A 48,397-nucleotide genomic window follows, 5' to 3' on the forward strand; every position below is an offset into this window, starting at 1 on the left:
GTGCCCCCACGGGCCCGTCAGGCCGTCCTCGCGGCCGGTGGAGGCCAGGACAAGACCTCACGGCTCCTCACCGCCCTCCTCGCCGACGTCGTGTCCTGTGCACAGTTCGCCGAAGGCGCCGGCTTCACGGAGAAGCTGAACAGGGCCGCCTACACCCTGGGAGGGCTCGTTGCCGCAGGCCATCTCAGCGACTCCGACGCGCAGGAGGCTCTGCGGGAAGCAGCCGCGGCCGCCCGTCCCGGCCAAGAACAGCGCTCCGGCCGGATCATTCGCAGCGGCATCGCCGCCGGCGCACAGCGCCCCCTGCACCTTGGAGGCCGCCGGTGAACCCCGCACCCGAGACCCACGGCTTCCTCTTCGACTTCGACCCCGAGGCCGTCGCCGCGCAGATCCTCGCCCAGGCGCCATCGACTCCCCTGCCCGCCCAGGGCGGAGAACAGGCGCACCTGGATCACGCCACCCCCGCCGGACTCCTTCCCGACACCCTCAGCGACCGCGGCAACGCCAAACTCTTCGTGCGGCTGTACGCGGGCGACTATCGCCACGTCCCTGGCCTGGGCTGGTACCGCTGGGACACCACCCGCTGGCAGGTCGACGAGGACGACACCGTCGTCTGGGCGGCGGGAGACCTCGCCGAGGCCATCGCCACCACCGACCCCCGCGGACTCCACAGCAACCAGTCCCTGCAGAAGCACCGGCGCCGAGCCCTGAGCACCTCGGGTGTGAACGCCATGCTCACCCAGGCGAAGTCCGCCCCCGGCATGGTCCTTCGGGCCGAACTCCTCGATGCCGACCCGTACGCGCTGTGCACTCCCGCAGGCATCGTCGACCTGCACACCGGCCTGCTCCGGGCCCCCCGGCCCGACAAGGACTTCCACTCCCGCTCGACGTCCACCGGACCCAAGCAGCAGCCCACCCCCCGCTGGGAACGGTTCCTCACCGACACCTTCGGAGCGGACACCGAGGGCCGGGAGATGATCGACTTCCTCCACCTCATGCTGGGCTACTCCATCACCGGTGACGTCGGCGCCCAGGTGATGCCCTTCCTGTTCGGCGCGGGAAAGAACGGCAAGTCCGTCCTCCTCGACGTCCTCATGAAGCTGCTCGGCGACTACGCGGACGCGGCACCGCCCGGATTCCTGATGGCCCGCGCCTTCGACGGTCACCCCACCGAACTCGCCGAGCTCCACGGCAGGCGTGTCATCGTCTGCTCCGAGGTCAAGCCCGGCGACAAGTTCGACGAAGCGCGCGTCAAGCTCCTCACCGGCGGCGACCGCATCAAGGCGCGCCGTATGCGCCAGGACTTCTTCTCCTTCGCCCCCACCCACAAGCTCTGGCTCATCGGCAACCACCGCCCCGAGGTCGGCACCGGCGGTTTCGCGTTCTGGCGCCGTATGCGCCTGGTCCCCTTCGAGAAGGTCGTCTCCGACGACCGGAAGATCGACAACCTCGCCGACATCCTCGTCACCGAGGAAGGCCCCGGCATCCTGGCCTGGCTCATCGACGGCGCGCGCCGCTACCTCGCGGGCCAGAAGGACCTCACCGGACCCGCCCCCGTCCGCATCGCGACGACCGCGTACGCGGAAACCGAAGACCACACCGGCCGCTTCTTCGAAGAATGCTGCACCTTCCACGCGGACCACCGGGCCGAACAAGCTCGCCTCTACAGCGTCTACCGCACCTGGTGTCAGAATGAGGGCGCGCCCACCGTTTCCTCCCGCGCCTTCGCGGCACGGGCCCGAGAACTCGTCGGCCTCGCCTCACCCAAAGAAATGATCTTGTCCAACTCGAAGAAGTACTACCCCGGCATCGGACTGCTCGCAGAGGAGGAGAACGCGTGAGCTCGCTCATCTCCGACGACGAGATCCATCACGAAGTCGACCTGATCTGGCTCGAGGACGTCGCGGAGCTCGACTACGTCCGCCAGTCCCTCGACCGGCTCCCCACCCGCCGAGGCAAGCCGGCCTACCACCGCGACGGCCGCCTCGTCGGCTACGCCCAACTCGGGCCGCAGGCCAAACCCTCCAGGTCCAGTGGCACGTTCCGCCGCCGTGTCTTCTGGCTCCTGCCGCACGACCGCGACAGCGTTCCGGACGGCCTCTACGCCTCCGGAGCCCCGGCGGAAGCGGTCGACCCCACCACGCTGGCGGCCGGGAGCAAGGGTCGCAAGACCGAACGGTCGGAGCGGCCGGCGCAAGCCGCCGACCTCTGACGGTTCTCCCGACGGGGCGACGGTCCGACGGTCCGACGGGAGAATCCATGCCGGTGCTTGAGTCGCTTCAGTCGCTGATCTCTGGCTTGCAGCGCTCTGATCTGCGGTGACGTGAAAGCGACTGAAGCGAAACCGCGCTCGGCCGTTTGTCCGCCGCGGCAAGGTCCTTCGTACGCGGCGCGTGCGTCTCGTTGTTCACGGCGAGACACGTGTGCCGCTTGCTCCGCCGTGGCCGAGGTCCGACGTCGAGGTCCTCGGGTCGTCCCGGTCGTGGGGATCCGCGCTCTCCAGGGGCGGATCGGAGCCGGCGAGGTCGGGGGCAACGGGATCACCGCGTCGAGTCCACAGGAGGGCTCCGGCCATCACCGGAGCCGTAGCGTCTCCCAGCAGCCACGGCGGACGCAGAGCACGAAGTTGATCTCGACCACCGCTCCCGCCGGCGGAGGTGGCGGCTCCGCCGCGAGCCAGGCCTGTGCGCAGCTCCGCGTCGGGGCCGGAATCCGCCTGGACCGTGTCGACGTACCAGGCCTCGATCGGCCCGCTGGACAGAGCGCGCCCCCGCGCTCAGGAGAGCCATGGCGAGGGTGAGGATCCAGGGTGCGGTGCCCAGGTCATCGGCCGGGGCGGGCCGTGGATGCTCACGAGACATGACGGCAGTGCCTGCGATGATCTGTTCGTGGTGACAGATGCCGAGTGGGCTCGGATTCGGAGGGACCTGCGCTTCGGGCAGGTCTTCGAGGGCACCGTGGTGAAGGTTCCCCAACCCGGTGCGATCGGGATCTTCGTGGACATCGGCCTGAGCGTCGGAGGCTTTGTCGACGTCCTGCTGCTGCCGGACGAGGGCGAAGACTGGCCGGCGGAGGGTACAGTTGCCGACTTCGAGATCTGGTGGGCTGACAGCCGCCGGCAGATCCGGCTGAAGCCGTTCGACTCTCGGTATCTGCGGACCGACTTCACAGCCTTCGTCGAACGCTTCCGTCCCAGTTGGCCTGCCGACGTCGGCAGGCCCGTTCGTGACCCAGGGCCTGTCACCCCGGACGAGTTGCGGGCGGTGCTTCGCACCGATGGGCCGCCGGCCAAATCCTCCTGAGGCTGGAGTAGGCCGACGGTCCTGGAGGAGCCAGTGCTGTGGCCGGAAAGGCTTGCCGGCCACAGCACTGGACTTCGCGAGGTGCGAAAGTGCGACGGGAGAGCAGGGACATGGGTAGCGGTGTGAGCGGTGTGAGCGGTGTGGTGGAGAGCAATTCTCCCCTGATGTCCGCGGTCCGGTCCGTACCCGGGTCCAGGACGACGAGTACAACAACGTCGACGAGTACTCCCTCGGGGGGATGACCGTTCGCGATGGGCATGCGGCGATCCTCACGCGCCTGGAGGAACTGTTCGGCAGCCGCAGCTCGTTCGAGGAGCTGATGGCACGCGCGGTCAGCCACGACAAAGACCACGCCGCGTGGGGGAACATCATCATCTTGCTGGCCAACCGTCGCGACCAGGAGACATGGACCGCTGCCGCGGCGCTGCGCACACATCCGGAGCCGTCCCACCGGTCGTTCGGCGTCGAGGTGCTACGGCTGACCCACCTGTTCGACGACAGTGACGAGGGCGCGTTCGCCGGCCCTGCCCTGGACCTCTTCACCGACTGGTCGACCGGGTAAGAGGACCTCGCCGTGCTGACGGAGGTGTTGGTCGCGATCGGGGAGCACGCCAATCCGCGTGTCGGCGCGGCCCTCGTGCCCTACGCCGGCCACAGCGACGCCGGGGTGCGGTGCGCGGTGGCACGCGGTTGCGGCGTATGGCACGAGACGCCGCTCGCCTTCCCCGGTGATGTCCGTGAGGCGTTGATGGTTCTGATGACGGACGCGGACCCAGTGGTACGGCGGGCTGCCTGCCTCACGGTGGCCGATGGCAAGGACCGCGATCCCGTCTTGGCCGATGCGATGGCCGCTTTGCTGGGCGACCCGGACCGCCGGGTCCAGGTCACCGCCGTCTACGGGCTTGCGCTACACGAGGACGAGCGGTGCGTGGAGGCGGCTCGCCGCCTGCCCCTGGCGCCGCCCGACACCCCGCACGAGTACGAACTCGACGCGGTGTGGAGATACACGTCGCGCCGCGACAACCGCTGACACCACCACCGGCGAGACGGGGAGGTCCGTCGCCGGCACGTACGTGACCCGGTACCCGGCCATCGCCGCTTCGGTTCCCAGAGCGATCAGCACGTCACTTCGCCAGAACGCGCAGGTGATAGCTGGTGGAGGCGGACGTGGCACGGCTCCCCTGCTCCGCCAACGCCTCCAGGACGTGACACATCCTCAGTTCGCCCGCCCCCGCCCTGAGGCCGGCGAACCGTCAACTCCCTTGCCCTTCAGGGTTCCAAGGGCCGAAACGCCGGTACCGCGCACGTCCCTGGCGCTGTTCGGAAGGGCGGCACAGGTGCTAACGGCGTTAGCACGAGGGAGGAACTAACGTTGAAACAAGGCAAAACGCACCTAACGTGCAGCCTGAAACTGTCTGGGCGGCAGTATGCTGCCGTCCATGTCATCTCTCACCTCGGGAGGTGAGCGGGAGAAGCTCGTCTCCAAGCTGCCCGCCCACCTCCAGCAAGCACTCAAGGTCCGCGCGGCACAGCTCCAGACCGACATGCAGGACGCCGTCACCAACGGCATCCACGCCTGGCGGAACTGCACCGACGAACTGCCCGACGTCAACACCGCAGGCGCCGACTCGTTCGGCACCTACCTGCCCGAAGGCCTCTACGAGGAATTCAAGGCCGACTGTCGCGAGCGCGGTGTCTCCTACATTCAGGGCCTGGCCCAATCCGTGGTGCTCTGGCTCGCGGACAACCCCGCCGAAGCGACGGCGACCACCCGGCGGATCGTCGTCTGCAACCAGAAGGGTGGTGTCGGCAAGACCGCTGTCTCCGCAGGTCTCGCCCAGGCCCTCGCCGAAGACCCGACCGCCGTCGGCGCCGCGGCCGACGCGGCGATCGGAGGCCTGCGCGTCCTCCTCGTCGACTACGACCCGCAAGGCCACCTCACCCACCAGCTCGGCCTCACCGCCATCCCCGCCGGCGAGGAAAGCCTCATCACCCACATGCTGCACCGCGATCAGGCCAAGCACTCGCTGCTCGACCTGACGGTCGCCATAGACGGTGACCGGTTCGGCGACCGACTGCGGATCCTGCCCGCGGCGTTCGACGCGTTCCTCCTCGACTCGGGCCTCACCACGTTCCGCGGTCTGCGCCACGCCGCACTCGAACGAGCCCTCGCACCCCTCGAAGAGCACTTCGACGTCATCGTCCTGGACGCGCCGCCCAGCCTCGGCCTCGCCATGGACGCCGCCCTGACCTACGGACGCCAGAGGGACGGTGAGAAGCCCGGCTCATCCGGCCTCGTCGTTCCCGTGGAAGCCGAGGACACCTCGGCCCAGGCGTACGGCATGCTCATCCAGCAGATCGACTCCGTCGCGCGGGACTTCGACGTCGTCATCGAGCAGCTGGGTCTCGTCGTCAACAAGTTCGACAGCCGCCGCGGGTACATCGCGACGTCCTCGTTGGACAAGTGGAAGTCGCTCGGTACTCCCCCGGTCCTCGCCGTCGTACCGGACGTGAAGGAGCAGCGCGAAGCCGTACGCAAGCAGCGCGCGCTCCTCGACTACGCGCCCGACTGCGAGCAGTCCCACCAGATGAGGAAGATCGCCCGAGGGGTGAAACTCCCGTGAGCAAGGCGGACATGCTGGGGGACTCCCCCACCTTCAACGCGGTCGCTCAGCCCATGAGCAGCCGCGCGGCCTCCTTCGCGCGATTCTCCGGGCAGGACGTTCCCGCCGCCGAGGCCGCACAGGCCGGCCAGGCCGGGACGCTCCGGGTCGCCCTGGACGCCCTCGCGCACAACCCGTACAACCCGCGTGAGGAACTCAAGGCCGTCGACGACCTCGCGGACAGTCTCACGTCCCGAGGTGTCATCCAGCCCCTCGCCGTCGTGACCCGACAGGCCTTCCTCGCCGCGCACCCCGGCCAGGAGGACAAGGTCGGAACGGCCGCCTACATTGTCGTGGACGGCAACCGGCGCCTCGCCGCGGCGAACCTCGCCGGCCTGGACGACGTACCCGTCCACCTCGACGACTCCCTGGCCGAGGACGCCGACACCCTCCTGGAAACCGCCCTCACGGCCGCCATCCAGCACGAGAGCCTCGACCCGCTCGACGAAGCCAAAGCCCTGGAACGGCTCGTCCAGGTCCACGGATCCCAGCGCGCCGTCGCCCGTGCCCTGGGCAAGTCCAGCCCCTGGGTCACCCAACGCATCGCCCTGCTCAAACTCACCCCCGAGCTTCAGAAGCAGGTCGAGGACCGCACCCTCCCGGTCGAGATCGCCCGCAACGTCGGTCAGTTGCCCGCGCAGCAACAGCAGCCGGCCGCGGAAGGGGCCCTCGCCAAGCGTGCCGCCGGCAAGGTGCGCAAGAAGACCTCTCCGGGTGCTAACGCCGTTAGCACCCCCGACTCGGTTCCTGCTCCGGCTCGCTCCACCGCCACAAGCGGCAAGCCGGAGGAGCAGTACGACGCACCACCCGTGAGGCCGGAGTCCGGCGTCGCGCGGGTCCCGTGGCACGACGGCAACGAGGTGGCCGACCTCGTCTTCGAGAAGATGGCCGAAGCGCAGCGTGCGGTACTCCTGGAACGCCTTCTGGCTGCCCAGGGCGAGGGGTAACCGGTCCACCGGGTGTGGGAGGTGGGGTGCTAACGCCGTTAGCACCCCACCCCGCACCCTTCTGAGTCGGGTCGGAGAGGATGGCGGCCATGACAGACACATCCCATTCCGATCCCGCGGCCCCGGCTGATCGCCAGGCGACCGAGCACATCCTCGGTCGTTCCCTGAACCAGACCTGGCCGGCGGGTGCCTTGCCACCGGGTACTCGGGTCACCGTCGTTCCTGACATGAACGGGAACGGCGGTTGGCAGGTCGAATTCCCCGGAACGATCGATGCCATGGGCGCACCCGAGCCGAACGAACATGCCCAGGCGCTCACCGACGAGCTGAAGTACTGGGTGGCCTTCGACGAGCCGCAGTACGACACCGCGGGGGAGGGGCCCTACCGCAAGGCCCAGATCTGGGGTCGATACCTGAAGCCCGCGGGGGAGAGCTGAGGGGGTACCGGATCAGCCCTGGACCGCCGGTCCTCTCCCAGCCGGTCCTCTCCCAGCCGGTCTTCTCCCCGCCGGTCCTCTCCCCGCCGGTCCTCTCCCCACCGGTCCTCTCCCCACCGGTCAGGGCGTCGGAGAGGCTCCCGTGAGTGACATCCAGTCTCGGACCGTCTCCTGGTGCGAGCCGTTCGCTGTGCTCGCGGCCACTGCCTCGGCCTGCTCGATGGAGCATGGCACTGCTCACCGGGCCGACAAGAACGCGCGGGGCCAACCACAGCAGTGAGTCACACACGCGCTCGGCGAGGGCCATCCGTAGCTCCGGAGCCGACTGAGGGCGGGTGAAAACGGCTGTGCGGCCTGCTGAAGCCCTCTCAGTCGGGGGTTGATCGCATCGCACCGGCAGTGTCGGGATCGGCGCCCTGAGGGCCCTTCTCGTGCGTCGCCTATTCCCGTTATGCGGGGAATCTCCTCTTTGTGGACTGGCGTGACCGAGTGCGGATTCATCCGTGCCTCTGATGAAGTCGCGCCAACACGGATCGAGTTGGCCGAGCAGGCCGGCAAACTGCGACAACGGCGATGCGCAGGCGCCGGCGCAGGCACGGCGTGGCCGACAGCCCGTTCCCTGGATCGGGCTGTCCTTGGCCCGAGAAATCCCACACCGCCGGAACGGCTACCGTACCTACCCCGTCTAGCTGGTGACGCTCTATCCGCTCCCGTGAGGTTCTCTCTGCATGCCTGTGATCGATTCTCGTTTCAGCGTCCTGTCGGAGGACTTCGCCAACGACCCCTACCGGTTCTTTGCCGGGTTGAGGGAGCACGCGCCGGTTCACCACGAACCGGCGATCGACAGCTACTTCGTCTCCCGGTACCAGGACGTGAAGCGGGTGCTGACCGAACACGAGCTGTTCAGCACCGAGATGCTGACGGTGCGTGCCGAACCGGTCATGCGGGGGCGGGTGTTGGCCCAGATGACCGGTGCCGAACACACCGCCAAGCGAAAGATCGTCGTCCGTGCCTTCACCGGGCCGGCACTGCGGGATCAGATACGCGCCATACGTGCCAACGCCGCCGAGCTCATCGAGCCGTTCCTCTCCCGGGGGCGGCTGGACCTGGTCAACGACTTCGGCAAGCCCTTCGGAGTCCATGTGACGCTCGACGTCCTCGGCCTGGACAAGGAGGACTGGCAGCAGATCGCCGTCTGGCACGGCGGGGTCGCCGAGTTCATCACCAGCGTCGTTCTCACCCCCGAACGCCGCCGGCACTGCCTGGACTGCGCCGAGCAGTTGGAGGCCTACCTCGTCCCCGTCATCGAACAGCGGCGCCGCCACCCCGGCCACGACCTCATATCGAGGCTGTGCACCGCCGAGTTCGACGGCATCGCGATGAGCAACCGCGATGTCACCGCGCTGATCATCAATGTCCTGGTCGCGGCCACCGAGCCCGCCGACAAGACCCTCGCCCTGCTGTTCAAGCACCTGGTCGACCACCCCGAACAGATGGCGCAGGTCCGCCGGGACCCGGATCTCCTGACCGCCGCTATCGCCGAGACCCTGCGCTACACCCCACCGGTCCAACTCATCCCGCGCCAGGCCGAGAAGGACATGACGGTCGCCGGCACCACCATTCCGGCAGGAGCGGTCGTCTTCTGCATGATCGGCGCGGCCAACCGTGACCCGGACGCTTTCAACGCCCCGGACACCTTCGACATCCACCGCCCGGACCTCGGCACCGCCCGCTCCTTCACCGCGGCCTCCCAGCACCTGGCCTTCGGTACCGGGCTCCACCAGTGCGTCGGCGCGGCCTTCGCCCGCGCCGAGATCGAAACCGTCGCCGCGATGCTCCTGCCGCTGCTCGACCGAGTCCGCCACGCTCCCGGCTCCCGCTACCGGGAAACCGGCCTGTACACGCGAGGTCCCGCCGCCCTGCCCTTGGAGTTCACGCCCTTCACGGGCGGCGTGGGCCGCGCCTGACCCCGTACGTCCCGCTCCGGACCCACGATCCCCGGCCCGACGCGTGCGACGCGTGCGACGCGGTCGGGTGACGGGCGATCGGGTGGACGGGGGTGGACGGGTGGACGGGTGCGGACAGGACTGGACAGTCGTCGCCTTCGCCGAGCATGGATTGTGGACACCGCCCGCCCCGAGGCTGTGCGTCATGAACCTTGTACGTACGAAGGACAACCCGGCCGCCGCCCGGCCCCGCCAGGGGAGCGCCCTCGCGGCGCTGGCCGCGGCCCAGTTCACCGTGATGCTGGCCACCTCGATCGTGAACGTCGCGCTGCCGCAGATCCGCGCCGGAGTCGGCCTGTCGGACGGCGGTACCACGTGGGTGGTCAACGCCTACGGCCTGGCGTTCGGGGCGCTGCTCCTGGCGGGCGGCCGGGCGGCCGACCTGCTCGGCCGGCGCCGGGTGATGATCGCCGGTCTCGCGGTGTTCGCGGGAGCCTCACTTGCGGCGGGACTGGCGGCCTCCCCGGGCGTGCTGATCGCCGCCCGCGCCGTGCAGGGACTCGGAGCCGCCTCCATCGCTCCCGCCGCGCTCGCCCTGACGATGGGCCTGTTCCCCGCCGGCCCCGGCCGGGGCCGCGCGTTGGGCGTGTGGGGCGCGGTCTCCGGCGCCGGGGGAGCGGCCGGCGTCCTGCTGGGCGGCGTACTCACACAGGCCTGGGGCTGGCCCTGGGTCTTCCACATCGTCGCCCTCGGGGCGGTACTGGTCCTCATCACCGTCGTGATGTTCGTGCCCCGGGCCGGCGGCCGTGAGGCAGGGCGGTTCGATCTGCTGGGTACCGCGACCGTCACCCTCGCCCTGACCTGCCTGGTCTGGGCGTTGACCAGTGCACGTGGGGCCGGCTGGACGAACGGCGGGGTGCTCGGGGCTCTCGTCGGCGCCGTCACGCTGTTCGCGGCCTTCGCCGTCATCGAGCGTCGCCGCCCCGACGCCCTGATACCGCCGCGGCTGTTCTCCACCGGCCGTGTCGCCGCGGGCAACCTGCTGATGACGCTCCTCGGCTCCGTGTGGATCGCGCTGTTCTTCTTCCTGCCCCTCTACCAGCAACAGGTCCTCGGAATGAGCCCGCTGGCCACCGGAGCCGGTCAACTCCCCCTCGCCGTGGCCAACATACTCGGCGCTGTCGCCGCTCCCCGCGTCTCCCGGCGCATCGGCGCCACCGCGACCGTCACCGCGGCCCTGCTCACCGAGGCCGCGGGGCTGCTGTGGTTGTCACGGATCAGCGTCGACGGGAACTTCCTCGGCGACGTCCTGGGGCCGAGTGTCCTGGTCGGTGTCGGCCTGAGCATCGCCTTCGTACAACTCACCACGCTCGCCGTGGACGGCGTTCCGGGGCAGGACGCGGGGCTGGCAGGCGGACTGGTGAACACCACCCGCCAGGTCGGTGGCGCGATCGGCCTCGCGGCCCTCGCCACCCTCGCCGGATCCGTCACGGCCCACGAGGCCACCCACCAGTCCCACTTGGAGGCCCTCACCGCCGGCTACCGGGCCGCGTTCGCGGTGTCCGCCGCGATCCTCGCGGTCACCGCCCTCCTCGCCGTGTGCCTCACATGCCCGAGCCGCCGCGCTCGCGCGGCACTCCCGCCCGAGACGCCCGAAGCCACCACACCGCCCCAACAGAGCGATGCGACCGGCCGGGTGACCCAACCGGCCGACCGACCGGTGACCGACCGAGCGACCGACCTGGTGACCGACCGGTGACCGACTTGGTGACCGGCCGCGTGACCGACCTGGTGTCCGGCCTGGTGACCAAGCACGCGACCGACCAGCCGACCGCCGTCAACCACCCTTGAGGGGAACCCCGTCATGTCCGGCCACGCAACCACATCGCCGCCCGCTGCTCCCGTCCATCCGACCCGTCTTCCGTACGAGCACGAGGTCGACAATCGCGCGGCCTACCTCAGTTTCGGACTCGCCTACGTACTCGGGCATGGCGCCGCCGCGGCCTCGCAGGGAGACACCCCACTGCTCGATCTCCCCGGCTGGCTGCCCATGACCCTGCTCGGATGCGGGCTCGCGACGGGCATCGTCCAAGCGACCGTCGCCGCGCTGCGGGCCCAGCGGGGGGCCACCGGGCCAGACCTCCTCGCCGGCAGACTGCTCGGCGCCGCCTGGATCGTCGCGTTCACCGCCCTGTTCCTCGCCATCACCGGACTCACATCCGTCCTCGACCAGCCCGAACTCCAGTCCGTCCTCTGGCCCGCCGGTTCCGGGCTCATCGTCGGCCTGCTCTACCTCGCCGAAGGCGCCGTACGCCGCAACGTGCTCCACTACGTCCTCGGTGTCTGGCTCGCCCTGACCTCCACCGCAGCGCTCTCGCTCGACACCCACGGCTTCTACTGGGTCCTCGCCCTCGCAGGCGGCGGTGCCTACGCCCTTGCCACGGCCCTTGAACACCGCCGCCTGCGGCCTCGCGCAGGGCCCTCGCGGAACTGACGGGCCCGCCACGGGTTCGTACGCGGGGGAGCGCGGCGCACTGCCCACCCTCGGGATGGTCATCACTCACGGCCGCGAACCGTGGCGGGGATCAGAGCCCTGCGCCACGGGGCCGGCCGCGTTCGAGACCTCGATTCCCGGCCTTGTTCGCGGCCTTGGTTCCCGGCCCTGGACGTGCCGACGCCCTCGGAAGCGGGTGGGCTTCCGAGGGCGGGCGGTTCAGTGGGGGGTGTGCGGTCTGCCGGGTGCCGGGTGTGCGGTGTGACGGTTCAGTTCTGGTTGGCCGTGCGGCGGCGCAGGGCGACGAATCCGGCCCCGGCGGCGCCGAGGGCCAGGGTGCTCGCGCCACCCGCGATGAGGGCGGTGGCGTTGCCGGGGCCGTCCTGTGCGATCTCGGCGCCGGCCGCGACGCCGCCCTTGGGCAGTACCGAGGTCTGCGCGACGTTGTGGGTGGAGACCGCGGGAGTGGACGTGGTCGCGGAGGCCGGCTTGGCCGCAGGGGTGGGCTTCGCGGAGGTGGTCGGCTTCGCGGCGGACTTGGCGGCGCAGTCCTTCGGGGGCTTGGGGAAGGAGACGCCCTCCCACGGGATCTGGCCACCGACGACGCGCATCTGGAACTGCGGCGTCTTCGGGTCGTCGCTGTCCTTGATGCGGGCGCCCCCGGCGAGACCGGTGCGGTTGGTGGTGGTGAGCGTGGTCAGCGTCCGGGCCGTCTTGCCGTCGATGAGCTGCGCGACCGGACCCGAGGTGCCGTTGGAGAGACGCAGGCTGACGCCGTCGAACGGGGTGCCCATGCTCCAGGAGACGGTGCAGCCCTCGCGGGTCTCGGTGCCGCCGGCGTCGAAGCCGTGGCCGGTGGCGGGGTTCTTCCACGAGCGGACCTGGCCGGAGTCGTCGAGGGTGACCCACATGCCGCGGACCTGCTGGCCGTCCTGAGTCTGGTTGCTCGGACCGCCGACGTGGAAGCTCGCGATCGGCATGCCGGAGGCGGTGTGGACGTCCAGGTAGTACCAGCCCTTGCCCTTCTTCCACAGGTCACCCTTGATGCCGTCGGCCAGCACGGGGTGGCCGACGAGTTCCCCGGCCGTCGCCGCTGTCGCCGTCGCCGTCGCCGTGTCCGCCGAGGCGGCGGCCTTGGGGGCGCCCGCGGTCTTCGAGGCGTCAGCGGTCTTCGAGGTGTCAGCGGCCTTGGGGGCGCCCGCGGTCTTCGAGGCGTCAGTGGCCTTGGGGGAGTCAGCGGCCTTGGGGGAGTCAGCGGCGAAGGCGGCGGTGCTGGGCGCGAGGAGGGCTCCCGCGAGTGCGGCGGTGGCGACCGCTGCGCGCAGGACGGTGCGGCGGCGGGAGCGGGTGTAGGTCGACATGAACGACTCCGTGACAAGGGGCGGCCGAGTGGCCGAAAGCGGAAGAAGGAGAGGTTGCATGCCGCCTCCTCTGTCAGGTGTGAACTGTTGAGGCTGGGCGGGGCTGCAAGAAGAAATCTATGGATCATGTGTGCGAGAAGCGTCCGCTGCATGTCACCGGACCGTCACAGGACTTACCTCCCACCGCCGAACCTTCCCCGACCACGATCCCGATCGTCGAGACGAATCGCCCTTTGCGCAGGTCGGAGCCAGTGTCCCCTGCGGGGACCCTCGGAGGGACGCCGGTCGGGGGAGCTAGGAGATACGGGCGCTACGTGAGAGCCAGGGAGTGAGCGCGGCAATCGCGACCAGTTCCTTGTACGTCTCGTCGCCGGGCAAGGGCACGATGAGCCACTGGCCCGGCGGGAACAACCGGCCCTTGGTGTGGGCCAGTCCGCTGTAGACGGACCGGAGGAACGCCGGAACGGAGTCGCGCGGTACATCGTGGAACTCGACGTTGTCCACGGTGATCTTCGCATCGTCCTCGGGGAAGACCCGGACGCTTACGGTCGGGACGCCGGACAGTTCGACGAAGGCCTCGTGCGGCAGCGAGCCGTCGGGGTCGACGATGGTGAAGACGCCGGCAGATGCGCGGCACGATGTCTGGTCGGCGCCGATGTCATGGGTGACGGTCATCTCCAGGCCGTGGTCGGCCGCGATCTTGCGTATCGCGGTGACAGTCGCCCCGGTGGTGGGCAGGTGGGGGTGGGTCATGATCGCGATTCTTCCTCATTCGGGGTGCCACGAGTCCGGATGGGCGGGCGCGCCGGTCTTCGGTGTCCAACGGACACGTCGTCGCGCTTCGTCATCGTCCGGCAGCCGCCGCTGTCTACCTTCTACCGCGGCCGGCCCGCCACGCACTCGAACGTGTCCCCGGTCCCGTCGGCCCCACCGCCTCCCGCTCCGAAGATTCCGCCGGCTTGATCACGCCCGTGCGCTTGTCGCACCGGCTTACGATCGCCGAAATCTGGAGGGGGAGTTATGAGACTGGCATGGCTGGCATGGTTGATCGACGAGTGGGATGAGCTCGGGTACAGCAACGGCGCGTTGCGGGGCGCGATCGGTACGGTCGCGGTCCTGCTCTCTGCGGCGATTGCCGCCCTCGCGCTGCACCGCTTCCGTGCTGCCGCGCTGACGGTGGCCGGGGTGGTCGCCGTCGCAGGAGTCGGCTGGCTGTCAACCCACTGAGATCCGTTGACACCCATGTGAGTCCCTCGCGCGTTTCCGGACTACCGGGCGCCCTTCGCCGTGACGAGGGTGAGCGCGGCAGCCACGGTGTCGTGGAGCGTCTCGGCCACGGGTACGCCGTGGCGGCGGGCGACGTGCACGAGGTAGCGGTTTCGTTCGGGGTTGGGGCAGTCGGGCGGGCATCCGAGGACGGCCCGGCCGGTGGCGACGTCGAGACCGAACTCGACGTTGGTGGTGAACCCGGGAAGTGATACGAGGTCGCGGGGGATCCAGAAGAGGATCGCGTCGGCGTGGCGGCGTGCGTCGGTCTCCCAGTCGACCTGGTCGTCGTAGTGGGCGGCCTGAACCCCGCCTCGGGGTTCGGGGTTCAGGACGGTCAGCGGTTGTCTGCCGGTCCACTGGGTGGTGAGTTCGCCTATCGCGTCGGGGCGCCAGGAGGGGACGGGCCCGTCGGCGCGCGGGGTGGGCCCGGCGAGGAAGACGCTGGGCCCGGTGGAGGGGAGCGGTTCGCGGGCGTAGACGAGGTTCGGGCGCACGGTCATCGGGTTCCTTCGGTGTGCTGCGGGGTCCGGGGGAGTGGAGCGGCGATCGGTCGTCGCCGGCGCCGGGTACACCTCGGACGGACGTGGAGGTCAAAGACGATCGGCGTGGCCTGGCCCTCTTTCGACGCGACGATGTTCGCGGCCGGGCACTCGGCCATAGGCCCGGCAGGGCGTCGCATCGCGGTTGTGGTCACCTCCGGATCCTCTCCCGTGTCCTGGACGTGTATGCGAGGCAGGACCAGGACGTACTCGGGGTGAACCCCGCCCGAGCACGGGCGGATCGCGACGGCGCCGTCTCACGCGCGGCCCACGGCGGCCGGAGTGCCACCGGCGGCGATGGCACAGAAGGCGCGGGCAGCGGCGGGCAACGGCAGGAAGTGGCAGGCAATGCCGGGCAACGGCGGGCAGTGGTACGGCACGGGGAGCAGCCACGGGCGTACAGGCAGGCACGGGCGCACGGGCGCACGGGCGCACGGGCAGCCACGGTCACGGACGGCTCGAAGATCGCTTGACTCCTTCCGTCCCCGCCAAGCCCTCACCGTCCCCCGTCGAGTCCTCGCCGTCCCTTCAACTGCCTTCAAGATTGCCCTCGTTGCCGCTTCGGGCAGGCGGGGCGCGGGCCTATCCTGGCGCGAAGGATCACCGACACCGAGGACCGCGATGAGCATGCGCAAGATCCGGGGCGAGCAGCAGGCGTCGAAGTCCACCCCGGTGTCACGGCAGCCGTCTCCCCGACCCGAGCAGCGGCTGCTGACCCTCCAGCGCACAGCGGGCAACGCCGCCGTGATTCAGGCACTGCGGCTCTCCGGGTACCTCCCCGGCACCGAGGGGTCCGAGGAGACCGCGAAGCCGGACGCGGGCGCGGAGATCAAGAGCGTGACGTCCCGGGGCGGCACACCGCTGGATCCGATGAAGCGCGCGAAGGCCGAGACGGTCTTCAAGGAGGACTTCTCCGACGTGCGGCTGCACACGGACGCGGTGGCCCAGCGGTCCGCGGCGAACGTGGACGCCCACGCCTACACGGTGGGCAACAACATCGTCTCCGGGACCGGCAGCATCGACGACCGGACCCTGTTCCACGAGCTGACCCACGTCTCCCAGCAACGCAAGGGCTCGGTCGCGGGCACCGACCGCGGCGACGGTGTGCGGGTGTCGGATCCCGGCGACCCCTTCGAGCGGGCGGCGAGCGCCAACGAGCGGCTGGCCGACGCACCGGCGCCCGCGCGGCACCACGCCGGGGACGGGCCCGGCCACGCGCACGGCCCGTCGGTACAGCGCAGCGTCGCGCGGCCGGAGGCCGTACAACGCACGATGTCGGACAGCGACGTGCAGGAAGGGGGCACGGAGCAGGCGCGCCGCAGGGTGCTGGTGGTCTGCGACGAGAGCGGGCTCGGTCTCGGCGGCGTCCCGGTCTTCAACATGGAACTGGTCAAGGGCCTCAAACACGACCACGACGTCACTCTCCTCACCGTCAACGCCCGCGCGGACTACGACCACGAGAAGACGACCGCCCTGCACAACGACGCCCACATCGTCAACGCCGCGGAGCGCGGTGCGGACGGGGAGGGCCGGGACCGCCTCGACGCCCTCGCCGGCGGCTCGCCGGGCCAACACGACCTGCCGAGCGACCAGGAGGCCTTCGACATCGTCATCGGGCACTCCCGCTTCTCCGGACCCGCCGCGCAGAAGATCCGTGACGCCTGGTACCCCGGCGCACGCCTGGTGCACTTCCTGCACACCAGCCCGGTACGGCTGGACAAGATCAAGGGGGCACCGAAGAAGGGCGTCGAGAAGGGGATCAAAGAGCGCAACGCGATGCGGAAGGCCGACCTGGTCGCCGGTGTGGGATCGCTGCTCGCCAGGGAGGCCGAACGGCTCTCGGACGGCGTACTGCGCGTCCCCGCGCTGCACGACTTCGTCCCGGGTACCGAGGTCGGCACACCGGTCGAGCCGTCCCTGACCAACCAGGCCAAGTACCTGCTGCACCTGCCGCGGAAGCTCAAGGTGCTGCTGCCCGGGCGGGCCGAGGACCAGATCAAGGGTGTGGAGGCAGCCGTCCAGGCGATCGGCATCCTGCGTCGGCCGAAGAATCAGGGCGGCCGCGGACTCGATGTCCGGATGACGATCCGCGGCACTCCGGACCCGCAGAAGCACCCCGAGAAGTTCGCCCTGTGGAAGTCGATCGTCGACACCCACGGCGCGGGCGGGGTCATCATGCGCCCCTTCAGCGAGAACCAGGCGGAACTGGAACACGACCGGGAGACCACGCACGCGGTGATCATGCCGTCGTTGCACGAGGGATTCGGACTGGTCGCCACCGAGGGAGCGGGACGCAGCCTGCCCGTCCTGGTCAACGGAGAGAGCGGTGCGGCTCAGTTCCTGTCACAGGTGACGAGCGGTTCCTTCATGGGCGTCGTCAACGCCCCCGTCCACATCGATTCCGCCGGCGGCAAGGAAGTCGCCGGCGGGGCCGACTCGCGCGCGCAGGCGTGGGCCGCGGCCATCGAGGGCCTGCGGAGCAATCTGCCGGGCGCGCGAAGCGACGCCACGCGACTGTACGAGCTGCTCAAGGGCTACTCCTGGCGGCACGCCGCCCAGGCACTGGTGACGGCCACCATGGCGACCGCACCGCCCGCTCGGGACCAGGCGCGTCCCGAGGCGGAACCCCACCGGGGCGCGGTCACCCGGCAGGGCGTGGACGGCTCCGTGGAGGAGGTCAAGGACGAGCGGGGGAACTGGGCGCCGCACGCCTACTGGGACGGTTCCACTTCGCAACCGGACGGACTCTGGGACGAGGAGGAGCAGGTCGCCCACCTGAAGAAGCTGGTCTTCGCCATGAGGCCCGACCCCAGGAGAAGCAACTCCGCCGAGGTCCTGGCCTCCGGCCGGCACACCGACATCGAAGGCAATGAGAGGCCGCGGCCCAAGGACGGGCTGTGGCAGAAGGAGGACTGACGGCGCTGCTCAGCCACCGCGGGACGCAGGTGGCCGGTCCGGCGGATCATGCTCGGGGAGGCACGAGTAGGCTGACCGAATGTCTTCCGTACTGGTTATCGGCTATGACCCTGCGGCAATACCCGGCGTCGACGCGGAGGGCCTTCGTGCGGCCCTGGACGAGGAACTGGCCCGGTTCGCAGAGCACGACATCGAAGCGGCCATGACACTGGTCGCGTTCGGCGAGTCGGCCGAGCCCACGCTCGTCGCGTCGCTGGTCGAGCGTGCCTGGGACGTGGTGGTCGTCGGTGCCGGAATCCGCAAGACGGAGCAGCTGCTCCCGTTCTTCGAGCAGATCGTGAACCTGATCCACCGCCATGCGCCCCAAGCCGCCATCGCGTTCAACACCCATGGCGGGGACAGCGTCGAGGCGGCACAACGCCGGCTGTAGGTTTCGTCAGGGCGGATCACATGCGGCGTCGGGTACAGCCCGGCTGCGAGCACGGACGGGCCGCGGGCCGCTGTGTGATGCGGGATCGGGATCGGGATCGGGGCCACGGCAGCGCCGCCACCCGCGCGCGCGGCCTTCCGCCCGAAGAGGAGGCCCGAGCTGCCGAGTGAATACTCGCCTCAGGCCTCCGAGGCGGAGGCCGATCCGGGGCGGCTCCAGGGTCGCGGACATCCGTCGTTAGGATCATGACGAGTGTCGGCCGGGGAGCCGGGCGCCGCGAACACGGCGGTTGGGGGCAGGGCGTGCATCCCTTGTCCACCGTCCGCCGCGTCGGCGCAACCTGTGGACGAGAGCAGCGAGGGAACATGAGAGACCGCCGGTACGGATCGCTGATAGGTGCCGCTGCCGCGGTGACCTTCCTGGCCGGGTGTCAGAGCGCAAGCGCGCCGGCGCTGAGTCTGGGCGGCCTGACCAAGACCGCCGACGCCATCCCCCGCGAGGGCCAGGCGAGTTGCCCCCTCTCGTACGACATCGCCAAGGCGGCGAAGGCCGCAGGCGCCGACGGGGAGTCCGCGCCCGGCTCCGTGAAGGAGCCCGGGGCGGCGGTCGCCACCGCTGAAGGGGGCAAGCGGGCCGAGGCGGGCACGCCGCTGGCGCAGAACCCCGGCGCCCTCGTGAGCTGCGTCTTTCACATCGGTCGGGAGGAGGTGGTCGTGCACACCGCGGCGACCCGCCACTCACAGGCGGTGGCGCCACTCGCCGCGATCGTCGCCCAGCTGGCCGGATCCTCCACGGACGACTTGATCGCCTACGTCAACCGGATGGCCGAGGCCAAGATCGGCGAACCCGTCGTGACCAAGAGCGGCAACGTCGCCGCCGTCCGACTGAAACTGGACGGAGAGGGCGACGCGGTCATGGTGGTCGGGGCCGGAGAGGCCGGGCGTTCATCGCTGGGCCAAGAACGGATCACGGCCCTGGCCACCTCACTCGCGGACCAGGTCGCCTAGGGCTTGCATCGAACGCGCCGGTCACAGGCACTCGTTGACGGCCGCCACGGACTCCCATACCCGCCACTCGGACCAGCCTTGCGCATCCGACCGGATCTCCATCGACCACCGCTCGCGGCCACTGCCGGTCGGGGCCCTCGTGGCCGCCGTCGGCCCAGGCCTTCGTTCCGCCCGGATGAGCCCGTCGATTCCCCAACTGGACCGCGTACGTTGCCCAACGCCCAACGCCCAACACAACGCAACGCAACGCCCGACGCTCCGCGCGTCCACGACGGTCCTAGAGCAGCCCATGGCGCATGGCCGTCGTCACCGCCGCCGTACGGTCGGTCACCTCCAACTTGCCGAAGATCCGCAGCAGATGGGTCTTGACCGTGGACTCCGCCACGAAGAGCCCGCGTCCGATCTGCGCGTTCGTCGCCCCCTCCGCGACCAGGCGCAGCACCGCCACCTCGCGCTCCGACAGCCGCGGCCGCTCCGGGCGGGCGCGCAGCCGGTCGACCAGCCGGCCCGCCACGGAAGGGGCCAGCACCGTCTCACCCCGGACGGCCGCCCGGACCGCCTCCGCCAGTTCAGCGCGGGCCATGTCCTTGAGCAGGTAGCCAGCGGCGCCCGCCTCCACCGCCCGCAGGATGTCCCCGTCGTTCTCGTACGTGGTCAGCACCACCACCCGGACCGGCAACCCGGCCGCCGTGATGCGGGCGATGGATTCGACGCCGTCACCGCCCGGCATCCGCAGGTCCATCAGGATCAGGTCGAGTTCCGGGAGGAGCCGGGTTGCCAGCGCCTCCGCCTGCGGGCCGTTCGCGGCCTCGCCGACCACCTTCAGGTCCGGCTCTGCGGCGAGCATGCCGCGCAGGCCCTCCCGCACCACCGGGTGGTCGTCGGCCAGCAGGATGCGGATCATGTCGTACGGCTCCTCAGGGGATCGGGAGGGTGACGGTGACGGTGGTGCCCCCGGGCCGCGCGCTGTCGACCGAGGCGGTACCACCGGCCTCCGCGGCGCGGGCGGCCAGGCCTCGCAGACCGTAGCCGGGGGAAGGGGCCGAGGGATCGAAACCGCGGCCCGTGTCCCGGACCGACACCGTCAGGGTGGACGGAGCGTAGACGAGGGACAGGACGGCCGAGGCGCCCGGTCCGGCGTGCTTCGCGCAGTTCGTCAGGGACTCCTGGCAGGTGCGCAGGGCCACCACCTCCAGCGCCGCCGGCAGCGGCCGGACCTCCCCGGTCACCGTGACGGCGGCCGGCGGGTCGTGCCGGGCGGCGAGACGGCGCACCGCGTCGGGCAGGGAGCCCGAGTCGAGGTCGGCCGGGGCGCCGCCGGAGACGAGAGCCCGAGCCTCGGCCAGGTTCTGCCGGGCCGTCACCTCCATGAGGTCCAGGTGGCGGTGAGCCTCGGCCGGATCGGTGTCCATTTCCGACCGCACGGCCTGCACCAGCATCAGCAGGCTGGTGAAGCCCTGGGCCAGGGTGTCGTGGATCTCGCGGGACATGCGCTCCCGCTCGGAGGCGGCGCCGTGCTCGGCGGAGAGCCTGGCCACCTCCTCCCGGCTGGCGTCGAGTTCGGCGATCAGACCGGCACGACCGATGCTCTGCTCGATGATCCGGAGGATCCAGGCGCCGAAGAACGAGGAGAAGGTGAACGTGGCCAGGGCGGCGACGGAGTTGAGGAAGAGGACGTACGCCTCGGGCCGCCACAGCAGCCCCCACCCTGCGACCGGCAGCAGGGTCAGTGCCGCCATGGACAGGATCGCCCGGCGCAGCTGCGCCAGCATGAAGAAATGCGGGGCGAGCGCGAAGGTGATCAGACGGGTCTCGCCGACCAGGCACGCGGCCGGCAGGAACAGCACCAGTGCCGTGTTCAGGTAGCGGGCCGACGACGCCGGCAGCGTCCCCGGCTCCAGCATGAGCAGCGGCCGCCCGGCCCACAGGTACCAGGGGACCATCAGGGCGAGCAGGACGAAGGCGGGGACCCTGTAGGGCAACGAGGGGTACTCGGCGCCGAGGACGAAGACGGCGGTCGCCAGCCACACGACCCCGAAGTACGCGTCCCACGGCAGGAACGCGCGGTCCCAGACGTGGACGTCGCGCGCTCCGGTCGCCGTGGTGAATCCCCTCAGCCGTCCCGTCGGCTCTTCCACTTGAAGGTCAGCAGGCACAGGACCAATCCTCCGACGACCCAGGCCCCGAGCACCAGGGCGGTCTTTCCGTACTCCCATCCGCCGGCCTGTTCCAGGACGGCGGCCGATTCGGGCAGGAACACCCCGCGCAGACCCTGGCACATCCACTTCAGGGGGAACAGCGCGCCGACGTTCAGCAGCCAGCCGGGGATCTGGTTGACCGGGATGAAGACCCCGGAGATGAACTGAAGGACGAGGAACGGCAACACGACCACCGAACTCGCGCTCTTCCCGGACTTCGGCAGGCTGCTGACGGCGATGCCCAGGAGGGCGCAACCGGCCAGGCCCAGCGCGAAGATCCAGCCGAAGGTGAGCCACTTGGCGAGGGAGGACGGCAGATCGAGGCCGAAGAGGGTGGAGCCGACGAGGAGCAGGATCGCGGTCTCGGCGAGCCCGGTGGCGAGCACCATCCAGATCTTGCCCAGGAAGTACGCGGCCGGCGGCATCGGGGTCCCGCGCAGCCGCCGCAACACCTTCTCGTCCCGTTCGACGGCGATCGAGATGCCGAGGGACTGGAAGCTGGTGGACATGATGCCGGCGGCGACCATGCCCGCGGCGTAGAGCTGGGAGGCGGTGATCCCGGTTCCCTCCACCGTGTCGCTGAAGATCGAGGCGAAGAGGGCGAGGAAGACGATGGGGAAGGCGAAGGTGAAGATCATCGCGTCGCGCTGTCGGACGAACTGCTTGATCTCCAGGGCGCCGCGGCTCAGCCCCAGGGTCCAGGCGCCCGGCAGGGCCTTCGCCGTCCGAGCGGTCGCGGCGGAGGCGGCGGAGGCGGTGGCAGTGGTGTCGGTGCTCATCGGGCTTCCTCCGGCTGGGGCCTGGTCGGGGCGGCGGATCGGGAGGCGGGCTCGGCGCCGGCCCCGCAGTCGGGCTCGGTGTGGGCCCCTGTGTCGGCCTCGGCGGCGGCCTCGGCGGCGGGCTCGGTGAGCTGCCCGGTGAGGCGCAGGTAGACGTCCTCCAGCGTGGGGCGGATGACCGTCAAGTCCGGTACCTCGCCGCCGAAGTGGGCCGCCAGCTCCGCTACGGCCCCGGTCGGGTTCTCGGTCCGCAGGCTGTGCGGGGAGCCGTCGACCCCCGTCCAGCCGACGGTGGCGCCGGTACCGAAGCGGGCACGCAGTCCCGCCGGGTCACCCTCGGCGACGACCTTGCCCCGCGCGATCACCGCGAGCCGGTCGGCGAGGGCCTCGGCCTCCTCCAGGTAGTGCGTGGTGAGCACGATGGTGGTACCCGCCCCGGCCAACAGCCGGATCAGCTCCCAGAACTGGCGTCGGGCCGCCGGGTCGAAACCGGTCGTGGGCTCGTCCAGGAGCAGCAGTTCCGGATCGCCGATGACGCCGAGCGCCACGTCGAGCCGCCGCCGCTGGCCACCGGAGAGGCCCTTCACGCGCTGGTCGCGCTTGTGCTCCAGGCCGACGAGGGCGATGACCTCCGCCGGGTCGCGGGGCGCCGGGTAGTAGCGGGCGAAGTGCTCCACCGTCTCGCGCACGGTCAGTTCGGCGGGCGCCGACTCGTCCTGCCAGACGATGCCGACGCGCGAGCGCCAGGCGCGGTCCCCGGTCGACGGGTCCGCGCCGAGCACGGACACCTCGCCGCCGTCCCGCTCCCGGTGGCCCTGAAGGATCTCCACCGTCGTGCTCTTGCCCGCTCCGTTGGGCCCGAGGAGGCCGAAGACCTCTCCCCGGCGGATCGTCAGGTCCAGTCCGTCGACCGCGGTGACCTCGCCGTACTGCTTGCGAAGCCCCCGTACCTCCACCGCGTTCTGTGTCATGCCGTCCATGTTCGGCCGGAACCGCGTCCACCGGTCCCCCCGTGCGTAGGTTCTCGTGTCCATCGAACGGTGGACAGAGCCCCGTACGGAGCGCGCCCCGTACGGCACCGGCACAGGTGCCTGTCGACCTCGCGGGTACTGCCGCGCGGGCCGAGCGGCAGAAGTCGGTCGGCCACCTGACGGCGTCGGCGACCGGGTTGTCCGCCGCACGCGGGCCCGCCGCTCGGGTCGAGCCGCCCCTGCCCGGCCGACCCGAGCGAGCCGAGCGGCAACGAGCCCGGCCGCAGCCCCGTACATGGGCTGCGGCCGGGCTCGTTGCCGCTCGGGTTTCCTCCCTCAGGCCGTGGTGGGAGCCGCGGCCTCGGACTTGGTGCCAGTACCAGTACCAGTACCCGTGCCCGAGTCGGCGTCGGTACCGGTACCGGTACCGGTCACCGGCTCGGGGTGCGGGATGCGGTGCAGCCCCTTGAGGTCGTAGAGGCGGGTGACGGCGAAGCCGAAGGCCAGTGCGGCGACCAGGGCGACTCCCATGGAGGCCCACGCCCGGGTCAGGCCCGCGTCGGCCTGGGCCCCGTAGTAGAGCAGGGAGCGCAGGCCCTCGGTGATCTGGCGCAGCGGCTCGAACTCGGAGAGGGCGCGGAAGAACCCGGGCAGTGCCTGGACGGGCACCGTGGCGCCGGAGGAGGGGACGGCCATCGCGACGAACACGATGGTGGCCAGCAACATGCCGGGGGTGCCGAAGGCGGCGAACAGGGCCAGGCTGCCGACGCCGACGATCGCGATGGTGGCCACCGAGTAGAGCCACAGCAGGCCGAGATGGGAGGCGTCCATGTCGAGGATCCCGACGGTGGCCACCTCGACCAGGGTGCCCATGACGAGGGACAGCCCGAGCATGAGCGCGATGCCGATGGCCAGGGTGCGGACCCGGCTGGTGTGTTGGACGGGTTCGCGCTTGCGCACCGGGCCGAAGTCGGTGTGCAGGTAGCCGAGCGCGGTGTCGACCTGGGAGTTGACCACGTTGGCGCCGAGCATGCCGCAGACGACGAGCACCAGCGCGTAGTAGAAGGCGCTCAGGCCCATGGCGCTGCGGGAGCCGACGGGGTGGCCGTCGGCGACGTTCACGGTCACCGGGTCGGCCAGCTTGAGCTGGGCGGCCGTCGGGATCGGGGTCTTCTGGGATCCGACCTGCTTGAGGAGCTCCTGACCGAGCTGGGCGGAGGCGGCGTGGGCGGCCTTCTGCGCGGCCTGGGAGGACATGGAGGAGCCGATGCTGCCGGCGGCCTGGTTGGTCAGCACGGTCAGCGTCGGCGCGGTGGCCTTGCCCTGGCGTGCGGGTTGCGGGGCGGTGAGCCCGGTCACGGAGGCGGAGAAGTCCGCGGGTATGACGAGGGCGCCGAAGACCTTGCCCTTGCCCAGCCGCTTGTCGGCCTCCTCACGGCTGACGACCTGCCAGTCGATGCTGCGGTCGCCCTTGGCGGCCTTCTCGATCCCCGACACGACCTGCTCGCCCAGGTTGAGCCGGCGGCCGTTGACGTCGGCTCCGCTGTCGCTGTTGACCAGGGCCACGGGCAGATCGCGCAGATTGCCCCTGGGGTTCACGTTGCCGCCTACGTAGAGCAGGGCGAACAGCATCGAGACAACTGCGGCGATGAGGCCCGTTCCGATCCACAACTGGGGTCGGCGGAGCACGGAGGGAGGTGTGGGATGAGGCATCGATTCTCCGGTGCGGCGGCGTTCCTGAGTTGGATACTTATGGTATCCAGTACTGGATACTGGCAGTATCTTGTTGTGGTGTCCAATCGCCGCCGATGGCCACCGGACCGCGAGACCAGCAGGGAACCCGTATGAAGATCTCGGAGCTCAGCCGCCGCACCGGCGTGCCGGTCGCCAGCATCAAGTACTTCCTGCGGCAAGGGCTGTTGCCCGCGGGGCGGGCGACCGCCGCGACCCTCGCCGAATACGGGGAGGAGCACGCGCAGCGGCTCCGGCTGATCAAGGCACTGACCACGCTCGGCGGTCTCACCATCGCCGCCACCCGCGACGTGCTCGGGGCCGTCGACCAGGCCGAAAGCTCCGAGGGCGCCCTCGGAGCGATCAGCTACGCCCTCCCCGTGCCGGTGGCGGGTCGGCGCCCCGCGGGCGACGAGGGAAAAGCGGAGGAGGGGGAAGCCGATACGACCGTCGGCGCGGAGGTGGCCGAGCTGCTCGCGGCCCTGGACTGGCAGGCGCCCGACACGTCACCGCACGTGAAAGGGCTGACGGCGGCCCTGGAGGAACTGCGCCGGCTGGACGCGCAGTACGCCCCGGGCGAGCTCGCCGCCTACGCGAGGCTGGCCGAGTCGGTGGCCCGGTTGGACCTGGAGCGCGCAGCCGGCCTCGACGACCCGGTGGCCCTGGCGGAGCGGGCGGTCATCGTCTTCGCGATCTGCGCCCCGGTCTTCGAGCTGCTGCGCCGCCTCGCGCAGGAAGACCAGGTCCGACGCCGGGTGGCCGGCGACGGCGCCGATCCCTGACCCGTCCCCGCGGAGCCCTTGCGTACGTCCGGCGTCCGATACCGATGGTCAGGCTCGGGTACGTCCGGCGTCCGATACCGATGGTCAGGCCCCGGGTATGTTCGGCTCCCGGGACGCGCGGTCAGGCTCGGGTACGTCCGGCGTCCGATACCGACGGTTAGGCCCGGGTAGGTCCGGCAACCTGGACCCGCGGGTCAGGCCCCGCCCTTGGGTCGCTACCGGGGCCGGGCCTGGGGCCGGCCCCGGTAGCGGCCCCGACGCGTTCGCATGCGGCCCACCCGGAGCCGCGCCGCGCTCCGCGGGTTCCGCGACGCCGGCTCGGTGAATGCGGGGTGCGGGTCCACCCGCATCGGCGCTTCGGCGAGGCCGGCCCGCTGAGCGGAGCCGTCGCGCAGCCGGCCGTACCTCACGAGGAACACGACCAGCGCGACCAGCGCGACCAGCGCGAGCCGGGTAGCGGCGGCCGCGGTTCCCTCGACCGGCCCGTGGGGGTCGGTCCCGATCATGGCGACGGTCGTCGCCACGATCACCGTCAATCCGGCCACACCACGGCGGCGAACGGCGCGTCCGGCAGGCGCCGGCCGGTGCCGGGCAGCGGCTCGGCCTCTGCCGCGGTGAGGGACCGATTGCCGCGGTGGCTCACCTGCTCCTGGCGGATCCGCACGCCCTCCTGGCGGATCCGCACGCCGAGCAACCCGTACAGCAGCGCTGTGACGGGCAGTACGACGCAGGCCAGTCCGACGGGATCCACGCGCCGAGCGTAGGACGCCGCCCGGGGCGCGTAGACCCGATATCGGCTGGGCGGGCCGACCCGGCCGGCCGGCCCTGGGGAGCCCCGCACGGGTCTAGGCGCTGCGGCGACCATCGTCCCGCGGGAGTGACCGTGAGGATTCACCGCCCGCGCGCCGATGAGTACGGCCCCCGCCGCCGGTCTACCGTTCAGACCCATCGTCCCCGGAGGAGCGACCGATGACCGAAACGACGATTCTCGACCTCGGGGCTCAGGCCCGGATCCTCGCCGCACTCGCGGAGTGCGTCCCGGACGCCCGGCTCCCCGATCGGACTCCGTGCCCCGACTACACCGTCGGCGACCTGCTGGGCCACCTGCTGGGCCTCTCCGTCGCCTTCCGCGACGCGGCCCGCAAGGACCTGGGCCCGACGACGGACACGGCCCCCGACGCTTCCGCCCCCTCGCTGCCCGCCTCCTGGCGGGAGGACCTGCCCCGGGTCCTCGGCGAGCTTGCCGAAGCCTGGAAGGATCCGGCCGCCTGGACGGGCATGACCCGCGCGGGTGGCGTGGACCTGCCGGGCGACATCGCGGGCGCCGTGGCCGCCGACGAGCTCGTGGTGCACGGGTGGGACCTGGCACGGGCCACCGGCCAGGAGTACGTTCCCGACCCCGCCGCGCTGAGCGCCTCGTACGCCTTCCTCCTGGCGGCCGCCGGGGAGGACGACCGCGACGGGGGCATCTTCGGGCCCGTCGTGCCCGTACCGCACGACGCCCCGCTCCTGGACCGGTCAGTCGGGCTGAGCGGACGCGCTCCGGACTGGACGCCGCCGACGCCCCGCTGACGACGGGCACCGCCGGCAACGACGGGCACCGAGGGTTCGCGAGGGCCGACGGTCCACCGATTCACGAGCCCGCGCGACACGGAGCCGGACCGATGGACCCAGAGACCCAGAGACCCAGGGACCCGGAAACCGAGAAGCCGGGAACCGAGAAACCGGAAACCGAGAGGACCGAGGACGATGAAGTACATGATCCAGATGAACATGCCCGCCGCCCAGTGGGACACCATCATGTCGGCGTACTCCGAGGACGCCATGCGGGCCGTGATGGCCCACATGGACGCCCTCAACGACGAGATCACCTCCGCCGGTGAATGGGTGACGGCCGAAGGACTCGGCGGTCCCTCCCGCGTCAAGACGGTCCGGGCCGGTAGCGACGGACGGCCGCGGGTGACCGACGGACCGGCCGAGGCGGACCAGAACATCCTGGCCGGGTACTGGGTGGTCGACGTCCGGAGCGAGGAACGGGCCCTGGAGATCGCCGCGCGGGCATCCGCCTGCCCGGGCCCCGACGGCAAGCCCGGAGACGATCCCGTCGAAGTGCACGCGATTCCCGACGGCCCGCCCGAGGCCTGACCCGGGCCGGCCGTCGGAACGGGAACCCCTGACACCCCCGTACGTAACGGAACCGTTCAGTGCACCACCGATGGGCAAGAGGAGCACGCGAGGCAGCGTGATGGCGCTCAGCACGAGGCCGGCGCCGGCTCCGCCGTGCTCGCTCGCCGCCCAGCCGACGAGGGGGCGGCTGCTGCCTGCCCGGCGATCGGTTCGACCGCAGTGGGTGACGCCCCCTCATATGGCTTCAAGAGCAGCGGACTTCAAGCCATGTGATCACATCCGTTCAAATCAGGGCCAGTCACGCGACACTATGATCGGATCATGGGACCTCTGAAACCGAACCTCATCGAGCTCATAGTCGGCCTCATCAGCTTCTGCGTGGTACTCGCCGCCATGGCCAAGGTTCTGCCCAGGATCGAGAAGACCCTCGCGGAGCGTGAGGAGGCCACTGCGGGCACGCTCGAACAGGCCGAGGCGGTCCGGCTGGAGGCGCAGCGCATTCGCGCCGAGTACCAGGCAGAGTTGAGTGCCGCCCGTCACGAGGCCTCCCGGATCCGCCAGGCCGCCCACGAGGAAGGCGTCACCCTCCTTGCCGTCGTTCGCGCAGAGGGGCAGAAGGCGCGCGAGGAAATGGTCGTCGCCGCCATCGTCCAGTTGGAGGCCGACCGGGTGATTGCCGAGGCCGAGCTCCGCGAAGACGTCCTTGGGCTGGCCACCGAGCTGGCGGGGCGCGTCATCGGCGAACCCATCACCGACCTCGACCGTGACCGCGCCGTCGCCGACGATTTCTTCGCCGGGGAAGAAGCCGCTACGAAGAGTTGAGCTCGGCGCAGCGGCTCCCGCGCACGAAGGCTGATCGTCGATGCCTCCACCAGCTCTCAGCCCAACTGCCGTTCGCCTACCAGGTCCGGAACGAGCGATCAACTTGGGCACCGGCTCACGAACCACCGTCCGGGAGTCGTGCACGGCGTTCCACAACGGCGTGGACACTCCGGCGGTGTTCCCCTCCGGTCGAAGAGCAGTCTCCAGTAAGCGAGTTCGATCCGGGCCTTGAGTCCGTCTGCCGCCTGCTCTGCTTGGGCCGCCTGACCGCCTGACCGCCTCATCCGGGGCGGCGACTCTCCCACGATGTTTCTGCCAGGTCCCTCACAGCCGTTGGACCTCCAGCCGCCGACGCGTTGGCAGCGGCTGTACGCGCATGTCCACTCCTGTGCCGCAGTCACCGTATGCGGGACGCTGTCCACCTTCACCGTCGTGTCGCGGGGTGGTCAGACTTCATCGCCGGCCGCCGTCTGGACCTTGATCGCGACCGCATGGGCGACGGTGATCTGGATCGTGACGATTCGCCCGCTCGGCAGCGCCGCGGCATCCCGCCCCTCGCTGCTCGTCACCCTCGGCTGCCCGCTGGCCGTGGTACTGCCGATGCTCTCGGGCCATGTCCTCTGGTGACAGGCGCTGGGCGTCCCAAGTGCTCCTGCCACTCTCCCGTCGCCACGGGATCTCAGGCGGTACGGGCGAGGCACCCGCCAACCGGCACCCGCCAACCATCACACGCCACATGCCACCCACCACCCACCACCCGGCGGCCGCCACGGCACGGAGCCGGCAGCAGAGCGAGCTACTCCTGGCTTTCCCGCAAGGGCAGGCCGGGTTCGTCGGCCATGACGAGCTGGGTGATCGTGAACCCGTCAGGTGTGCGGATCGAGATCCGGTACAGGCCGGGTGCCGGCACCGACGCGTGGGCGGTGGGGTGGCCGTCTTCCCAGTTCAGGGCTGGTTCCTGCTGGTCTTTGGGCTCTTCGAGGTTGGTGAGGCGGCAGGTGACGCCGGCGAGGGAGTCGACACCGCTGAGAGTGATCTTCCACGGCCGACCGGCTTCGACGAGGTCGGGTGTGGTCAGGCCACATCCGGCCTCGCCCAGGGGCGGGCCCATGTGAGCGTCCTCGCGGATGATCTCGGTGACGGCCTCCAGAGCGGTCCGGGCCTTGGCGACGTCGCCGTGTTGCAGGGGGAGCGTGGTGACCGAGGGGGCGACGGCGGCTGACTCCTTGTAGACGGTGCCGTCTCCGTGAACGTGGAAGAACCTGACGTTCTTGTTGTGATCGCGGAGGTAGGTGCCGTCGCTGTGCGTGCGGGCGCCGTCGAGGTGCGCTTCGACCTGTCCGTCACGGATGGTCAGGTTCTGCCAGGTGGGCTGGTTGATGCCGACCACGGAGCGGTGGTCGGGCAGGCTGATCTGCCTCTGGCCGTGGTGGAAGACCGCCGCGTTGCGCGCGAGTTCGGGGTTGCCGCCGATGGAGGTGATGTCGCTCGGTGTCAGGTGGCGTACGTCCCCGTTGCTGCGCAGGCTCTTGTACTGGGGCAGGAGGTCGTGAAGGCCGGGCATGTCCGCGCAGATGGCGCGGAGCCTGCGATGGGGGAGGGGAACGGGCGTTCCACGGCCGGTGTTGAGGATGACCGCGGCTTTGACCGCTCCAAGGAAGGGGGTGCCGAGGGTGATGACACCGCGGGTGTCGTCGAGGAGGTCGCTGTCGTACCGGGCGTCCAGTGCGGCACGGGTGACCAGCCCGCCCATGGAGTGGGCGACGAAGACGAGTCGGGCCTCGCGCTCGTCGACGCGGTGCCGCCGGGCGGTGTCGTGGTCGGGGTGCAGGCGCCAGGAGGTCAGGTGCTCGCGTGCGGCCGCGGCCAGGAGACGGGCGTTCGCGGCGATGGGCAGGCGCCAGTCGTAGGCGAATTCCAGGATGGCGGCGGGGTCGGCGACACTGGTCTCGACGGTTTCGACGAGATCGGTGTAGGGCTCCTGGCCGGCGAAGTACGGTGTCCAGGCGCTGTGCTTGAGCAGGCCGGTCGCCTTCACCCGGGTGTGCTTGCCGTCGAGTTCCTCATCGGTCATGCGCAGGCCCTCAAGGCCTTTGGGACTGGTCCATGCCCTGCGCAGCCAGGAGATCCCTGCCAAGCCCCACAGGCGCTTGTTCGTGCGGGTGTCGAACAGTTCGCTTCCCATGATGCCGGGGACGATCACGACGGCATCCTGGGTGACGTGATCGGGTAAGCCGCCGGCCACGGCGGCGGTGACCCGAAGTTGCTGATTCTGGTCCATGGTTGGGAACAATAGGGAAAGTGAACGGGCAGCGGGGCGATATCGGCTTGGCGGAACCCACCTCCGCGCTGGAGGGCGACGAGGACCACTTCGAGCCGGGGGGCGGTGCGCTCTTCCTCCTGCTGTTGGAAGACGGTACGGATGAGATGCGGGCCGCGATCGATGAGCAGATGGATGCGGTGGCCGCCTGGTGGGTGAAGGCACCCCCCGAGGGGCCGGGGTTCACGAAGGTGGAGCCGGAGTATCCCCCGGCCGGCCGTCACGATGTGGAACGGTTCCTCGCCGGTTCGCACATCCGGGAAGTGGAGGCTGATGTTCCGTTGGTGCTGTACGTGACCGGGCACGGGATCACGTCAGCGGCGTCGACGCACTACGCGGTCTTGCGGAACACCAGTACCGAGCGGCTGCTCGCGACCGGGCTCAGGACCAGCGAGATCATCGCTGCCGCACTGGACTCGCTCTCCCGGGACGTTCTGGTGATCGTCAACATGTGCGAGTCCTCTGACATCGGATCCGAACTCCTGGCGATGGAGCGGGAACTCACGCAACGCGCGGAATCCGCGACGCTCCACGTGCTGACGACCGCGGGGCCCAAACGCAAGGTGCTGGGCGGCGCGTTCGCGGCGATCCTCCGGGAGGCGTACGAGCTGCTGAGCTCCAGCGAGGAGATCACCCGCCCCTTCCTCACGATGGAGGAGTTCAGCGCGGCCCTGCGTCAGGCGACCCGGGCCATCAACGCGAGGGAAAGCCGCAAGCTGGAGCAGCCCCGGGTCATGTTGCCGGGCAAACAAGACGTCCCGACCGCGACGCTGCCGAATCCGGGATACCGGCCGGCTCCCGCGGCCGTGGAACCGGGCCGGCAGGAACTCGCGCCGACGCTGGAGCACCTGGACTACTGGCTGGAGAAGGCCAGCGGACGCCCCAACGCCACCGACGCCGGCTGGTACTTCTCCGGACGCCGGCCGCTGAACGAGCGTCTGACGTCATTCCTGCACGGGCCCGCCGCCGTCATGGTCGTCACCGGCATCGCCGCGAGCGGCAAGTCGGCGATCCTCGGCCGGGCGGTGACCCTCAGCGACGAGAGCTTCCGGCGCTCGCGCCGCTTCGAGGCCGCGGTCCGGCACTGCCCGGCCGAGACCGTACCCGGTGAGGGATCGGTGACGGTGGCGGTGACCGCCCACAACCGCGACCCTCTTGATCTCCTGCGGGCGATCGCCGGGAAACTGGGGGCACGAGCGGATCCCGGCGGAGGCACCGATGCGCTGCGCAGGTGGCAGGCCGGGCTGAGACTGTTCCTGCGGACTCCCGGGCCGATGGTCACTGTCGTCGTCGACTCGCTGGACGAGGCGAACGACCCCATGGGGTGCGTGCACAACGCCCTCGTCCCGCTGGCCGGCCACCGAACCGCCGAGGGGCCCCTGGACCACGTCCCGCCCCAGACCACGCGGGCCAAGCCCAAGGGACGCGGTGTCCGACTGGTCATCGCCGTCCGCAGCAGCAGCCCCGCCGACGAGACCTCCGGCGTCCAGGACGGCGAACACGAGCTCCTGACCGGGCTGGAAGCGTCGTTCGGGGAAGTCACCTTCCTGCGCACCGACCGCACCGGGATGCGCGAGGACATCGCCGCGTACGTCCGGGCCCTCCTGGACGGCGAGGCCGCCTGGCAGGGGCAGGACCTGGACGGGGTCTCCCAGGTGGTGGCAGCCGCGGTCGGCCGGTCCTTCCTCGACGCCCGAGTGGCCGCGGAACAGCTCAGGACAGGCGGCCCGAGCCTTCTGAAGGACGCACGGTGGCTCGGCCGGTTGAATACTGGCACGGTTGGTCTGCTCGCCGCGGATCTGGACAGGGCCGCGGAGGACGGACTGGGGGCCGACGAAGCCCTGGCGCTGCTGCGCGCGACCGCGTTCGGGCTGGGGCGCGGCATTCCGTGGGGGGAGGTATGGCCGGCGATGGCAGCGGTACTGCTCGAACGACCCCTGCAGGAAGCGGACGAGAAGATTCGCAACCTGCTGGGCGGGCGTCTGGCCGGGTATCTCACCCATGACACCGAGGACGATCGTCGCGTGTATCGCCCGGCGCACGACAGCCTGGCAGCGGTCTTGAGGTGCTGGCCCGCGGGCGGGGCCGACCGGGGAGGGGGGAGTGGCAATGACGGCTGAGCATGAGAGCACGGCAGGCGAACAGGCGGGCGAACCTGATGTGCACGCCCGGATCGCCGAGGCCCTGGCGGCGCTGGTGGCCAGGGACGGGGAGACGCCCCCGCCGCCGTACGTACGCCGGTACCTGGCCGGCCACGCCAGGCTGGGAGGGGCGCTCGACGATGCCCATGTCCCGCCCGAGCTGCTGCCCTGGGCGACAGGCGCGGGAATCCGGGGACTTCTGGCGTCATCCGGGGAGCGGGACCCGGGGTCGTGGCTGGAGGCGTGGGCCACGGTCGAACCCTACTTGCACCGGGCGGACGTACCCTCACGGCTGGCCAGCCTCCATCTGGCCTACGCAGGCCTGCGCTTCCTCCGGGTGTCACGGTCGCAGGCCCGCATGCCCGCAGAGGTGGCCTCGCCCCCCAGCTCACGGATGACGGTCCTGTGGTCCCAGTGGACCCCGCCCGTCAACGTCCTGGCGAAGGTGGCCGTCCCCGTGCACTCCCTCGCGTCATGGACCACACTGGACGGCCGCCCCCTCGTCGCGGCGGGAGACGAACACGGCGGCATCGAGATCATCGACCCGGTCGACGGAAGCGCGGTGGGCGAGCGCATCAGCGCGCACGAGGGGACGGTTGGCTGCCTGCTCAGCGAAACCCGAGCCGGCCAAGGGCCGGTGCTGGTATCGGGCAGTGCCGACGGCTCCGTCCGCGCGTGGGACCCGGTCCACGGCTCACTCATCGACCAGATACACCAGCCGGCCAGTGTCTGGATCGACGACGTGAGCACCTACCGTGACAGCGAGGGCGAGCCGGCCGTACTCGCCGTCAACGGCTTCGCCGAAGTGGTGCGCTGGAACGAGCGGATGGGATCACAGGACCTGCTGGTACTGCCGGGCGTGAAGCCACGGACCGGCAAGGTCGCCCTGACCACCATCGAGGACGAGACGGGAAGGCGCCTGCTCGCCATCGCCGACGGCACATCGCTGACCTTCCGGGAGCCGGACGACTGCCGGCACGTCACCGCGGCGTTCGACCTGCCCAGCCCCGTTCGCGCCCTGACGTCCACCACCCGCCCCGGCCAGGTGGCCGCAGGGCATGCCGACGGATCCGTCACCGTCTGGGACATCGGGGGGAACACCGCGACCTGGAACACCGACGCGGGGCCCGTGACCAGCCTGACCGCTCTGGCCGTCGGCTCCCGTCACCTGCTGGCCGCGGGATCGGGCAGGGACATCGCCCTGTGGGACACCGGACACACCGGACCTCCCACGTCGCTGACCGGCCACAGCGAACCGGTGACCGCCCTGACCCGGGTCACACTGGAGGGCGGCGACGCCCTCGCGTCCGCCTCCTTGGACAACACTCTGCGCCTGTGGGACCACAAGGCTCTCGACAAGGCCCTCGGAACGGGCCTTCCCGCGCCTCCCCGCGTAACCAACGGGACTTTGGCCCGTGACGACCACACAAGTCCTTCCTGGTTCGCACTCAGCGGCAGCCATCCCGGCATCGAGGTATGGGACATCGTCGGTGGGGCGGTCGTGGCCGGCGTGTCCACCGAAGCCCCTCCCATCGCCGTGACCTGGGGGCAACGGGCACAGGGCCGAGTCCTGCTGTGGGCCGGCCCCGACCACCGCATCCACATGTGGGACGCGAGCACACGAACCCACCTCCCGCACCCCCTTGAGGGTCACATCATGCGAGTGCGGGCACTCGCCCCTCTGACGACCCCGGAAGGACGCCACCTGCTTCTCAGCGGCTCCGACGACTACACCGCCAAACTGTGGGACCTGGACGACGGCAGCCTGCTGTGCCACTGGAGCGGCCATGACCTGCGTGTTCTCGCGGTCGCCGCCGCCTTGGACCACCACGGCCAGGAATGGTTCGCCACTGCCGGCGCCGACGGCACCGTCCGCCTGTGGAGCATCGAGGAAGGCGCCCTGCGACAGCCCTTCCGATGCATGCAGGGCCGCATCCACGCCATCGGCATCAACCCCAGTCCCGCCGGCGGAATGCCCCCGCACCTCGCCAGTGCCGGACAGGACGGCACGATCCGCCTGTGGGACCTCCTCGAGCACCGCCAGTTGAACGAACCGCTCAGAGGTCACACCGGCACCGTGCGCGCCGTCACCCTCTGGACACTCGACAGCCTCGGAAGCTTCCTCGCCAGCGCCTCCGACGACGGAACGATCAGGATCTGGAACACCGCCACCGCCCGCTGCCTCCTGCTCCTCGCCACCGGTAGTCCCGTCCGAACCCTTTCCGCCCATCCCTCACCCAGCCCCACGCGCATCGTGCTCGCGTTCGCCGGCGAGGCCGGCGCCGCCACACTCGAAATCGAACTCAGCGAACGCGGGCGCAAGACCCCCTGACACCATGCGCCCCCTGAAATCCCTCGTGCGCCCCCAACTGATCGCACCAACCGCTCGCTTCAGTCGGTCCAGCGCATAAAAATGATCGTTCGGCATGTGACAACGACATCAGGTCGCGAGACTCCGCATCACCCCTGTGCCGCGCCACCGCACAACGTCTCTTCTCACGAACCCTGCCCGTTCGGCGACCCGTGCCGGCAACAGCGAACCGACGAGCCACGAGCATGACCGGCGCACATACCCTGCTGGGCGCGGCCGGAGCAAGGAGCGGCCACATGACCACGGCTGAGAACGACCCGGGCGTCAGCCTGATCCAGGCGCCCGAGCGTGGTATCTGGCGCTTGGGCAAGGCGAACGAACCCCTGAAGTACGAAACGATCAGCAAGGCAGACGCCTCAAGCCCCGGAGGCAACCGCTGGAGCCTGGTGAGCTACGGAACCCTCTACTGCGCCACGGACCCCGACGGCTGCTTCGCCGAGGCCCTGGCACCCTTCCGGGTCCACCCCACCATGCTCGAAGTCGTCGCGGAGGACTGGAAAGGCGCCTCCTACCTGCCCCCGGGCCATCTTCCCCGGGACTGGTCCACACGCCACACCCTCGTCCGCTTACAGCCCGTCAAGGAGGCACGCTTCCTTGACGTCGACGACGAGCGCACCCTGAAAGCCCTCTCCCGAGAACTCCGCCACGAACTGGCGGCACTCGGAGTGCCGAGACTGACCCCCGCGCACACCCAGGGTTTCAACCGGCGCATCACGCGCCAGATCTCGGCGTGGGCCATCACCCAGCGCACCGGCCCCTCCGAGCGGGAACGCCTCATCCACGGCATCGCGTACCGGTCCCGCTTCGGCTTGCGCCAGTGCTGGGCCGTCTTCAGCGATGTCGAGCTCAAGCAGGAAGAGTCCAGCCTGGTCTTTCCCGAGGCGGAAGCCCTGCGCCAGGTCGCCGACGAGTACGGACTCAAGATGCTCTGACCGTAGGCCCACCCAAAACCCACCCGCTTGCCTACCCGAAAGACCCCCGTAAAACACCCGGTCTCCCCGTAGTCCGAAAGGGGGATTCCCGGCCGAGTTCGTTGGCGGGAAGGCCCTCGTATGCCACGGTCGGCTGGAGAGTCCGTGCAGGTGAGACGGTAATTGCCTTTCCCAACCGCTCTGTTGGCGGATCGTGAGGAGACGTGTCGGTTCTTGCCAACAGGTGGAGTTGGATAGTGATAATGGGTAACCTGAGAAGGACCAGCGACGGAGATGCAGGGGGAATCATGATCACGAAGAGTGCCTTCTTACCGCCGGACTGCCCGACGTCCGTCCTGGCGCCACCCGCCCGGGGCCTGGACCCCCTCGGTCATTCCAGCACCGCATCTCATCCGGCCGGGAAGCGACGATGCTGAGTGCCGGCATGTAGCAGGCGCCCACCTACCCGAAGAGGTCATGCTCACCCACGGGGTCAGGTGCATCCGAAGCGTTCACCTGCTCGCCGAGGCCGAGCGTCTTGAGTTCGTCCCTCGCGGCAGCATGCGACAGCCAGGTCCTGTGCGCATTCCAAGCACCCATTGTCCGACACGTGACCGCCACCAAACTGGCGCATAGTCAGGCACCGAGGGAGAACCACGCCATGCCCATCGAGACCACCACGGCCCCCAGCAAGAGCGATCTCATCGCCGGATGGGTACATGTCGCCACCGTGCGCATGCACATCAGCGAGATCGCCCGCTTCCTCCAGGACAACCTCGGCCAGAGACTGACTGCCAGGATCGCAGGCATCAGCGACCCCAAGCAGATCGGCAAGTGGGCCTCGGGCGTGACCACGCCGCGCCCGGAGTCCGAGGAGCGACTGCGTGCCGCCCTTCAGGTCTTCCAGCTGATCCAGGACGCCGAAAGCCTCTACACCGCACGCGCCTGGATGATCGGAATGAATCCGCAGCTCGAGGACGAGGCACCCGCACAGTGCATCGCCGCCGGACGCTTCCGCGATGTCATGGTCGCTGCGCGCGCCTACGTCGACGGCAGCTGACCGGCATCTCCAACCCTCTGCGCCACCCGCGTTCGGTGTTGACCGACCGGCCACCATGCCGCGGGGCCCTCAGGCGTGCGGTGTCCGGGCGTTCGTATGGCGTCAAGGCATGGGTGAGGGCGGAGACGAGCCGGCGGTTCGTGTCGCGGATCGCCGGCGGCGAGTACCGGGTCTCGGGGCGCTTCGACCTCAACATCAGCAGTGCGTCAGTTCGATGAAGAGGGCAGAGTGTGCAGCGGTGTGAAAGGGCATCGATGAGACCCAGACAGGCGATGAGTGAAGCGATTACGGGCACGGATCGGCGCGGCAACTCTGACGGTTCCGCTGTCGATGACACTCGGAACGCAGGGCGTGCAGGCTGCTCCGCTTGAGGAAGTGCCGTTGCCGCTTCAACGCGACGCCGAACAGTTGGTTCGGCCTGGAGAGCGGATCAGCGTCACGGTGGGCCTGCAGGACTCCATCGACAATGGCGACAGGGTCTTCTCTCCGGCGTTCACCGCGGACGGCCGGATGAGGATGAACGATCCGCACGTCACCGCGGTCATGACGATCTCCTGCACCGCCGTGCCCGGGTCCTACGAAGTGCGCATCGGATCGGGTGGGGATCGGAACCCCTCCGAGGTCGGGTCGCTCTGGGGGAGTGTCCGAGTGGCTCCGGTCGGGGAAGCGGAGCGTGCGGCCTGCGCCCGGCGGGTGTCCGAGCTGCCGCCCGAGCCCCGGGAGGAGCGTTGGCCCGCGCATGTGGAGTGGCCCGGGAGCCCGTGGGACGTCAGGTCGGTGCGGGCCGGCGGGGAGATGAAGGCCACCGACGGCCTGGAGATGGCCGGCGACGGAGAGGTCACGTTGACCTCGTCGGCGTTCACGCGCCCCGTGGTCATGCACGGAGCGAGGGTGCTCTCCGCGACCGTCCGCATCAGGTGCGACGCGACCCCGGGCATTCACACCGTGGTCTGGCGACAGAAGGCGAAGGTGGGGTCCAAGGTCTGGGCAAGGCTGCGGGTCGAACCCGCAGCCCCTGACTGCCACGACCCTGCCCCCACACTGGCCGACAGGATCAAGAGCCCGACTTCCTGGTTGGCGGCGGCAGGCATCTGTGCCGCCGCGCTCGCTGCAAGGGCATACGTCCTGAAGCGCAGGCGGCGTGCCTACTCTCTCCTGTGATGGCTGAGGCACACCGACTGCCCAAACTCCTCGACAGACGCTGCCCGTTACCGCGGGCGAAGCCGGCCCAACGGCTTCCGCGGAGGGCTCATCCTCCGTGTGACGCGATGAAGGCGCGCAACTCATCCCGCGGATCGCGGCCCATGCTGTTCCCCCAGATCTGATTCGTCCGCTCCCCGTCGGTGATTCCGGCGAGCAGCATGTCGCGCATGGCCGAGGTGGCCGCACCTCGCGCCTCCGCCGCGCGGTGACGGCTGCTCGCCCCCTCTCCGCCGTCGTCCCCGCTCGGGACGTCGGCGGCGGTCAAGGCCTCGACCAGTTGGCGCTCCCACCTCAGCACCCGTCTCCAGGCGTACATCTCTCCCTGCGCGGAACCCATGTGCTGGAGGCCCACCAGATCCCACCCCCGGCTCTTCGACAGGGGTGCGGCCGGGGAGACCCATGCGGTGGCCAACGCGGCGGCGGTCCAGGAGAGTTCCTCGTCGGTGGCGCCGGAGTGGGGTGCACCGGTGTGGTTCTGGTCCCGCGGTTCGTCGTCCATGAGGTGGAGCGTAACCCATTGTCGTCTGATTGACGATAATGATGACGAGGGCATGATCAGCTAGGGTGGCGCACGCCCGGTGGCGGAGTCCGGCCACCTCGGCGTAGGCGAACACCCTTCGGAGATGTCAATTGACCACGCGTCAGCGCCTCAACGCGCAGGTGGGCGCTCTGCCCAATCCTCTGGTGGCAGCCCGAGCGATGACCAGCCCCTCCACCCCGGACCGCATCGAGGATCCGGTCATCGCCAGGGGGCAGCGCATCCGCACGGCCCTGGGACTGGTAGGCGTGACCTGGCTCCTTCTGGCCTACCCCCTGAGCGACGGGCGTCAGGACTTCGTGCTCGGCAAGCTGGAGGAACTGCTGATCGGCTGCGCCATCGTCGTGGTGGCGGGGGTCGTCGCCGTAGCCCTCTGCGTCCTCTCGGCCAGGCCGCCCCTGCGCCGCGTGTACGCCCGCCGTGTCGCCGGCCCCCTGAAAGCGCTGGGCACGCTGCCGCTCGGAGTCGGTGTGGCCTGGCTGATGCTGGCGGCCCTCCGCGGGGACATCATCTCGATGTCGGATGTGGGCCCGCACGACATCACCTTCGGGCTCTTCGGCGGCACCCTGGGCACGATCTTCACCGGCCTCCTGGTCGGCTTGCTGTTCGTCGCGGCCGCGCTCGTCTGCGTTGCCGTCCTCGTCGCGGCCCTGCTCTTCACCCTGACCGCCGCCTACACCGGCCTGAACTCCTGCTTCCGCACGGGGGAGGTCCACGAACTGTTGCCCGCCCTGCTTTCCCCGCTGCTGGTCTGGTCCCTCTATGCCTTCCAACTCTTCGATGGCCCGGACGTGGCCGCACCACCCGTCGTGCTCCACACCTTCTCGCTCGCCGGCCCGCTGTCCGTCTCCGCGCTGTCGCTGTGGGAGATACGGCGGCTGCGCACCCGGTACGGCATAACCTTCGGCTCACTGCTCGGCCGGTAGCCGCAAGCGCGGTGAGGTGTATCGACCCGTGGCGTTGTGCACGCGGCTGACCGATCCATGCCCCCGAGTGCGGTGTGGCAGCGCGACGGGTGGTGCGGCCACGTCCGGGGCCGTCGCCGCCGTCTACGAGACGCGCGCCCGCATCCACCTCGGCACCGTTACCGTCGCAGCCCTCCTCAGCCGGCTCCGAACATGCCCCGAGGAACAGCGCCCGGATGCCCACCCGCCCTGTCCGGAATCGATCACCGAACGCATGACTGGATTGACGCACAGTCGTCACCGTGGGCAATGTCTGGGGCTGCGGCACATGAAGCCGCGCTTCCCAGAGAGGAACCAAGGGCCATGGAGCCGACGAAGGAGCAGCAGGCTGCCCGCGAGATATTCGCCTCCGGCCGGGACCTGGCCCTGGTCGCGGGTGCCGGGACGGGCAAGACGTCCACGCTGATCCTGATGGGTGCCGCGACCCGCAAACGCGGGCTGTACGTGGCGTTCAACCGGGCGATCGCCGATGACGCCCGCGGCCGATTCGGGCCGAACGTGGAGTGCCGTACCGCGCACTCCCTGGCCTTCAGGGCTGTCGGCCACCACTACCGGGAGCGGCTGGACGCCTCGGCACGCATTCCCGCCAAGCACACCGCCCGGTTGCTCGGAATCACCCACGACCTCGACGTCAATTCCCGCAGCATCAAGGTGAACCACCAGGCGCGCCTGGTGATGGGCATGGTGCGCAAATTCTGCTACACCACCGACCGGCAGGTCATGGCCCGCCATATGGAGCCGGTGAACGGCATCGACCCCCAGGGCCAGGAGTACCTGGCCCGCACCCTGCTGCCCTACGCGCATCGTGCGTGGGAGGACATCTGCTCGCCTGCGGGCAGGTTGCGGTTCGAGCACGACCACTACATGAAGCTGTGGGCGATGGCCTCCCCGCGGCTCGGGGCGGATTTCGTCCTGCTGGACGAGGCCCAGGACACCAACCCGGTGCTGGAAGAGGTCTTCCTCGCCCAGGACGCGCAGCGGGTGTGCGTCGGGGACCCGGCACAGCAGATCTACGGCTGGCGCAACGCGCGCGATGTGATGACCGGCTTTCCGGCTGAACAACTGCGCCTGACCCAGTCCTTCCGCTTCGGCCCGGCCATCGCCGAGGTGGCCAACCGGTGGCTGGGCCACGCCGAGTCGGAGATGCAGCTGACCGGCCACGGCCTCGGCTCCCGGGTGGGTGAGGTGGCGCGACCCGAGGCGGTGTTGTGCCGGGGCAACGTGGACGCGATGAGCGAAGTCCTCTCCCACCTGGAGCTCGGCATCCCGGTGGCCCTCACGGGCGGGGGCAGCGCGCTGCAACGCATCGCCAAGGCCGCACTCGAACTCAAAGCGGGCCGGCGCACCAGCCACCCGGAGCTGTTCCTGTTCTCCTCCTGGGGCGAGGTTCAGGAGTACGCCGAGCAGGACAAGGCCGGCCAAGACCTCAAGGCGACCGTGCAGTTGGTCGACACCTACGGCCCAGACCAGATCATCGCCGCGGTGGACCGCCTGTCCCCGGAGGAGAAGGCGCAGGTCACCGTCTCCACCGCACACAAGGCCAAAGGACGCGAGTGGCCGTCGGTACGCATCGGCAAAGGCTTCATGGCCCCGTCGGTGGACGACCACGGCCTGCAGCGCGCGCTCAATGCGAGCGAAGCCCGCCTGATCTACGTCGCGGTCACCCGCGCCCGCCACCAGCTGGACACCGAGGGCATCACCTGGATCGACGAGTACGAAAAGACCATGGCCGGCGCCGGCCGGGACGGCACGGTGGCCGGGCGGCGGATGATCGAGCTCAGCCTGACCGGACAGCTGAAGTACGACTCCTCACCCCTCTCGCAGTTCATGGCCGCCCAACTGCCCTACAGCCAGAACCTGGTCCGTGACTATCAGGCGCGCATCGCCGGCCTCCCGCACCCGGTCCAGCCGATCGACGTGCAGTACCCGAACTGGTCGGCCCTCGGACACGCCATCGACTACCGCCTCCGCCTCAGCCTCGGCGGGCGGCTCGGACCGGCTGTTGTCGGGGGTGTCATGCTCCTTGACGGCACCGGACCGCTGCGCGGCGCACCGGCTCGTGGGGCCCGCAAGGCCCTGCACACGGCGGGCCGAGAGCTGCTGGCCGCCGTCGACACCTACCTCGCCGACCCTGGCAGCCTGGACGAGAACGCGCTCATCCGGCTGTGCTTCGTCGCCGGCTTCTTCGAGGACATCGCCCGCACCGGTGAGATCCGCCGCTTCAGCACGCTTGCCCAGGCCACCCCCGCCACGACCCTGGACGATCTCACCGCGGTCGTTCCCCAGTACGTCGTGACCGACATCGACCAGCAGATGGGACTCGCCGACGGACCGTTCGCCGCCTTCCGGGCCCTACCGCGAAGGGCCCGCGTGTGCGGTCCGGTCTTCACCGGCAGCGGCGACATCGGCGGCGCCGACGCCGACTACATCCTCGGCGGCCTCCTACTGGACTGCAAAGCCACCAAGGACCCCCGCCGCCTGGGCCGCGAGGAGATCTACCAGCTCGCCGGGTACCTCCTGCTGGACTACGACCACCAGTTCGGCATCGACCAGGTGGGCCTGTACCTCTCCCGCCAGGGCGGCCTGATCACCTGGGACGCCGCGGACTTCCTGCGGCGGCTCGGTGCGAGCGCCCCACTGACACAACTGCGCGCACAACTGCGCCGGCACCTCCACGAGGCCGCCGCCCGCCACTGAAAGCCACGACTCGCTGCCACGACTCGCTCCGCCACAGGACAACCGGCTACCCGTGGAGCGGCGACGGCCCGGCCCACCGGTCAGGAAGGCCGGGGTCCTGGCCGGCGCCCGGGGACAGGACGCGGCCGGCACCCCGGCCCGCCCCCAGAATGAGGCCGCCCTGCTGCTCGCCCGTCTGACGCTTCTGGCAGGCGGCTCGGGATGAGTCGTCTTAGCGTCGTGCGGGTCCGTTCCAGGCGTGCTCCGAAAGGGTCGAGCCATGACGCGCGTCTTCCGCAGCCCCTCCGGTGAAGGGCCTGTCGCCGGGCCAGGCGACGCCCCCCGGACGTCAGCCGCGCCCGTCCGCGCGGGGACGGGAGTCCGCGTCAAGGCCGCTGACCGCGATGTCGACGGTCCGGAGCCGTGGATCAGCGCCCCGTACACGCAGACGATCCACGCGCCTGCCGGCGAGGTCACGCTGTGCGATGGCGAGGGCTGGTCCTTCCCGTTGGACGTGGCCCGATGGTCGGGCGGGGCCGACAGGGCGGACCATGCCGTCCTGGAACGGTGCAAGGGACGGGTGTTGGACGTGGGGTGCGGGGCCGGGCGACTCGTCGAGGCGCTCGCCCGCCGTGGTCACACCGTCCTGGGCATCGACGTGTCCCCGGCTGCCGTCATCTCCACGGCGTGCCGGGGCGGCCGCGCCCGCAGCGGTTCCGTCTTCGCCCCGGTCCAGGACGAGGGCAGTTGGGACACCGCGCTGCTGATCGACGGGAACATCGGCATCGGCGGTGACCCCCAGCGCCTCCTGCGCCGTCTCCACGACCTCGTACGCCCCGCGGGGCTGCTGCTCGTGGAAACCTCGACTCGTGAGGTGGATGAGCGGCGCCGGGTCGCGATCCACGTCGGCCGACGTCCGGTCAGCCCTGTCTTCCCTTGGGCCACCGTCGGCACCCGGGCCCTGGTCCGGCACGGCCGACTTTCGGGCTGGGCGCCCGTCGAGCAGTGGACCAGCCTCTTGGGCGAGCGTCACTTCGCCGTTCTGCGGGCCTGCCCCTGAGCTCGGACGTGCTTGCGTTCCGGCCGCGGGCGCAGCCGGGTCCGTACCAGCCAGACGATCGCCGAGGCGAGGAACAGGGCCGCGGTGATGAGGAGCCAGCGGGCCAGGAAGCCGTCGGCGGACAGGGCGGTGTAGGCGGTGTAGTGACCGCCCTGCCGCAGGATCAGCGGCCACCAGACGAGGAACAGGACTCCTGAGATGAAGAGGGGGACGCGGAGGTGGTTCACGCTCGGACGCGGCCCGGGCCCGGGCTCGGCGGTCCGGCGGCGGAAGAGGTGCTGAATGGCGCGGTCGGTGAGCGAGTAGGCGGGGAGCAGGACCAGGTCATGGAGGAGCGCGGCGCCGACGAACCAGATCGCCACCCCGAGGGTGTCGCCCTTCAGGAGGCGGATGCCGGCGTAGAGGGCGAGGGCGAAGCAGGCCAGGGTGAGCAGGAGGTGGAGCGGGGAGGCGCCGTAGCGTCGGCGGAAGGCCGCGGCCGCCCCCGTGGTGGAGTGGCTCATGAGGGTTCTCCGAAGGTGAGGCGGGTGACCCACTTGGTGTTGTGGACGCCCGGGGCCGCCGGGATGATCACGCGGGCCGGGTAGCCGTGATCCGGCGACAGGTCCGCCCCGTTCACGCGCATCGCGAGGAGCGAGCGGTCGTCACGGGCCTGGTTGGCGGCCAGGACCACCGAGGAGAACGATCCGCCGCGCTGGACCGACTCCACCAGGACTTGTGGAGTGTCGGTGCCGAGTCCGACGAGTGCGGCCAGGTCGGTGAGACGGACGCCGGACCACTGCTGGTCGGGGGTGGACCAGCCCTCCACGCACGCGATCGGCAGCGCCGCCTCCCGCTGCGGCATCGCGAGCAGCATCTTCCGGGTCAGCACCTCCTGACGGCCTCCGCCGCGCACGGTCAGCCGCCAGGCGGGGCCGATGTCGCTGGGCCGGATCCCGCTGGAGGCCGCCGTCTTGTTGATCTGGAAGCCGTTCGGGCCCGCGCCGGGGTCACGGCCGTGCGGGGCCAGCAGGGCGGTCTTGCGCCACCAGCCGCCGATGCTCTGGCCTGCCGTCACCACCAGCAGGGCCAGTGAGCCGGCCCCCACCATCGCGACGGCGCCCCGCCGGGAGATCGTGGCCGGCGCCGGGGTGGGGGAGACCAGCCCTGCGGCTTCCTCGGAGTCCGCCGCGGGCTGGAAGGCGCGGCCGGCCCGGACCGCGCGGACGGCGCGCGGCAGGCGGAAGGCGACGTGGACGGTGAACGCGGCCACGAAGACCCAGGCGCCGTAGAAGTGCAGGGTGTAGAAGGAGCCGGGGAAGATGTAGTTCAGCTGGATGTTCAGGATCCCGGTGACGAACGTGAACCCGGCCCCGCCCACCAGCAGGAGCAGTGACAGCCGTTCCAGGGCGTGGGCGGCCGAACGGACCGGCGGCCACGCGAACAGCTTCGGGATGACCGACCACAGCTTGGCCAGGAGCACCGGGACCAGGACCACGCCGAGGACCGTGTGTACGCCCTGCGTCATCCGGTACAGCCAGGACGGCGACGTCGGCCAGGTGAACAGGTAGAACCCCAGCAGGCCCTTGTCCGGGGTCTGGTCGTTGCGCGGTGCCAGGTCCGGGTTGTAGGCCGCGTACGACAACAGACCCGTCACGAACAGCACGATGACCCCGACCAGCAGGATCAGGCCGAATACCCCGGTCAGCCAGGGGCCTCGCAGCGGACTGCGCCAGAACCCGGGGCGCGCCGGACCCGGCGGCGGACCCGCCGACCGCGCCCTGCCGACCGCGTCCCGCACCCGTTCGGCGACCGGTGTACGCGGGGGCTTCCCGCGCCTCACGGAGGCATGCGGCCGCTCAGGCACACCGTCCGGCCGGCCACTCTCGCCGCTGGCATCCATCCGGCACATCTCCCCATGTATCCGGCTCATCGGGCATGAGCGTCCGGGAGAACATCCCGCGCTCACGCCCTTCACCGGATCCATGACACGCAGCAACCATCCTTACGGCTCCTCCCGACCCGTCGGAGGCACGACGCGACAGCCGGGGCGATGCGAGGCGGCCCGGGGTGATGCCGAGGCGGCCGGGGCGATGCCGAGGCGCGGGGAGCAGACGCCCCGCTCGTCCCACAGTGAGTCAGGGCTATCCGACGCACGGGTGAGGCGTTCGGCCGGATGTGGGGGCGGGGTCACCCTTTCGAGGGAACAGGCCGGTGGGGGCCAAGCCGCCCTCATGAACCCCAAGGAAGAGGGGGCGCGGGCCCGGCCTGGGGCCGCGGGCGTGTATGCGCCGCCGGACCAGCAAGGAGAGTCCCATGTCGCGTGTTCTGAAGAGTGCGGGTCTCGCGCTCGCCGTAGGTATGGCCGTGGTCGGCGGAGCGGCCGTCGCGTCCGCCGATGCCGGGGCCTCCGGCGCGGCCGTCGGCTCCCCGGGCGTGCTGTCGGGGAACCTGATCCAGGTTCCGATCCACATCCCGGTCAACGCGTGTGGCAACAGCGTCAGCGTGATCGGCCTGCTCAACCCCGCCTTCGGCAACACCTGCATCAACGGCTGAAGGCCCTGGCCCCTGGTTCGTCCCGGCCCGCGGCACGGCCGCCCGGGACGAACCGGGGCCGTTCCACTCCGGGACACCGTCCAGGCCAAGGCACTCATGGAGCGCGCGCTGCGCGCGGCGGGCACCCCGGGCGAGCGCGCCTTCGCCCATACCCACCTGGCCTCCCTCGCTCTGGACAGCGGCGATCCGGCGACCGCTCTGCGTCAGGCGCAGGCGGGGCTGGTCGTCCTCCTCGGCGCCGTCGCCCTCGGCCGGACCGCCTTCGGCGTCCTCCCGGTCATCGGATACGGCCTCGGCATGGCCACCACCCTCACCCTCGCCGGCCTCCTTCTCATGCGGCTGCGCGACCGCATCACCGCCCGCACCGCCGAGCGGGCCTCCGCACGCCTGCAAACGCTCGGGCGTATCGGACCCGCCGCCACCTCAGCCCTCGTCCTCCTCGTCGGGCTCGGTCTCACCACCCGCGCCATCACCGGCTTGTGAGCGGGGCGGCCATGAAGCGGCCGGGACCACCCCGCCGGGCGTCCTCGCGTACGCCCCACCACGGCCGGCCCCGCCTGGTAGAGCGCTACGGACGGGACGGCGACGGGGTGGTCCGCGTGGTCGGTGCGGGGCCGAGCGGCTCCCCGTTCAGCTCGGTCACGCCGGGCCGGTCCCACCACAGACCACCCTTTGAGGTCAGGAACGGCACCCGCCCGTCGACGGCGGTGCCGTGGTCGAAGGCGTCGGCCACGGCCGTCAGGTACGTGGAGAGGCAGGGCCAGCCGTCGTCGAAGTGGCCGGTGTCGTCGTGTGCCGCGTCGCCCAGGCGCCCCTGGCCGGGGCCCTCACGCATGTCGATGACCTGCGAGTCGCCGTCGCTCTGCGCCCAGGGGATCCACAGCGGATGCCACCAGGGCTCGTCGTACCCGTCGACCTCGGTCAGGTCGGGTTCGTCCCCGTCGATCTCGACGCACATCTGCCAGTGGCCGAGGATCCCGGCGACGGACATGGGCGGCCGGCCCGGGAGCAGGGTGGCCCACTTGGTGATTCCGTCGTGGCAGGCCAGCGACTCCAGGAGGTCGGTGGGGAAGCGCAGCCCCATCGCTTCCTGCGCGGCCTCGACTTCGGCAGGGTCGGCCGGCGGGGCGAGGAGCGCGTGGCAGGCAGGGGCGTGCCGCTGCATCCACGTGTCGATCCTGGCCCAGGAGCGGGCCACCGGCTGGGGTGCGGGGAAGGTGAGGACCCTGCGCAGGAGTTGCAGGCTGTGGAGCCAGTAGGGGTACCTGTCCGTCTCCGCCCAGAGCCCGCGCAGCTCGGAGGGTTCGGCCTGGACCCGGTCCAGGGCACGTACGGCGATGGCCCGCAGGTCGGCCGGAAGTGCGGGGACGGGCAGGTCGGGCCCGTACGCGCTGGTGACGGGCCGCCCCCCGGGGCACTGGGCGGTGACGAGGGCCGCGGCCGCCACGGCTTCGACCGCCAGGTGCTGGTCGAGGGGGTCGTCGGCGTCGAGGACGCGGACGAGCGCGTCCCGCACGAGGCCGGGCCGGTCGGCGTCGGCGGCCTCGTCGAGGGAGGCGCAGAAGTCCGCGGCGGTGTCGTTGTCGAAGGGGCCGACGTCCCAGGTGCCCATGGCTCTCCTTGAGGTGGGGTGCTCCGGGATAGTGCCAGTCGGCACCGACAACAGCCGGTTCAGGCGTCGTGCGCCGACCCACCAGGGGCTACGGGACAGCCCTCAGCGCCAGCTGTGCGGGGCCTGGTAGCCGGCGCTGCGTTCCAGGCGGCGCCAGCCGGCCTGGGTGCGGGGGGTGCGGGTGATGGTGTCGGTGGTGGTGGTGGCGCGGGCGAGGAGGATCGCGGTGATCGCGGCGAGTTCCTCGGGTGCGGCGTTGCCCTTCTCGACCTTGAGGAGGGTGT

The 48,397-nt window shown here is 70.5% G+C and carries 46 protein-coding genes and 1 pseudogene; 31 read left to right on the forward strand and 16 right to left on the reverse strand.

Annotated features, from left to right (window positions below; translation table 11 throughout):
* From ADK55_RS26425 to ADK55_RS26480, 12 genes and pseudogenes are all read left to right on the forward strand, one after another.
* Positions 1–327: pseudogene (locus ADK55_RS26425) on the forward strand (DNA primase); the annotation flags it as partial.
* The gene (locus ADK55_RS26430; RefSeq protein WP_053682313.1) at positions 324–1,841 is read left to right on the forward strand and encodes a DNA primase family protein; all 1,518 of its coding nucleotides are present in this window, start codon (positions 324–326) and stop codon (positions 1,839–1,841) included. The pseudogene ADK55_RS26425 and the gene ADK55_RS26430, both read left to right, overlap by 4 nt.
* Positions 1,838–2,212, forward strand: a complete 375-nt coding sequence (locus tag ADK55_RS26435) for a DUF6009 family protein (RefSeq protein ID WP_053682314.1) — start codon at positions 1,838–1,840, stop codon at positions 2,210–2,212. The genes ADK55_RS26430 and ADK55_RS26435 overlap by 4 nt, the downstream gene beginning before the upstream one ends.
* 511 nt (positions 2,213–2,723) lie before the next feature.
* On the forward strand, positions 2,724–3,302 hold the full coding sequence (locus tag ADK55_RS26440; protein ID WP_420713686.1) for a hypothetical protein: 579 nt from the start codon (positions 2,724–2,726) through the stop codon (positions 3,300–3,302).
* A 238-nt stretch (positions 3,303–3,540) separates the two neighbouring features.
* Positions 3,541–3,864 carry a hypothetical protein gene (locus ADK55_RS26445; protein ID WP_053682315.1) on the forward strand — a complete coding sequence of 108 codons (324 nt, stop codon included), beginning with the start codon at positions 3,541–3,543 and terminating at the stop codon, positions 3,862–3,864.
* Positions 3,865–3,876: 12 nt separating this feature from the next.
* The gene (locus ADK55_RS26450) at positions 3,877–4,332 is read left to right on the forward strand and encodes a HEAT repeat domain-containing protein (RefSeq protein ID WP_053682316.1); all 456 of its coding nucleotides are present in this window, start codon (positions 3,877–3,879) and stop codon (positions 4,330–4,332) included.
* 409 nt (positions 4,333–4,741) lie between these two features.
* Entirely contained in the window at positions 4,742–5,926 is a 1,185-nt protein-coding gene (locus tag ADK55_RS26455; protein WP_053682351.1) for a ParA family protein, read from the forward strand.
* Entirely contained in the window at positions 5,923–6,912 is a 990-nt protein-coding gene (locus ADK55_RS26460; RefSeq protein ID WP_053682317.1) for a ParB/RepB/Spo0J family partition protein, read from the forward strand. The genes ADK55_RS26455 and ADK55_RS26460 overlap by 4 nt, the downstream gene beginning before the upstream one ends.
* Positions 6,913–7,001: 89 nt before the next feature.
* A complete protein-coding gene (locus tag ADK55_RS26465) occupies positions 7,002–7,349 on the forward strand; it encodes a ferrous iron transport protein A (protein WP_234350252.1) in 348 nt (115 codons plus the stop codon).
* Between the two features lie 728 nt (positions 7,350–8,077).
* Positions 8,078–9,316: a cytochrome P450, cyclodipeptide synthase-associated gene (locus ADK55_RS26470; protein ID WP_053682319.1), complete on the forward strand. Its 1,239-nt coding sequence runs from the start codon at positions 8,078–8,080 to the stop codon at positions 9,314–9,316.
* A gap of 184 nt (positions 9,317–9,500) precedes the next feature.
* On the forward strand, positions 9,501–11,054 hold the full coding sequence (locus ADK55_RS26475; protein ID WP_078999431.1) for an MFS transporter: 1,554 nt from the start codon (positions 9,501–9,503) through the stop codon (positions 11,052–11,054).
* A 105-nt stretch (positions 11,055–11,159) separates the two neighbouring features.
* Entirely contained in the window at positions 11,160–11,789 is a 630-nt protein-coding gene (locus tag ADK55_RS26480; RefSeq protein WP_053682321.1) for a hypothetical protein, read from the forward strand.
* Between the two features lie 269 nt (positions 11,790–12,058).
* Here ADK55_RS26480 and ADK55_RS36835 read toward each other — a convergent pair whose 3' ends face one another.
* Positions 12,059–13,150 carry a hypothetical protein gene (locus ADK55_RS36835; RefSeq protein ID WP_053682322.1) on the reverse strand — a complete coding sequence of 364 codons (1,092 nt, stop codon included), beginning with the start codon at positions 13,148–13,150 and terminating at the stop codon, positions 12,059–12,061.
* A gap of 294 nt (positions 13,151–13,444) precedes the next feature.
* Complete coding sequence (locus ADK55_RS26490) at positions 13,445–13,903, reverse strand: hypothetical protein (protein ID WP_053682323.1); 459 nt, start codon at positions 13,901–13,903, stop codon at positions 13,445–13,447.
* Between the two features lie 267 nt (positions 13,904–14,170).
* Between ADK55_RS26490 and ADK55_RS26495 the strand changes: the two genes are divergently transcribed.
* A complete protein-coding gene (locus ADK55_RS26495) occupies positions 14,171–14,377 on the forward strand; it encodes a hypothetical protein (RefSeq protein ID WP_053682324.1) in 207 nt (68 codons plus the stop codon).
* Positions 14,378–14,418: 41 nt separating this feature from the next.
* Here the strand turns inward: ADK55_RS26495 and ADK55_RS26500 are convergent, their stop codons facing one another.
* The gene (locus ADK55_RS26500) at positions 14,419–14,919 is read right to left on the reverse strand and encodes a nucleoside 2-deoxyribosyltransferase domain-containing protein (RefSeq protein WP_053682325.1); all 501 of its coding nucleotides are present in this window, start codon (positions 14,917–14,919) and stop codon (positions 14,419–14,421) included.
* 660 nt (positions 14,920–15,579) lie between these two features.
* Here ADK55_RS26500 and ADK55_RS26505 point away from each other — a divergent pair.
* The 3 genes from ADK55_RS26505 to ADK55_RS26515 all read left to right on the forward strand — a co-directional run bounded on the left by ADK55_RS26505 (position 15,580) and on the right by ADK55_RS26515 (position 19,311).
* On the forward strand, positions 15,580–17,874 hold the full coding sequence (locus ADK55_RS26505; protein ID WP_053682326.1) for an eCIS core domain-containing protein: 2,295 nt from the start codon (positions 15,580–15,582) through the stop codon (positions 17,872–17,874).
* A gap of 79 nt (positions 17,875–17,953) precedes the next feature.
* Positions 17,954–18,304 carry a hypothetical protein gene (locus ADK55_RS26510; RefSeq protein ID WP_053682327.1) on the forward strand — a complete coding sequence of 117 codons (351 nt, stop codon included), beginning with the start codon at positions 17,954–17,956 and terminating at the stop codon, positions 18,302–18,304.
* A gap of 410 nt (positions 18,305–18,714) precedes the next feature.
* A complete protein-coding gene (locus ADK55_RS26515; RefSeq protein WP_053682328.1) occupies positions 18,715–19,311 on the forward strand; it encodes a hypothetical protein in 597 nt (198 codons plus the stop codon).
* 277 nt (positions 19,312–19,588) lie between these two features.
* Here the strand turns inward: ADK55_RS26515 and ADK55_RS26520 are convergent, their stop codons facing one another.
* The 5 genes from ADK55_RS26520 to ADK55_RS26540 all read right to left on the reverse strand — a co-directional run bounded on the left by ADK55_RS26520 (position 19,589) and on the right by ADK55_RS26540 (position 24,972).
* Positions 19,589–20,215 (reverse strand): response regulator, encoded by a 627-nt coding sequence (locus tag ADK55_RS26520; protein ID WP_053682329.1) that lies wholly within the window; start codon positions 20,213–20,215, stop codon positions 19,589–19,591.
* Between the two features lie 13 nt (positions 20,216–20,228).
* The gene (locus ADK55_RS26525; protein WP_234350253.1) at positions 20,229–21,467 is read right to left on the reverse strand and encodes a sensor histidine kinase; all 1,239 of its coding nucleotides are present in this window, start codon (positions 21,465–21,467) and stop codon (positions 20,229–20,231) included.
* Complete coding sequence (locus ADK55_RS26530) at positions 21,425–22,288, reverse strand: ABC transporter permease (protein WP_053682331.1); 864 nt, start codon at positions 22,286–22,288, stop codon at positions 21,425–21,427. Before ADK55_RS26530 ends, ADK55_RS26525 begins: the two co-directional genes overlap by 43 nt.
* Complete coding sequence (locus ADK55_RS26535; protein WP_078999444.1) at positions 22,285–23,259, reverse strand: ABC transporter ATP-binding protein; 975 nt, start codon at positions 23,257–23,259, stop codon at positions 22,285–22,287. The genes ADK55_RS26530 and ADK55_RS26535 overlap by 4 nt, the downstream gene beginning before the upstream one ends.
* Positions 23,260–23,595: 336 nt before the next feature.
* Complete coding sequence (locus ADK55_RS26540) at positions 23,596–24,972, reverse strand: YhgE/Pip domain-containing protein (RefSeq protein WP_053682332.1); 1,377 nt, start codon at positions 24,970–24,972, stop codon at positions 23,596–23,598.
* 131 nt (positions 24,973–25,103) lie between these two features.
* Between ADK55_RS26540 and ADK55_RS26545 the strand changes: the two genes are divergently transcribed.
* Complete coding sequence (locus ADK55_RS26545) at positions 25,104–25,772, forward strand: MerR family transcriptional regulator (protein WP_053682333.1); 669 nt, start codon at positions 25,104–25,106, stop codon at positions 25,770–25,772.
* A gap of 215 nt (positions 25,773–25,987) precedes the next feature.
* On the opposite strand, the gene ADK55_RS26550 is transcribed toward ADK55_RS26545, so the two are convergent.
* Positions 25,988–26,308, reverse strand: a complete 321-nt coding sequence (locus tag ADK55_RS26550) for a hypothetical protein (protein ID WP_159041551.1) — start codon at positions 26,306–26,308, stop codon at positions 25,988–25,990.
* Positions 26,305–26,523 (reverse strand): hypothetical protein, encoded by a 219-nt coding sequence (locus ADK55_RS26555; RefSeq protein ID WP_053682335.1) that lies wholly within the window; start codon positions 26,521–26,523, stop codon positions 26,305–26,307. Before ADK55_RS26555 ends, ADK55_RS26550 begins: the two co-directional genes overlap by 4 nt.
* A 218-nt stretch (positions 26,524–26,741) precedes the next feature.
* On the opposite strand from ADK55_RS26555, the gene ADK55_RS26560 reads away from it, so the two are divergent.
* The 4 genes from ADK55_RS26560 to ADK55_RS26575 all read left to right on the forward strand — a co-directional run bounded on the left by ADK55_RS26560 (position 26,742) and on the right by ADK55_RS26575 (position 29,348).
* Positions 26,742–27,344 carry a TIGR03086 family metal-binding protein gene (locus tag ADK55_RS26560; RefSeq protein ID WP_053682336.1) on the forward strand — a complete coding sequence of 201 codons (603 nt, stop codon included), beginning with the start codon at positions 26,742–26,744 and terminating at the stop codon, positions 27,342–27,344.
* Between the two features lie 177 nt (positions 27,345–27,521).
* Positions 27,522–27,917: a YciI family protein gene (locus ADK55_RS26565; protein ID WP_063839618.1), complete on the forward strand. Its 396-nt coding sequence runs from the start codon at positions 27,522–27,524 to the stop codon at positions 27,915–27,917.
* A gap of 303 nt (positions 27,918–28,220) precedes the next feature.
* Positions 28,221–28,721, forward strand: a complete 501-nt coding sequence (locus ADK55_RS26570) for an ATP synthase F0 subunit B (RefSeq protein ID WP_053682337.1) — start codon at positions 28,221–28,223, stop codon at positions 28,719–28,721.
* Between the two features lie 306 nt (positions 28,722–29,027).
* Positions 29,028–29,348 (forward strand): hypothetical protein, encoded by a 321-nt coding sequence (locus ADK55_RS26575; RefSeq protein ID WP_159041552.1) that lies wholly within the window; start codon positions 29,028–29,030, stop codon positions 29,346–29,348.
* Positions 29,349–29,517: 169 nt separating this feature from the next.
* On the opposite strand, the gene ADK55_RS26580 is transcribed toward ADK55_RS26575, so the two are convergent.
* Entirely contained in the window at positions 29,518–31,002 is a 1,485-nt protein-coding gene (locus tag ADK55_RS26580; protein WP_234350254.1) for a lipase/acyltransferase domain-containing protein, read from the reverse strand.
* A 20-nt stretch (positions 31,003–31,022) separates the two neighbouring features.
* On the opposite strand from ADK55_RS26580, the gene ADK55_RS26585 reads away from it, so the two are divergent.
* The 5 genes from ADK55_RS26585 (at position 31,023) to ADK55_RS26605 (ending at position 38,685) form a co-directional block, all read left to right on the forward strand.
* Positions 31,023–33,161: a hypothetical protein gene (locus tag ADK55_RS26585; RefSeq protein WP_159041553.1), complete on the forward strand. Its 2,139-nt coding sequence runs from the start codon at positions 31,023–31,025 to the stop codon at positions 33,159–33,161.
* Complete coding sequence (locus tag ADK55_RS26590) at positions 33,151–35,514, forward strand: WD40 repeat domain-containing protein (RefSeq protein ID WP_107089311.1); 2,364 nt, start codon at positions 33,151–33,153, stop codon at positions 35,512–35,514. Before ADK55_RS26585 ends, ADK55_RS26590 begins: the two co-directional genes overlap by 11 nt.
* Before the next feature lie 275 nt (positions 35,515–35,789).
* On the forward strand, positions 35,790–36,485 hold the full coding sequence (locus ADK55_RS26595; RefSeq protein ID WP_053682341.1) for an RES family NAD+ phosphorylase: 696 nt from the start codon (positions 35,790–35,792) through the stop codon (positions 36,483–36,485).
* Positions 36,486–37,125: 640 nt separating this feature from the next.
* The gene (locus ADK55_RS26600; RefSeq protein ID WP_323182026.1) at positions 37,126–37,524 is read left to right on the forward strand and encodes an XRE family transcriptional regulator; all 399 of its coding nucleotides are present in this window, start codon (positions 37,126–37,128) and stop codon (positions 37,522–37,524) included.
* Positions 37,525–37,905: 381 nt separating this feature from the next.
* Entirely contained in the window at positions 37,906–38,685 is a 780-nt protein-coding gene (locus ADK55_RS26605; protein ID WP_159041554.1) for a hypothetical protein, read from the forward strand.
* An 88-nt stretch (positions 38,686–38,773) separates the two neighbouring features.
* Here ADK55_RS26605 and ADK55_RS26610 read toward each other — a convergent pair whose 3' ends face one another.
* Complete coding sequence (locus ADK55_RS26610; RefSeq protein WP_053682343.1) at positions 38,774–39,226, reverse strand: hypothetical protein; 453 nt, start codon at positions 39,224–39,226, stop codon at positions 38,774–38,776.
* A 185-nt stretch (positions 39,227–39,411) separates the two neighbouring features.
* Here ADK55_RS26610 and ADK55_RS26615 point away from each other — a divergent pair, with 185 nt between their 5' ends.
* The 3 genes from ADK55_RS26615 to ADK55_RS26625 all read left to right on the forward strand — a co-directional run bounded on the left by ADK55_RS26615 (position 39,412) and on the right by ADK55_RS26625 (position 43,966).
* A complete protein-coding gene (locus tag ADK55_RS26615; protein ID WP_159041555.1) occupies positions 39,412–40,191 on the forward strand; it encodes a hypothetical protein in 780 nt (259 codons plus the stop codon).
* 342 nt (positions 40,192–40,533) lie between these two features.
* Complete coding sequence (locus tag ADK55_RS40765) at positions 40,534–42,927, forward strand: UvrD-helicase domain-containing protein (RefSeq protein ID WP_053682345.1); 2,394 nt, start codon at positions 40,534–40,536, stop codon at positions 42,925–42,927.
* 259 nt (positions 42,928–43,186) lie between these two features.
* On the forward strand, positions 43,187–43,966 hold the full coding sequence (locus ADK55_RS26625; protein WP_078999439.1) for a class I SAM-dependent methyltransferase: 780 nt from the start codon (positions 43,187–43,189) through the stop codon (positions 43,964–43,966).
* On the opposite strand, the gene ADK55_RS26630 is transcribed toward ADK55_RS26625, so the two are convergent.
* Positions 43,936–44,469: a hypothetical protein gene (locus ADK55_RS26630; RefSeq protein ID WP_053682346.1), complete on the reverse strand. Its 534-nt coding sequence runs from the start codon at positions 44,467–44,469 to the stop codon at positions 43,936–43,938. The genes ADK55_RS26625 and ADK55_RS26630 overlap by 31 nt on opposite strands.
* Positions 44,466–45,788, reverse strand: a complete 1,323-nt coding sequence (locus ADK55_RS26635) for a molybdopterin-dependent oxidoreductase (RefSeq protein WP_420713687.1) — start codon at positions 45,786–45,788, stop codon at positions 44,466–44,468. The genes ADK55_RS26630 and ADK55_RS26635 overlap by 4 nt, the downstream gene beginning before the upstream one ends.
* A gap of 473 nt (positions 45,789–46,261) precedes the next feature.
* On the opposite strand from ADK55_RS26635, the gene ADK55_RS26640 reads away from it, so the two are divergent.
* Both ADK55_RS26640 and ADK55_RS26645 read left to right on the forward strand, forming a co-directional pair.
* Entirely contained in the window at positions 46,262–46,501 is a 240-nt protein-coding gene (locus ADK55_RS26640; protein ID WP_053682347.1) for a chaplin, read from the forward strand.
* A 96-nt stretch (positions 46,502–46,597) separates the two neighbouring features.
* Positions 46,598–46,984, forward strand: coding sequence for a hypothetical protein (locus tag ADK55_RS26645; RefSeq protein ID WP_053682348.1), 387 nt, complete (start codon positions 46,598–46,600; stop codon positions 46,982–46,984).
* Positions 46,985–47,069: 85 nt separating this feature from the next.
* Here the strand turns inward: ADK55_RS26645 and ADK55_RS40770 are convergent, their stop codons facing one another.
* Both ADK55_RS40770 and ADK55_RS26655 read right to left on the reverse strand, forming a co-directional pair.
* Positions 47,070–48,113, reverse strand: coding sequence for a DUF4259 domain-containing protein (locus ADK55_RS40770; RefSeq protein ID WP_078999442.1), 1,044 nt, complete (start codon positions 48,111–48,113; stop codon positions 47,070–47,072).
* A 102-nt stretch (positions 48,114–48,215) separates the two neighbouring features.
* On the reverse strand, positions 48,216–48,397 hold a 182-nt coding region (locus tag ADK55_RS26655), incomplete at its 5' end, for an acyl-CoA carboxylase subunit epsilon (protein ID WP_053682349.1).

The sequence above is a fragment of the Streptomyces sp. WM4235 genome, assembly GCF_001279725.1.
In the GTDB taxonomy this organism is placed as follows: domain Bacteria; phylum Actinomycetota; class Actinomycetes; order Streptomycetales; family Streptomycetaceae; genus Streptomyces.

Coding starts and splice junctions, on each gene's coding strand:
- ADK55_RS26445 (WP_053682315.1), top strand. CDS start 3,541: ATGACCGTTCGCGATGGGCATGCGGCGATCCTCACGCGCCTGGAGGAA.
- ADK55_RS26455 (WP_053682351.1), top strand. CDS start 4,742: ATGTCATCTCTCACCTCGGGAGGTGAGCGGGAGAAGCTCGTCTCCAAG.
- ADK55_RS26465 (WP_234350252.1), top strand. CDS start 7,002: ATGACAGACACATCCCATTCCGATCCCGCGGCCCCGGCTGATCGCCAG.
- ADK55_RS26470 (WP_053682319.1), top strand. CDS start 8,078: ATGCCTGTGATCGATTCTCGTTTCAGCGTCCTGTCGGAGGACTTCGCC.
- ADK55_RS26475 (WP_078999431.1), top strand. CDS start 9,501: ATGAACCTTGTACGTACGAAGGACAACCCGGCCGCCGCCCGGCCCCGC.
- ADK55_RS26480 (WP_053682321.1), top strand. CDS start 11,160: ATGTCCGGCCACGCAACCACATCGCCGCCCGCTGCTCCCGTCCATCCG.
- ADK55_RS36835 (WP_053682322.1), bottom strand. CDS start 13,150: ATGTCGACCTACACCCGCTCCCGCCGCCGCACCGTCCTGCGCGCAGCG.
- ADK55_RS26490 (WP_053682323.1), bottom strand. CDS start 13,903: ATGACCCACCCCCACCTGCCCACCACCGGGGCGACTGTCACCGCGATA.
- ADK55_RS26495 (WP_053682324.1), top strand. CDS start 14,171: ATGAGACTGGCATGGCTGGCATGGTTGATCGACGAGTGGGATGAGCTC.
- ADK55_RS26500 (WP_053682325.1), bottom strand. CDS start 14,919: ATGACCGTGCGCCCGAACCTCGTCTACGCCCGCGAACCGCTCCCCTCC.
- ADK55_RS26505 (WP_053682326.1), top strand. CDS start 15,580: ATGAGCATGCGCAAGATCCGGGGCGAGCAGCAGGCGTCGAAGTCCACC.
- ADK55_RS26510 (WP_053682327.1), top strand. CDS start 17,954: ATGTCTTCCGTACTGGTTATCGGCTATGACCCTGCGGCAATACCCGGC.
- ADK55_RS26520 (WP_053682329.1), bottom strand. CDS start 20,215: ATGATCCGCATCCTGCTGGCCGACGACCACCCGGTGGTGCGGGAGGGC.
- ADK55_RS26530 (WP_053682331.1), bottom strand. CDS start 22,288: ATGAGCACCGACACCACTGCCACCGCCTCCGCCGCCTCCGCCGCGACC.
- ADK55_RS26535 (WP_078999444.1), bottom strand. CDS start 23,259: ATGACACAGAACGCGGTGGAGGTACGGGGGCTTCGCAAGCAGTACGGC.
- ADK55_RS26540 (WP_053682332.1), bottom strand. CDS start 24,972: ATGCCTCATCCCACACCTCCCTCCGTGCTCCGCCGACCCCAGTTGTGG.
- ADK55_RS26545 (WP_053682333.1), top strand. CDS start 25,104: ATGAAGATCTCGGAGCTCAGCCGCCGCACCGGCGTGCCGGTCGCCAGC.
- ADK55_RS26560 (WP_053682336.1), top strand. CDS start 26,742: ATGACCGAAACGACGATTCTCGACCTCGGGGCTCAGGCCCGGATCCTC.
- ADK55_RS26565 (WP_063839618.1), top strand. CDS start 27,522: ATGAAGTACATGATCCAGATGAACATGCCCGCCGCCCAGTGGGACACC.
- ADK55_RS26570 (WP_053682337.1), top strand. CDS start 28,221: ATGGGACCTCTGAAACCGAACCTCATCGAGCTCATAGTCGGCCTCATC.
- ADK55_RS26575 (WP_159041552.1), top strand. CDS start 29,028: ATGTTTCTGCCAGGTCCCTCACAGCCGTTGGACCTCCAGCCGCCGACG.
- ADK55_RS26580 (WP_234350254.1), bottom strand. CDS start 31,002: ATGGACCAGAATCAGCAACTTCGGGTCACCGCCGCCGTGGCCGGCGGC.
- ADK55_RS26590 (WP_107089311.1), top strand. CDS start 33,151: ATGACGGCTGAGCATGAGAGCACGGCAGGCGAACAGGCGGGCGAACCT.
- ADK55_RS26595 (WP_053682341.1), top strand. CDS start 35,790: ATGACCACGGCTGAGAACGACCCGGGCGTCAGCCTGATCCAGGCGCCC.
- ADK55_RS26600 (WP_323182026.1), top strand. CDS start 37,126: ATGCCCATCGAGACCACCACGGCCCCCAGCAAGAGCGATCTCATCGCC.
- ADK55_RS26610 (WP_053682343.1), bottom strand. CDS start 39,226: ATGGACGACGAACCGCGGGACCAGAACCACACCGGTGCACCCCACTCC.
- ADK55_RS40765 (WP_053682345.1), top strand. CDS start 40,534: ATGGAGCCGACGAAGGAGCAGCAGGCTGCCCGCGAGATATTCGCCTCC.
- ADK55_RS26625 (WP_078999439.1), top strand. CDS start 43,187: ATGACGCGCGTCTTCCGCAGCCCCTCCGGTGAAGGGCCTGTCGCCGGG.
- ADK55_RS26630 (WP_053682346.1), bottom strand. CDS start 44,469: ATGAGCCACTCCACCACGGGGGCGGCCGCGGCCTTCCGCCGACGCTAC.
- ADK55_RS26640 (WP_053682347.1), top strand. CDS start 46,262: ATGTCGCGTGTTCTGAAGAGTGCGGGTCTCGCGCTCGCCGTAGGTATG.
- ADK55_RS26645 (WP_053682348.1), top strand. CDS start 46,598: ATGGAGCGCGCGCTGCGCGCGGCGGGCACCCCGGGCGAGCGCGCCTTC.
- ADK55_RS40770 (WP_078999442.1), bottom strand. CDS start 48,113: ATGGGCACCTGGGACGTCGGCCCCTTCGACAACGACACCGCCGCGGAC.